This window comes from Streptomyces sp. NPDC001410 (genome assembly GCF_042895235.1).
GTDB lineage: Bacteria > Actinomycetota > Actinomycetes > Streptomycetales > Streptomycetaceae > Streptomyces.
In genome coordinates this window covers 374498-425383 of sequence record NZ_JBIAWE010000008.1, presented here as the reverse complement: position 1 = coordinate 425383, position 50886 = coordinate 374498, and the positions used below count along the sequence as shown (strand labels likewise).

The window sequence follows — 50886 nt, the reverse complement described above, 5'->3', positions numbered from 1 at the left end:
CGGCGCTCTGGCAGCTTGCTGTGCTCTGGCGGCTGGCCATCCTCGGGTAGTTGGCTGCGTTCTGGCGGTCGGTCGCGTTCCGGCGGTCGGCGGCGCTCTGGCAGCTTGCTGTGCTCTGGCGGCTGGCCATCCTCGGGTAGTTGGCTGCGTTCTGGCGGTCGGTCGCGTTCCGGCGGTCGGCGGCGGTCCGGCAGCGCGCCACCCTCTGCAGTGCGCCACCTTCCGGCAGCCGGCTGCGCTCGGGCGGTCGGCGCGGTTCCGGCAGCTCGCCACCCTCTGGCAGCGCTCCACCTTCCAGCAGCTCGCTGCGCTCTGGGAGCTGGCCGCGTTCCGGCAGCTCGCCACCCTCTGGCAGGCCGCCACCTTCCCGCAGTCGGCCGCGCTCTGGCAGTCCGCCACCCTCCGGACGCCCGCCATCCTCCGGCAGTCAGCCACCCTCCGGCAACCCGCCGTGCGACGGCGGGCCGGGCGGTGGACGCTCGTACGCCGTGCCGTCGGCCGCCCCGGGCCACGGCTCTTCGGCCGACCGAGTCGGGAGGGCGGTTGGGAAAGGTGAAGGCCCGCCGACAGGCGGGCCTTCAGCTACGTCACCGTCAGGCGCTCGGCGGCACCCGGGACGGTCGTCCCGAGCCGCGTGTGAGCGCGTATCCGCCGATGCCAGCGAGCGCGGCGAGCAGCCCGCCCACCGCGGTCCACACCCAGCGGTCGGACCACCAGCCGGAGGACCAGCCGTCGTCGGGCTCGAGGCTCGACAGGACGGCTGCCTTCGAGTCGTCCTCCTTCGCCTGGGACTTGACGGCCACGCCCGGCACGAGCGGCTCGGCCAGCGAGCCGTCCACGGCCGCCGCGCCGCCGATGTCCTTGGAGTCGACGCGCACCTCGGCGCTCACCGGCTGACCCAGGTCGGAGGACCCGAGGTTCACCACGGTCAGCCGGACGTAGTACGTGCCCGGCAGCGGGTCGTTGGCCCAAGCCTCCGACCAGGCGCGCACCGTGCGCAGCACACAGGCCAGCTCGACCGAGGACGCCCCCTGCGCGGCGGTGCGGGTCGCCGCACCGTACTGGCAGGACTGGCGGCGCCGCAGACCGTCGTACACGTCGATCTGCCAGGTCTGCGCCCCGTGCGTCTCGGGCAGCTTCACGGTCGCCTTGACGGTCGGGCGCTGCCCGGCGTCCGCGGGGAACGACCAGTACAGGTAGTCGCCGGTGGAAGCGGACGCGGTGGCTCGCTGCCCCTGCTCGATCTCGGTCGCCGTACGGAACGACGTGCCCGCCTGGGTGGGCGCCTTGCCGTCGTCCGTGGGACTCGACGGAGACGCTGTCGGGGAGGAGTCGGCGGCCGCAGGTCCGGCGGCCAGGCCCAGCGCCAGCAGCGCCGCGCCCAGTACTCGCGTGATACGCATCAGTTCGTCCTCCAGACCGCGACCCGCCAGCGCGACAGCCAGCCCCACAGCAGACCGGCGATGAACCCGGCCAGTACCAGTGCGCCGAGCAGCCACCAGCCGCGCCCGAGGCCGAAGGAGGCCACGTCGCTCGCCTTGCTCGGACCGTCCACGACGTCGACGGTCAGCTCCAGCGGCAGACCCGGGGAGGTCTTGACGCCCGCGGCGGCCGAGAAGGAGTTGGTGACCTGGAGGCACACGGTCTCGGCGGTGTCGGTGGCGGTGTCGTCGTCGCTCTCCGGCTTCGGGTAGCGCAGACCGGTCGAGATCATGTCCGTACGGCCGGTGCCCGCGGCCTCACCGCGCACGATCTCCCGGTCGTGTACGGTCACCGCCCGCAGCAGCACCCCGTAGTTCGGGTTGACGGCCCGGTCGTCCGCCACGCTCACCGAGGCGCGCAGCTCCTGGCCGGGGTTGACGTCCACCTTGTACCAGCGCTGCTGACCGAACTCCGCACGGTCGGTGTACAGCCCGGACTTGAGCGACGGCGCCTTCGCGCACTCGTTCGCGCCCTCGGTCGCCACCGGCGTCACCACCGGATCGGCGGCCCGGTCGACCAACTGCCCGACCCGGTCGCTGAGTTCTTCCTTGTGCCGCACGTCGGTGTACGTGCCGCCGGTCGCGTCCGCGATGCAGCTGAGCTGGTCGCGGGTCTTGGCGTCCGGCACCAGGCCGAGGGTGTCGATGGTCAGCCCGATGCCCTTGGCGGCGATCTCGCGGGCCACCTCGCACGGGTCGAGCGGCTGGCAGGTGTCCTCGCCGTCGCTGATCAGGACGATACGGCGGGTGCCGTCACCGCCGTCGAGGTCGGCGGCCGCCTTCTGCAGCGCGGGGCCGATCGGCGTCCACCCGGTCGGCGCCAGCGTGGCCACCGCGGTCTTCGCCTCGGTCCGGTCCAGCGGGCCGACCGGGTAGAGCTGCGCGGTGTCCTTGCAGCCGGTTATGCGGTCGTTGCCGCGGTAGTTGGCGCCCAGCGTGCGGATGCCGAGCTGGACCTCCTTCGGCGTCGCGTCGAGCACCTCGTTGAACGCCTGCTTCGCGGCGGACATCCGGGAGCCGCCGTCGATGTCCCGCGTCCGCATGGAACCGCTGACGTCCAGTACGAGTTCGACCTTCGGAGCGGCCTGTTCCGTCTCGTCGGCCACTGCCGTGGACGGGACGGCGAGCCCGGCCGTCAGGGCGGCGAGCAGAGCGCAGACGCCTGCCGCCAGCCGTTGTCTTCTGATCATCGGCGGATCCTATTGATCAGAGGCGCCGGGCTCCAAAACGAGCGGGTTCGGCAACGAGGTCCACTGGTCGCCCGGGGTGTTCGGGGACAGCCGCATCAGCGTCAGCGCCTTCGTGGGCAACGGGCCTTCGCGCAGGGCCGCCAGGTCGGGGGTCCGGGGCAGGTCCGGCAGGGCGGCCGCCAGGGCCGCGCCCAGGGCGGACCCCGAGCCCGCCGTGCCGGCGAGCGCGCCCGCCACCAGCGAGCCGAACAGCTTACGGCGCAGGGTCGTCACGTCGTCCGTGATCAGCCTGCCTGTCAGCGGCGGCGCGGCGATGCCGTGACCGGCCAGGCGGGCCGGGCTGATACGGATGTCGGCGAGGTCGCGGTAGACAAGACGGAGCGGCGAGTTGTCCGCGGCGAGGACCACGAGCAGATTCTGCCCGTGAGCTTCCAGGGCCATCCCGAGGTCCAGCAGGCGCAGACCGACCGTGAGGGCCAGGCGGGCGAACTCGGCCAGCCAGGCCGGGGAGTCCGGAAGGGCGGTGGTGGGCAGCGCCGCCACCGGCACCACCCGCTCGCCCGGGCCCGCATACATCTCCGGCGACTCCCGCAGCAGCGCGGCCAGATCGGGCGAGTGGGCCGTCGCCGCGCCCAGGGTGCGGGTCATGTGCAGCAGCCCGTCCGTGCGCGCGGCGACATCCGTGGCGAGGGCCGACAGGGCCGCGGCCGCCGCGACGGAGTACGTGGAGATGTCCCGCACCGAGGAGGTCAGCCGAGCGCTCAGGGCGGTCTTCACATGCGGGCCGCCGGGCAGCGTGAACGTGCGCAGGGACATCAGCGGATGCGCGGGACGCCAGGGGTCGTACGACCGCTTGAGCACATGGGCCGCCTGCCAGGGGTGCACCGGCAGCAACAGGCGCTCCCCGTCCCGCAGTTCCTCCGGCCAGTCCCCGGACACCAGGCACTCGGCGGCCGGTACGGCGATCGTGCCGAGACCGACCACCGGCCGGTGCTCCGGACCGTACGCCAGCTGGTCCGCCACCGAGAAACCCGGCCGGGAACGGCAGTTGGGGTGGAACGGATGCCCGTCCACCACCCGCTGCTCCCACTCCCAGTCCCGCTCGGGCCACTCCTTCGGACGATCCGCACCGGCCCGGGACAGCGCCAACGAGGCCACACTGTGCCCGAGCTCCATCGCGAAGCCCGCCGCGTGCGGCACCGCGAGGTCGCTCATCAGGCGCGCCGGATCGTCGTACCGCTCCCGGTTCAGACGGACGGCGGTGACGTACCCGCCGGTCGCGTACGGGTCCGCGTGCGGGCCGTGCAGGGTCCGCCCGTCGGCCAGCCGCAGAGCCAGACCGTGCGCCCCCCGGACCCGCCCGGTGACCCACGGCAGCGGCTCATGCGCGAGCCCCCGCCACAGCCGCGTCAGCACCGCCGCCCGGGCACCCGGCAGCTCGGCCCTGTACCGAGCCAGCACGCCGGGCCGGACGACGGCCAGCTCCTCGGCGACGTCGGCCTCGGCGGTGGGGGAGAGGTACAAGGGGGGCTCCTCGGGTACGGGCAGCTCAGGGCACGATTGTCACGGACGGCATTCATACCGATCACCCGGGCCCCGGACAAAGCAACAGCCTCACGGACACCAGCCACCCAGCCACCCAACCCCCCAGGTGAACGTTCAGTGGATGCAGCTGGAGGAAACCACCGAGCGCGGATAACCGCACGCCCCCGCATGGTCGTCTGGCGGCTTCGGGGCTCCTCGGCTACAGGCAGCTCAGGGCACGATTGTCGTGGACGGCATTCATACTGATCGCTCGGGCCCAGGACGAAGAACGAATGGATCGCGTGGACCTCAAGCCTCCCGCCGACACCGTCGGACATCGCGCCGACGCCTACGCGGCCGCCCCCCTGCTCAACTGCCTGCTGCGAGAGGTCGCCGAGCCGTACCCGGCCGCCGGGCCACGGCCGGTCTTCCGGCTGCCCGGCACCGGCCGGCTGCTGCGGGTGCGGCCCGGGCGGCGGCCCGCCGACCCCGAGGTCCAGGCGGCCGGGGACTGGCACCGGCTCGGCCACTCCGAACTGGTCAAACTCGTCGCCGAGGAGCTGCGCCGGCACACCGGGCTGTCCAACGGCGACCTGCCCACCGAGATGATCGACAGTCGGGACGCGGTCGCCGCCCTGCTCACCGCCCGTGCCGGGGCGACGGCGCCCGAGGATCCGTACCTGCGCTCCGAGCAGTCCCTGATCACCGGCCACCCCTACCACCCGGCTCCCAAGGCGCGCGGCGGCGGTCCGGTGGCGGCGTGGCTGCCGTACGCCCCCGAGGCCCACGCGCACTTCCCGCTGGTGCTGCTCGGTGTCCGCGAGGACCAGGTGGCCGAGGAGGGCGACACCCGCGCCCTGGACGCCCTCGGCACGGCCCCGCCCGGCTACCGGCTGTTGCCAGCCCACCCCTGGCAGCTCGACCTCGTCGCGCGTGACCTCGCCCCGGCCTTCGCCGACGGCCGCCTGGTCCGGCTCGGTACTGCCTTCGACGCCTGGCCCACGGCGGCGATCCGTACGGTGTACGAGCCCCGGCGCGACCTGTTCCTGAAGTTCAGCCTCGACGTGCGCATCACCAACGACATCCGTCGGCTCTGGCGCCACGACCTGCTGAAACTGCGCCGCACCGACTCGGCCGCCACCGCCGCCTTCGCCGCCATGGGCCCGCCCGCGGACTGGCTGAGCGACCGCGGGTACCGCACCGCCGCCTTCGCCTTCGAGGAACTGGCCGTGCTGGTGCGGGACGGGCTGCGCAGCCACCTGCTGCCGGGTACGACCCCGCTGCTCGCGGCCGGGCTCGCCGAGGGCTTCGAGGGCAGCCCGCTGGCCGCCACGGCCGATCCGGACGCCTGGTGGGAGGCGTACCTGCGGCAGGTGGTCCCGCCCGCCCTCACGGCGTTCGACGCCCACGGGGTCGTGATCGAGGCGCATCTGCAGAACACCCTGGTCGGCGTGGATGCGGCCGGCACGCCGGTGCAGGCGCTGTTCCGGGACGCCGAGGGTGCCAAGGTCGTGCCGGACGTGCCCCGGGCCGCGGGCTGGGAGCGGCTCGTCTACTGCCTGGTCGTCAACCACCTCAGCGAGATCGCCGCCGCCCTCGCCGAACACCACCCCGGCCTCGACCCCTGGCCCGCCGCCCGCCGCGAACTCGCCCGCCACGGCCTGCCCGAGATCCCGGCCCTGCTCACCTCGCCGACCCTGCCCGGCAAGACCAACCTGCTGCTGCGCTGGACAGCCGCGGACGGCGCGGACGCCCGCTACCTGCCGCTGCCGAACCCGTTGGCCGAAAGGGGCTAGGTTCTGTCCGGCGGGTCCTGGCGGAGACGCGGGACACCGCCTCGGGACACCTCCTAGCCCTTCAGCTCCCGCCCCCCGAACGCCCCCGTCCCGTCCGCCTGCTTCCACCAGGTCTCCAGGCCCGTCTGGTCGAGCGTCCGCCAGCTCGGGGTCTCCTGGACGAGGGCCCGACCGAGCCGTCGCCCCAGGTCGACCATGACCCGGCCGGCGGGCGCCCGCTCGGCGTCGTACGCGGCCAGGGCCTCGGGCCAGGTGGTCGTCGACGTCAGGGCCGACTCCAGGACTGTGGCGTCCTGCAGCGCCTTGACGGCACCCGCGCCGGTGTGCGGTCGTGCCACCGCGGCCGCGTCGCCCATGAGCAGGGCACGGCCCACCGCGTAGCGAGGCGCCGTGAAGTCGTACATGGGCTGCAGGAACAGCTCGTCGTGGGTCGTCTCCCGCACCAGGTCGCCCCAGTAGGGAGGCAGCAAATCGGCGGCGACGTACGCCAGATGGGCGCGCAGTCCGTCGCCCGCCGTGCCCGGAGGCAGGCTCGTGGGGGTCTCCATGCCCTGGTCGAGGCCGGGCGGCGGGGCGGTGTACAGGACCCAGTTGACCCGGTGGCCGCCGGCTGTCCCGTCCGGGATCCGGTACACGATGAGATGGCCGCCCTCGAAGACGACGTACGCGCACTCGTCCTCGGCCCACAGCTCCGGGTCGCGCAGCCGGGCCGACGGGTAGGCGCCGCGCCAGGCGAGGTATCCGGCGTACCCGGAGCGGACGTCGGGGTACACGGCCGCACGCACCGTGGAGCGGTAGCCGTCCGCGCCGATCACCACGTCGTATCGCTCGGTGCGCCCGCTCGCGTGCACCTCGGCGCCTTCCGGTGTCACCTCAACCGCTTCTACGGCCGAGCCGGGACGGAAGTCCGCCGTCCCGGGCACCCGGCGGCGCAGCTCGTGCCAGAGCGAGCCCCAGGTGTAGGTGCGGAACGGGAAGGGCATCACGGCGATCACGCGGCCCAGCGGGCCGTTCGCCGCCGCGTCGTCGCGGACGTACCAGCGGCGGCGGACCATCCGCACCCACGGCATCGAGGCGTCGAGATGGCCGGCCGCCTCCAGCTCCGCGTAGCGGGCGTTGTGCACGGCGAGCCCGACGCCGCGGTCGGCCAGGCGGCCCGACGCGCGCTCGTACACCGTGATCGTCTCGGTCCCGCCCCGCCCCAGCGCGAGCGCCGCCGCGCAGCCCGCGATGCTCCCGCCCACGACCGCGACCCTGCCACCACGCATTCGGCGTCCCCTCCGTCGTCCGCGACGCCGGTCCGGTGCGCCGCGCGGGACCATGCTGCCAGCCCGGCGATCACGCGGCCCTGGAATCCACGCCGACGGCTGGATCCCGCCCTGCCTTACCCTGGCCGGTGTGCTGCGCGATGTGACTGCCGTTCGCTATGTGACCCCCCTGAGGTCCGGCGGCTCCGTGCCCGGAGTCGTCGAGGCCGACGACCTCGGCACGTACGTCGTGAAGTTCACCGGCTCGGCACAGGGCCACAAGGCGCTGGTCGCCGAGGTGATCGTCGGTGAACTCGCCCGCGCGCTCGGCCTGCGCTTCCCCGAACTGGTCCTCGTCCACTTCGACCCGGCCATCGCCGCCGGCGAGCCGCACCAGGAGGTGCGCGATCTGCACGACGCCAGCGCGGGCGTCAACCTGGGGATGGACTACCTGTCGGGGGCGAAGGACTTCACCCCGGAGATCGCGAAGACTTTCCCGGTGAACCCTCTTGAGGCCGGCCGGATCGTCTGGCTCGACGCCCTGACCGTCAACGTGGACCGTACGGTGCACAGCTCCAACCTGATGGTCTGGCCGACGTTCGGCACCGCGCCCGCGCGCCTGTGGCTCATCGACCACGGCGCCGCGCTCGTCTTCCACCACCGCTGGGACACCACGACCCCGGGCAAGAAGTACGACTTCCGCCACCACGCCCTCGGCCACTACGGCCCCGACGTCCGGGCCGCCGACGCCGAACTGGCCCCCCGCGTGACCGAGGAGCTGCTGCGGGCCGTCGTCGCCGAGGTGCCGGACCGCTGGCTGGCCGAGGACGCCGGGTTCGCCACGCCCGACGACGTCCGGGCCGCCTATGTCGACTACCTCCTCGCGCGCGTACGGCTGTCCCGGGAGTGGCTGCCCACCGACTTCCCGAGCCGTGAGGAACTCGCGGCCGAGGAGGCCGCCCGCGCGGCGAAGACCCAGCAGGGCCGCCCGGCCTGGCTCAAGCGGGTCCCCGACCTGCACGGCAAGCCGGGGGCGGAACAGGATTGGTCGGTGCACCTCGGATGACCCACCGCGTCCAGATCGAGTACTGCACCCAGTGCCGCTGGCTGCCGCGTGCGGCCTGGCTGGCGCAGGAGCTGCTCACCACCTTCGAGACCGAGCTGACCGAGCTGTCGCTCAAGCCCGGCACCGGGGGCGTCTTCGTCGTCCGCGTGAACGACGAGGTCGTCTGGGACCGCCGCGAACAGGGCTTCCCGGAGCCCACGGCGGTCAAGCGCCTGGTCCGCGACCTCGTGGCCCCGGGGAAGCCGCTGGGCCACTCGGACAGGGCCGCCGAGTGACATTGGGCCCAGTGACACTGGTTCGGCCGGGGACCGGCATATCGGCCTGTCCGGCGACCGGCTTATCGGCCCGTCCAGCGCGCGGCCTATCGGCTCGTCCGGCGACCGGTGTCCGGTGAAGGGCAACCGGAGGACGAGCCTCGACCTCACGTCGCTGCTTCTCGGACTGGTCTTCGGCGTCGGCACCAACCTCCTCACCGCGGACCCGGACGGCTGGTGGGGACCGCTGCGCGCGGTGAACCGCTACGCCGTCGTATGGCTTCCGGTCGGCGTCACGGCCGTGGTCGCCTGGGAACTCGGGCAGCGGTGGCGGGAGCGGCGCCGGGTGCCCTGGACGCGGGACGACAGCCCGTACCCCGGCCTGGAGGCCTTCGCCGAGGACCGTGCGGACGTCTTCTTCGGCCGCGAGGACGAGATCCGGGACGCGGTGCGTGCGCTGACCGCCGCCCGCTCGGCCGCGCAGCGCGTGCTCACCGTGGTCGGCCCGTCCGGCTGCGGCAAGTCCTCCTTCGTCGCGGCGGGCGTCCTGCCGGAACTCAGGCGCCGCCGCTGGGCGGTCCTCGGCCCGCTCCGACTCGGGTCCAGCCCCTTCCTCGCTCTGGCGCAGGCCCTGACACCGCGCGCGGCGGAACGACAGGACGACACGGTCGTACGCCTCGCGCGCGAGCTGCGCCAAGAGGCCGCGGACGGAGGCGTCCTGACGACGTGTCTGGCCGCTCTGCGAGCGGCGCAGGGGCACCGGGCGCGGATCGTCCTCGCGATCGACCAGTTCGAGGACATCGTCCGCATGACCTCGCCCGCCGAACGCGAGCTGTTTCTGGGGGCGTTACGGGCGCTGGTGCACGCACACCCGCAGCTGCACCTCGTCCTCACCCTGCCGTCCGCCTTCCTGCACGACCCCGCGCCGGTGCGGTACGACGACCTCCTGCGCACCCGGTTCCCGCTCGGGACGCTCACCTCGCGGCAGACCAGGGCCGTCATCGCGGGACCCGCGCGGGCCGCGGGCGCGGACATCGCCGAGGAGGTGGTGGACGACCTGGTGGTCGAGGCCACCGAGGGCGACGCCCTGCCCCTGCTCGGCCAGTTGCTGCGCGACCTGTACGAGGCGGCGGGCCCGGACCACGTCATCGGGCGGGAGCTGCTGACGCGTACCGGCCCGCTGTCCCAGGCCATCGCCCGGTACGCGGAAGGTACCTACGCGCGGCTCGTCGCCGAACATCCCGAAGAGCTGGTGGAGTCGGTGCTCCTGAGGTTCGTCGCCTGGGACGAACGGGGCTTCTCCCGGCAGTCCGTGCGCCGCCCCTCCCTGGACGCGGCAGGACTGGCGGTCGTCGAGGACCTGCGCCAGGCCCGGCTCGTCACGGACGTCGACGAGGGCGAAGCCTTCGACCTCGTCCACGAGGCGCTGCTGCGCCACTGGCCGCGCCTGCACGAGCTGACGGAACGTCACCGGGACGTACTGCGCCGCAGCACGGACCTCGAACGCCGGGCCGCGGCCTGGCTGGCGAACGACCGGTCGGCGGACGACCTGCTGCACGGGCAGCGGCTCGCCCAGGCGCGGGAACTGGCCGGGTCGCACGGCGTCTCCGCGGCGCTCGCCGAGCTGGTCGCTGCCTCCCGGGCGAGGGAGGAGGCCACGGCCGAGGAGCGCGCCGACGATCTCGCCGAGCGGGCACAGCAGGCCTACGCACTGCGTGGGGAACGACAGTTGGCGCTGGCACTGACGGCTGCTGCCGTACGGGAGTACACGGCGACCGAGAAGGTGGCTCTCACGCTGTGGGGGATCGGGCACGGCCCGGTGGTCGACAGCCTCGGACTCGGGCACGCGGGGACGGTGCTCGCGCTCGGCTGGGACCCGGGCAGCGGGCAGCTGCGGACGATAGGGGCGGAGGGCGACCTGTGCACCTGGACGGCTCGCGGTGACCTGGTCGGCCAGGAGTCTTTGGGGTCGGGGGAGTTGCGCGGGGCCGGCATCGGCGGGGGCGCCTACTGGGTGGACACCCGCGAGATGCTCGCCGTAAGGCGCTTCGACGCTCCCGAGTTCTGGTCCGCCACGGGCGCGGCCGGTCCCTTCGGGGACCGGGCGCTCGGGCTGTCACCGGACGGCTGGCGCGCCGCCGCCCAGCTGGCCAACAGGGGTGTCGACATCATCGACTTCACGCCTGTTCCGCAGGGACGGCTCGCGCAGGTGCGTCACTCCTACGAGGCGCCGCCGATCAAGGCGCTGGCGTGGTCGCCCGACTGCTCCCTCCTCGCGCTGTTCTCCTGGAACGAACTGCATGTCGTACGGCTTCCGGACGGCGATCCGGCCTGGCGGATCGTCAGGGGGGACGACGAACTCCCCCGCACCACCTCGTGGTTCGGCTGGGCCCCGGACGGCCGGCGAGCCGCGGAGGCGTCCGGCCGGACCCTGCGGATCAGGGCCGCCGAGGACGGCACCGTCCTGGACGAGTGGGACACCGGGGTGGAAGCGGGCGGTGTCTTCTGGTCGCCCGACGGAGAGATGGTGGCCGTGGCGGTGTCCGACGCCGGCCGGGGAGCGAGCGCGGCGATCACGGTGTGGCGGGTCGCCGACCACATGCTGCTGCGCCGCCTGCGTACCCCCTGGGGCGCCGAGGAGATCGCCTGGCGCGCCGACAGCACCTGCTTCGCCTGGCGGTCGTCGTTCAGCGGCGTGTGGATCGGTGATCACGGCTCGTGGCGGCCCCGGCCGCTGCCGGGCGGCATGCTGCGCAGCGTTTCTACGGAAGCGGGGCGGGTGGCCGCCACGGTGCAGGGCGGCGATTCCGTCCATGTGACGGAGGCCGGCACCGGCGCCGGAGTGCGGAAGGTCGTCACGGCTCGTGATCCGAAGCCGGTGCTGCTCGCCTGGCGGCCGGGGGCGGACCGGCTGGCGGTCTCCTTCGCCGGCGGCCGGGTGGAGATCGTGGACCCCGCCTCGGGCCGCTGTACCGCCGCGATGTCCACGGAGTACGACATGGTGGGCCGCGTCCTGTGGTCCCCGGACGGTTCGCTCCTCGCCACGGTCAGCAATGACTTCGTGACGGCCACCCATCGCATCGAGGTCTGGGATCCCCTGACCGGGAGCCGTGTCGCCCGGACCGAGGACATCGAGCGCGGGACCAGAGTGCTTGCCTGGGGCCCCGACGGCCGGAACCTGGTGACCGCGGAGAGAGAGGGCCCCGTGGTCGTCCGGGACGCGTCGACCGGCCGTCGGCTGCTCGACATCCCCGTGGGCGAGGGGGCCACCGCCGGCGCGGCCTGCTGGTCGCCCGACGGACGTCGGCTCGCCTTCCTCGACGGGGAGTCGGCCGTACGGATCTGCGGTGCCGACGACGGCGCACCCCTGGTGCGCTCCGCCGCCACCTATGGGAAGGCCGCCGTACTCCTGTGGTCCCCGGACGGCCGTCTGCTCGCGACCGCTGGGGACGGGTGGGTCGCCTTCTGGCGGGCGGAGACGGGGGAGTGCCAGGCGGTGTCCCGGCTGAAGTGCCGGGTGCCGCTGGACGCGCACTGGTCCGGCGACGGCCGCTCGTTCGCCGTCGTCGGCGAGGACCACCGCCGCTACACCTGGTCGTTGCCCGACGGCACGGACACCCGGCACTGCGAAGCGCTCCTGCAGCGGTCGGCGGACGAGCTGCGCGCGCTGACCGCCGAGGAGCGCCGACGGTACGGGCTGTCGACGTGAACGCCCCCCGGCGCCGGGTGGTGCCGGGGGGGCGTGGGCGGGGTCAGCCGCGCAGCTGCTCGTACGCCGGCAGGGTGAGGAAGTCGGCGTAGTTGTCGTCGAGGGACACCTGGAGCAGCAGGTCGTGGGCCTGCTGCCAGTGACCGGCCGCGAAGGCCTCCTCGCCGATCTCCTTGCGGATGGAGTCCAGTTCCTCGGCGGCGACCTTGCGGGCCAGCTCCGGGGTGGCCCTGTCGCCGTTCTCGAACTCGACGCCCGCGTTGATCCACTGCCAGATCTGGGAGCGGGAGATCTCCGCGGTGGCCGCGTCCTCCATCAGGTTGAAGATGGCGACCGCGCCGAGGCCGCGCAGCCAGGCCTCGATGTAACGGATGCCGACCTGGACGGCGTTGACGAGCCCGTTGTAGGTCGGCTTCGCGGCCAGCGAGTCGATCGCGATGAGGTCGGCCGCCTCGACGTGGACGTCCTCGCGCAGGCGGTCCTTCTGGTTCGGCTTGTCGCCGAGGACCCGGTCGAAGGACTCCATGGCGATCGGGACCAGGTCCGGGTGGGCGACCCAGGAGCCGTCGAAGCCGTCGTTCGCCTCACGGTCCTTGTCGGCGCGGACCTTCTCGAAGGCCACCTTGTTGACCTCGGCGTCCTTGCGGGAGGGGATGAAGGCCGCCATGCCGCCGATGGCGTGGGCGCCGCGCTTGTGGCAGGTGCGGACGAGGAGTTCGGTGTACGCCCGCATGAACGGGGCGGTCATCGTGACGGCGTTGCGGTCCGGCAGGACGAACTTCGGCCCGCCGTCCCGGAAGTTCTTCACGATGGAGAACAGGTAGTCCCAGCGGCCGGCGTTCAGCCCGGAGGCGTGGTCGCGCAGTTCGTAGAGGATCTCCTCCATCTCGTACGCCGCCGTGATCGTCTCGATCAGGACGGTGGCGCGGATGGTGCCCTGCGGGATGCCGAGGTAGTCCTGCGCGAAGACGAACACCTCGTTCCACAGGCGGGCCTCGAGGTGCGACTCGGTCTTGGGCAGGTAGAAGTACGGGCCCTTGCCGAGGTCCAGCAGACGCTGGGCGTTGTGGAAGAAGTACAGGCCGAAGTCGACGAAGGCGCCGGGGACCGGCTTGCCGTCGGCGTCGACGAGGTGGCGCTCGTTCAGGTGCCAGCCGCGCGGGCGCATGACGACGGTCGCCAGCTCCTCGTTCGGGCGCAGGGCGTACGACTTGCCGGTGCGCTCGTCCGTGAAGTCGATGTTGCGGGTGTAGGCGTCGCTCAGGTTGACCTGGCCGAGGACCACGTTCTCCCAGGTGGGCGCGGAGGCGTCCTCGAAGTCGGCGAGCCAGATCCGCGCGCCCGAGTTGAGCGCGTTGATGGTCATCTTGCGGTCGGTGGGGCCGGTGATCTCGACGCGCCGGTCGTTCAGCGCGGCCGGGGCCGGGGCGACCCGCCAGGAGTCGTCCGCGCGGACGGCGGCAGTCTCCGGGAGGAAGTCGAGCGTGGAGGTGCGGGCGATCTCGGCGCGGCGCTCCGCACGGCGGGCGAGGAGTTCGTCACGGCGCGGGGTGAACCGCTGGTGCAGCTCCGCCACGAAGGCGAGCGCCGCGTCGGTGAGGACCTCCTCCTGCCGGGGCAGGGGCTCGGCGTCGACGATGGCCAGCGGGGACGGCGCTGGTGCGGACATGAGCTGTCACTTCCTTCAGCGGTGGCACCGGGTGCCAAGTGGCACGAATAGGACAGTGAGCGCCCACTGTGCGGTCGGACGCTTCTGAACAGTGGATAGTAGTTTCCTCATCGTGGAACTTCAATGGTTTGTTGATGTCGAGATTCTCTGAGTCGAGGAAAGGTGGCTCTCGGTGCCACCCCGTTCACTCAAGGTGGCTCAGGTCGGCTTCCGTGTCGATGTCGTACGGCTCGGCCACGTCCGCGCACTCCACGAGACGGACCGCCGAGGCGTGTTCCTTCAGGTAGGCGCGCGCACCGCGGTCGCCGGTGGCGGTCGCCGCGATGCCCGCCCAGTGGGCCGCGCCGAAGAGCACCGGATGCCCGCGTACGCCGTCGTAGGCGGCCGAGACCAGCGAGGTGTCGCCCTCGTACGCGCCGAGTACCCGGGCCACCGCGTCCGGCCCGATCCCCGGCTGGTCGACCAGGCTCACCAGGGCCGCGCGCACGCCCGTACCGGCGAGCGAGGCGAGTCCGGCGCGCAGGGAGGAGCCCATGCCCTCGGCCCAGTCGGGGTTGTCGACCAGCACGCAGCCGCTCAGCTCGGCCCGCTCCCGGACGTCGTCCGCCCGTGCGCCGAGGACGATATGGATCCGGTCGCATCCGCCCGCCCGCAGCACTCCGACCGCGTGTTCGACCAGGGGGTGCCCCCGGTGCTCCAGCAGCGCCTTGGGCCGCCCGCCGAGCCGTCTGCCGCCCCCGGCCGCGAGCAGCAGCCCGGCGATCTCCTCACGATGGTCCTGCTTGTCCGTCATGCGTCCTGCATACCTGACGCGGGCTGCGGCAGCCGGTTTCCTTGGGCTGAATTTCGGTCCGCGCTGTGGCGCCGCGGGACGGCGTGGCGTTTACTGACCCGCGCACGACGGCGTGCCAGGGGGGAGGGCTGTGTTGCGGAGCTTGGGGCAGAGGCCAGTGACCGGCAGCGACGAGGATCCGAGAGTGGCGGAACTGCGGACCGCGGTGTCCCGGCTGCGCCGCGAACTCGCGACGCTCCCGTCCGAGTTCCCCGACCGGGGCATAGCCGAGGACGAGCTGGCCACCCTGGCCGCGATGGCCACCGGCGGCATGCCGGAGATACCGCGCCTGCGCAGGTCCCTGTTACTGATCGCCGGCGCGATCGGCTCGGTCAGCGCGCTGGCCCGCGGGCTGACGGGGGTCCGGGACGCGGTCGACCTGTTCGGCGAGCCGCCGCGCGACCGGCAGGGCGGCTGAACCGGCCCACCGTCAAGCCTCGTTGACAACTTCCCTCGACGCCGACGCGTCACCCTCTCTCAGGCGCCCGAACTCGCCAGCGCCTGAGAAAGCTCCACGGCGATCCCCTGCAGCACCGGCACGATGTTCTCCGTCGCCGCCTCCGTGACCCGCCCCGCAGGCCCGGAGATGGAGATCGCGGCCGCCGTGGGGGAGTCCGGCACGGACACCGCGAGGCACCGCACACCGATCTCCTGCTCGTTGTCGTCCACGGCGTACCCGAGCCGCCGCACGTCCTCCAGTGCGGCCAGGAACCCGTCCGCCGTGGTGATGGTCTTCTCCGTCGCGGCCGGCATGCCCGTACGGGAGAGAAGTGCGCGCACCTCGTCGTCCGGCACGTTCGCCAGCAGCGCCTTGCCCACGCCGGTCGAGTGCGGCAGGACCCGCCGCCCCACCTCGGTGAACATTCGCATCGAGTGCTTCGACGGCACCTGTGCCACGTACACGATCTCGTCGCCGTCCAGCAGCGCCATGTTCGCCGTCTCACCGGTCTCCTCGACCAGCCTGGCGAGGTACGGCCGCGCCCAGGTGCCGAGCAGCCGGGACGCGGACTCGCCGAGCCGGATCAGCCGCGGGCCGAGCGCGTACCGCCGGTTCGGCTGCTGGCGTACGTAGCCGCAGGCCACCAGCGTGCGCATGAGGCGGTGGATGGTGGGCAGCGGCAGCCCGCTGGTGGCGGACAGCTCGCTGAGGCCGACCTCGCCGCCCGCGTCCGCCATCCGCTCGAGCAGATCGAAGGCACGCTCCAGTGACTGGACCCCGCCGCTGGCGGAGGACTTGGCGGCGTCGTTGGTGCTGGCGCTGGACGTCGGCACGGCACGTTCCTTTCGGGACTGGCAGGAAGGGCAGAAGCCTACCCGGCAGTCGGTTGACTCCCTGCTCGTACGTAGCTACGTTCTGCTTGCCGGAATTCTAATTCCGCTTTGTGGAAACGTCCAGAGTGGGCACTCGTGGGGTGCTGTCCAGAAGTGTGCCTCTTGACGGCGGGGTGGCGGGAGTGAAGACTCCTTCAACAGAACGTTGAATTCCGTTACGTGGGTGTAAATCCCGTTTCTCGGAAGTAAAACGGCGGCAGAGAGAGGGGTTCGGGTGTCCGACGCTGAACTGGTGCTGCGCTCGACGCGCGTCATCACTCCGGAAGGGACGCGGGCCGCCACGGTCACCGTGTCCGCAGGCAGGATCACGGCCGTACTGCCGTACGACGCCGAGGTCCCGGCCACGGCACGCCTGGAGGACTTCGGCGACCACGTCCTGCTGCCCGGCCTGGTCGACACCCATGTGCACGTCAACGACCCGGGCCGCACCGAGTGGGAGGGCTTCTGGACCGCCACGCGCGCGGCGGCGGCCGGCGGCATCACCACGCTCGTCGACATGCCCCTCAACTCTCTCCCGCCGACCACCACGGTCGAGAACCTGCGGGTGAAGCAGAAGGTCGCCGTCGACAAGGCGCACATCGACGTCGGCTTCTGGGGCGGTGCCCTGCCCGGCAACGTCAAGGACCTGCGCCCGCTGCACGACGCCGGGGTCTTCGGCTTCAAGGCGTTCCTGTCGCCGTCGGGCGTGGACGAGTTCCCGCACCTCGACCAGGAGCAGCTGGCCCAGTCCCTGGCGGAGATCGCCGGTTTCGACGGCCTGCTGATCGTGCACGCGGAGGACCCGCACCACCTCGCCGCCGCCCCGCAGCAGGGCGGCCCCAAGTACGCCGACTTCCTCGCCTCCCGGCCGCGCGACGCCGAGGACACGGCCATCGCGAACCTCGTCGCGCAGGCCAGGCGGCTGGGCGCGCGTGTGCACATCCTGCACCTGTCCTCCAGCGACGCGCTGCCGCTGATCGCCGCCGCCCGGGCGGAGGGCGTGCGGGTCACGGTCGAGACCTGCCCGCACTACCTGACGCTCACGGCCGAGGAAGTCCCCGACGGCGCCAGCGAGTTCAAGTGCTGCCCGCCCATCCGTGAGTCCGCCAACCAGGACCTGCTCTGGCAGGCGCTGGCCGACGGCACCATCGACTGCGTCGTCACCGACCACTCGCCCTCGACGGCCGACCTGAAGACCGACGACTTCGCCACCGCCTGGGGCGGCATCTCCGGCCTCCAGCTGAGCCTGTCGGCCGTGTGGACCGAGGCCCGACGGCGCGGCCACGGCCTGGAGGACGTGGTCCGCTGGATGTCCACGCGAACGGCGGCCCTGGTCGGCCTGCGGGACAAGGGCGCCATCGAGGCGGGCCGTGACGCCGACTTCGCCGTCCTCGCCCCCGACGAGACCTTCACCGTCGACCCGGCCGGCCTCCAGCACCGCAACCGGGTCACCGCGTACGCCGGCAAGACCCTGTACGGCGTCGTGAAGTCCACATGGCTGCGCGGCGAGCGCATCGTCGCGGACGGCGAGTTCACCGAGCCGAAGGGCCGACTGCTCTCCCGCCCCCAGTAAGCCACCCTCCGCACCCGCATCCCGCCGACTCCCGAGAGGAACCCCTGATCACCGTGACGGCGATACCGTGCTTCACCGGCGACGCGAACCCCTACGGAGGAGGCGACCCGTACGCGGACTACCGCACCGCCGACTTCCCCTTCACCCAGTACGCCAACCTCGCCGACCGGCAGCTCGGTGCCGCAGTCATCGCCGCCAACGACGAGTTCTTCGCCCAGCGGGAGAACCTGCTGCTGCCCGAGGCGGCCGAGTTCGACCCCGAGCACTTCGGCCACAAGGGCAAGATCATGGACGGCTGGGAGACCCGCCGCCGGCGCGGCGCCTCCGCCGAGCACCCCTGGCCCACGGCCGAGGACCACGACTGGGCGCTGGTCCGCCTCGGCGCGCCGGGTGTCGTGCGCGGCATCGTCGTCGACACGGCCCACTTCCGCGGCAACTACCCGCAGGCGGTGTCGGTCGAGAGCGCCTCGGTGCCCGGCTCCCCGTCGCCCGAGGAGCTGCTGTCCGACGACGTGAAGTGGACGACGCTGGTCCCGCGCACGGCGGTGGGCGGCCACGCCGCGAACGGCTTCGCCGTGTCCGTCGAACAGCGCTTCACCCACCTGCGCGTCAACCAGCACCCCGACGGCGGCATCGCGCGCCTGCGGGTGTACGGCGAGGTCGTACCCGACCCCGAGTGGCTGTCGGTCCTGGGCACCTTCGACGTGGTCGCGCTGGAGAACGGCGGTCAGGTCGAGGACGCCTCCAACCTCTTCTACTCGCCGGCCACCAACACCATCCAGCCGGGCCGGTCCCGCAAGATGGACGACGGCTGGGAGACGCGGCGCCGCCGGGACCAGGGCAACGACTGGATCCGCTACCGGCTGGCCGCCCAGTCCCAGATCCGCGCGATCGAGATCGACACGGCCTACCTGAAGGGCAACAGCGCCGGCTGGGCGTCGGTCTCCGTCAAGGACGGCGAGAACGGCGACTGGACCGAGATCCTCCCGCGCACCCGCCTCCAGCCCGACACCAACCACCGCTTCGTACTCCCGCAGCCGGCCGTCGGCACGCACGCGCGCGTGGACATCTTCCCCGACGGCGGCATCTCCCGCCTGCGGCTGTACGGCACCCTGACGGAGGCGGGCGCGACGGCCCTGTCGACGCGCCACCAGGAGCTGGGCGGCTGATCCGCCTTCACGCGCGCGTGGGGCGCACCGGCCGGGACAGCACCGGTGCGCTCCACGTGTCCTCTCAGGTGTCCTCTCAGGACGGGCGTGGTCCGGTACGGCTCACGCCGCGTGTCCTCCGTCCACCGCGAACTCGGCCCCGGTGACGTACGCCGCCTCCGGCCCCGCCAAGTACGCCACCATGGATGCCACTTCCTCCGCCGTCCCGAACCGCCCGAGCGCCGTCATCGCCGCCTGCGCGGACGCGTACGGCCCGGACGCCGGGTTCATGTCCGTGTCCGTCGGCCCGGGATGGACGATGTTCGCGGTGATGTCGCGTTCCCCCAGCTCCCGCGCGAGCGCCTTCGTCAGGCCCACCAACGCCGCCTTGCTCGTCGCGTACAGCGTCCCGCCCGGCCCCGGCACCCGCTGTGTCATGCACGTACCGATCGTGACGATCCGCCCGCCGGCCGGCATCCGCGCGGCCGCCGCCTGGGAGGCCAGGAAGACTCCGCGCACGTTCACCGCGAGCACCAGGTCGACCTCCTCCAGGGTGAGCGCGTGCAGCGGGCCCAGCAGCCCCACACCCACGTTGTTCACCAGCACGTCGAGCCCGCCGTACACCTCCGCCGTACGCTCCACCGCGCCCGCCGCCTCGTCGGCGTCCGCCGAGTCGGCACGCAGGGCCACCGCCCGGCGCCCCAGCGCCTGCACGGCCCGTACGACGTCCTCGGCCGCCTCCTTGCCGTTCACGTAGGTCACCGCCACATCCGCACCCGCGCGCGCGAGCCGCAGGGCGACCGCCGCCCCGATGCCCCGGCTGCCGCCGGTCACCAGGGCCGCCCTGCCGTTCAGAGTTCCGTGAGCTGTCATGCCTCCATCCCAGCGGCCATGAGGTCCGTCCGCTGGCGGCGAACGGACACCGAATCCGGCCACCGCCGGAACTCTTCACTCCATGTCCCGCGTTGTCCCCGCGTGACCCTTCAGCAAGAGATCGTCGGCAACGCCATGCAGATGGCGGTCGTCAACCTGCACCCCGGCCAGACCGTGTACTGCGAGGCGGGGAAGTTTCTGTTCAAGACGACGAACGTGACCATGGAGACCCGCCTGTCCGGCCCGTCGGCAGGCGGCAACGGCAACGGTGGTCAGCAGAGCGGCTCGGGTGGCGGCATGGGTGGCATGCTGCGCCAGGCCATGGGCACCGCCATGCAGGTCGGCCAGCGCATGCTGGCCGGCGAGTCACTGGCGTTCCAGTACTTCACCGCCCAGGGCGGCGAGGGCACGGTCGGCTTCGCGGGCGTGCTGCCCGGTGAGATGCGCGCCCTGGAGCTGGACGGCACGCGCGCGTGGTTCGCCGAGAAGGACGCCTTCGTGGCTGCCGAGTCCAGCGTCCAGTTCGGCATCGCCTTCCAGGGCGGCCGTACGGGCATGAGCGGCGGCGAGGGCTTCATCCTGGAGAAGTTCACCGGGCACGGCACGGTGATCATCGCGGGCGCGGGCAACTTCATCGACCTGAACCCGGCGGACTTCGGCGGCCGGATCGAGGTGGACACCGGCTGTGTCGTCGCCTTCGAGGAGGGCATCCAGTACGGCGTCCAGCGCGTCGGCGGCCTCAACCGCCAGGGCATCATGAACGCCGTCTTCGGCGGCGAGGGCCTGTCCCTGGCCACGCTGGAGGGCAACGGAAGGGTGATCCTGCAGTCCCTCACCATCGAGAGCCTTGCGGGCGCCCTGAAGAAGGCCCAGGGCGGCGACAAGCAGGGCCCGACCGGCGGACTGTTCTCGACACACACGGGCTGAACCGATGAGTTGCGGGTGTGTGCGGGGGTTTGGAACTGCTGGCTCACAACTGCGTTCACGCGCGGCCTAGCGGGAATGAGCGAGTACCGCCGTCGGTGCCGGGCCCAGTTGACAGGCTTGCCGTGGAAGCGAACGAGGGTTTGTGTGCCGAAAGGGTGACCTTCGCGGGTGGGGCTCGTTGGATGCCGTGACGGGATCTTCGGCACCGGTGGGGGTGAGGGGTGGGCGGGCTGCGGAAGTTGGCGGATCCGTTCGTGGTTCCCGCCCCTGCCGGAGTGGCGGTCCGGGCCCGCCTGCGGGTGTCGGAGACGGATGCGATGGTGCTGCGCGAGGTCGGGGTGTTCCTCGGTTCGCTGGCCGCCGGTGATCTCGCGGTGCGCTCCCGGCATGGGCTGTCTCACGATGCCTCCTCCTGGGCAGTGCGGAAGCGGAGTCTGTCCGGGGTCTCGTCGGCCCGGTGGGCAGGAAGTGTCACCAAGGCCACGCACGATCAGTGGGCGCTGGCCCGGCGTGGCCAGGTGGCCGAGTTGGTGTGGCTGCGCGGGCAGATCTCGCGGATCGAGGCCCGGCTGGCCCGGCCCCTGGGGGCCAAGGCGGACAAGCGAGCCGGGCTGCCGCGCGGATACGGCTCGCGGGCGGAGTGGCATGCCAAGTCCCGCCGCATGCACGTACTCAAGGACCGGCTGACGGCCTTGGAGGCGGACTGGGCGGCGGGCCGGGTGCACGTGGTGCGCGGCGGTAAACAACTCGCCCGCCTGCGCCACCACCTCTACGAGGCCGGGCTGGACGAGCTGGCGTGGCGGGAGCGGTGGCGGGCGGCGCGGATGTTCCTGGCCGCCGACGGGGAGTCCGGCAAACGCTTCGGCAACGAGACCATCCGCATCACCGACACTGGACAGGTCGCGATCAAGCTCCCGGCCGCTCTCACCCATCTGGCCAATGCGCCGCACGGCCGGTACGTGCTGGAGGCGACCGCGACGTTCAGGCACCGTGGCGTGGAGTGGGCGGACCGGATCACCGCGAACAGGGCGGTCGCCTATCGCATTCACCACGACGTCCTGCGTGGCCGCTGGTATGTGACCGCATCCTGGCAGCGCACCCCCGTACCCGTGTTGCCGCTGGAGGCGGCCCTGGCCCACGGTGTGGTCGCCATCGACATGAACGACGACCACCTCGCCGCCTGGCAGTTGGACGTGCACGGCAACCCGGTCGGCGAGCCCCGGCGCTTCTTCTACGACCTGTCCGGCACGTCTGCGCACCGGGACGCACAGATCCGGCACGCCCTGACCCGGCTGCTGCACCACACCCACCGGTGCGGGGCCGCGGCGATCGCGATCGAGGACCTCGACTTCACCGACGGCAAGTCCCGCGAGAAGTACGGCCGCAACAAACGCTTCCGCCGCCTGATCTCCCGCTTCCCCACCGCGAAGCTGAAGGCCCGGCTCACCGCGATGGCCGCCGAACAGGGCGTTGCGGTCGTCGCGGTCGACCCCGCCTACACCTCCCGATGGGGCGCGCAGCACTGGCAAAAGCCCCTGACCACGAAGACTCGCAAGATCACCCGCCACGACGCAGCAGCCGTGGCGATCGGACGACGCGCCCTCGGGCACCCGATCCGGCGACGGACGACACCGCCCCGTACCCACCAGAGCGATGGAGACGGGCATCGGACCGCCCAGGCCGGACCGGACACCCGCAGGCGTGAGGGACCCCGCCCCCGCGTTCCCGGACCACGCACCAGATGCGTGCCGCCCGGACGCGGAGCGAAAGCGGGCGACCAGCGTGCCCAACACCGTTCGGAGCACGCGGCTGAGCAGCAGTCCTGGCACCAGGACTCACTCCCGCTCAGTCTCTAGGAACGGTCTGAGGTGATGACAGCAGATCCCGCACCAGGAAGAAGGCACCCGCCATGGGCAAGCTCGTCTCCACCGTCTTCGTCACCCTCGACGGTGTCTACCAGGCGCCGGGCGGCCCCCAGGAGGACACCAGCGGCGGCTTCGACCAGGGCGGCTGGAGCTTTCCGTACGGCGACGACGACTTCGGCCGGTTCGTCACCGAGGTCTTCGACCGCGTGGGCGCCTTCCTGCTCGGCCGCCGTACATACGACATCTTCGCCTCCTACTGGCCGAAGATGACCGACCCGGCCGACCCGATCGCCACGAAGCTGAACGCCCTCCCGAAGTACGTCGTCTCGTCCACGCTGACGGCACCGGAGTGGTCCGGCACCACCGTGATCGGCGGCGACCTCGCCGAGGAGGTCGCGGCCCTGAAGGAGCGCACGGACGGCGAACTGCAGATCCACGGCAGCGGCGCCCTGGTCCGCTCCCTGCTGGACCTGCGGCTCATCGACACCCTGCACGTGCTGACCTTCCCAGTCGTCCTCGGCGCCGGCCGCCGGCTGTTCACGGAGGGCGCGGTCCCCACCCGCTTCCGGCACACCGGGGGCCGCGTCACCGGCGCGGGCGTCTCCATCCAGTCGTACGACCTGCTGGGCGCCCCGGAGTACGGCTCCTACGCCCTCCCCGAGGACGCCCAGGCCTGAGGTGGAGCCCTGGTCGGCAGGTTAACTTCCCGAAAACTCATCGGACTTGACGGGAAAATCTTCAACTTTGACGTTGACATGCCAACGTCTACGCGCGTCATCATGGAGCCATGAGATTCCCCCCACGCGCAACTCGCATCGGCGCTGCAGCCGCCCTCCTGTCCGCCCTCCTCGTGGGCGGTACCGTCTCCGCCACCACGGCGGACGCCGCTGCCTCCGTCGGCAGCATCTGCTACAGCGACCTGCCGTCGCAGGCGTACGACACCCTGGACCTCATCGACCAGGGCGGTCCCTTCCCGTACTCGCAGGACGGCACCGTCTTCTCGAACCGTGAAGGCGTCCTGCCCAAGCAGTCGTCCGGCTACTACCACGAGTACACGGTGAAGACCCCCGGCTCCTCCACCCGCGGTGCCCGGCGCATCGTCACCGGTGAGGAGTACCAGGAGGACTACTACACCTCGGACCACTACGCCACGTTCGACCTGATCGACTTCGGCTGCTGAGCCGGACGGTCCGGTCCTGGGGAACGGTGCGCCCGGCCCGGGGTCCGGTCCGCGCTCAGCCGGACTTCTGGCCGTCCGCGACGGCGAACAGCGCGAACGCGAGCAGCACGAGCGCCACGCTCGCGTAGACCTCGTAGCCGTCGAGGAAGCCGATCCGCTGCACGAGGCCCACGTGCCAGTGGGTGAACGCGTGCACCAGGCCCATGACGCCCTGCATCAGGGCGATGAATCCGAGAAATTCCAGCACCTGTTTCATGGCACGACTCTCGCCCCGCGGCTTCCCCCCACGCATCGGCCGCGGGGCGAGGCATGTCCGCCGGAGGAACGACGTCCCGCCCGGGCGGGACCACCCAAAGTCCACGGCGGTGCGACTTTGGTCGGCGATCGCGGCACGGGGGCAGTTGCCCGAGCCGATCCTGCATAGATTTGTCGACCGTGAGCAAAGACGAACCGGCGCGGACGCAGCAGGAGTTCGCGGGCCGCCGGTGGCTGTTCCCGTCCGCCCTGATGCACGAGCTGGACCCGGACGCCGGGGCCGCGGGCCGACGGCCGCGGCGCACCGCGCGCGACTGGGTCGTCGACTTCTCGTGCTTCCTGCTGGCCGTCGTCCTCGGCCTGGCGGCCGCTGAGGCCCTGCCCCAGGAATCAGGACTGCCGCACTCCCTCGCCGTGCTCGACCAGGTGCTGGGCGCCCTCGCCTGCGGGGCGCTCTGGCTGCGCCGCCGGTGGCCGGTCGGGCTCGCGATCGCGATGATCCCGGTCGGGTTCCTGTCCAACACCGCGGGCGGCGCCGGGATGGTCGTCATCTTCACGCTCGCGGTGCACCGGCCCTTCCGCCACATCGCCTGGATCGGCGGCATCGAACTCGCCCTGCTCCCGCTCTTCTACTGGCTGCGCCCCGACCCCGAACTGCCCTACGTCGCCGTCGTCGCGTTCACCTTGCTGCTCACCCTCTCCCTCATCGGCTGGGGCAAGTTCGTACGCTCCAAGCGCCAGCTCATGCTGAGCCTGCGCGACCGGGCCCGGCGCGCGGAGACCGAGGCGCGGCTGCGCGCCGAGCAGGCGCAGCGGCTCGCCCGCGAGGCCATCGCCCGCGAGATGCACGACGTGCTGGCGCACCGGCTCACCCTGCTCAGCGTGCATGCCGGCGCCCTGGAGTTCCGGCCGGACGCGCCCCGGGACGAGATAGCGCGGGCGGCCGGGGTCATCCGGGAGAGCGCCCACGAGGCGTTGCAGGACCTCAGGGAGATCATCGGCGTGCTGCGGGCGGGGGAGTCCGACGACGCGGCCGGGAGCCGTCCACAGCCGACGCTGGCCGCGCTGGACGCCCTGGTCGCCGAGTGCCGTGAGGCGGGCATGAAGGTCACCCTCGACCAGCGCGTCACCGACCCGGCCGCCGTCCCCGCCTCGGTCGGCCGCACCGCCTACCGCATCGCCCAGGAGGCCCTGACCAACGCCCGCAAGCACGCCCCCGGCACCGACGTCACCGTCCAGGTCACCGGCGCCCCCGGGGCCGGCCTGACGATCACGGTGCGCAACCCCGCCCCCGAATCCGACGTCCCACCGGTCCCCGGCTCCGGACAGGGCCTGATCGGCCTGACCGAACGCGCCACGCTGACCGGCGGCAGCCTGGAGCACGGGGCGACGGCGGACGGGGGGTTCGAGGTGCGAGGGTGGCTGCCGTGGGGCGGGGACTGAACCGCGGCGGGGCGGCCGCCGTTGGCCGGGACATGCCCACCGCCCCGCGTCCCCGTGATTACGTAACCCCCATGACTGCGACTCCGATCAGACTTCTCCTCGTCGACGACGACCCCCTGGTGCGCGCCGGACTCGCGCTGATGATGGGCGGGTCCGGGGACATCGAGATCGTCGGGGAGGCCGCCGACGGCGACCAGGTCGAGGACGCGGTCCAGCGGACCCGGCCGGACGTCGTGCTCATGGACATCCGGATGCCGTCGGTGGACGGGCTCACGGCCACCCGGAGCCTGCGGGAACGGGCGGACGCACCCGAGGTCGTGGTGCTCACCACCTTCCACGCCGACGAGCAGGTGCTGCACGCCCTGCGCGCGGGCGCCGCCGGTTTCGTGCTCAAGGACACCCCGCCCGCCGCGATCGTCGACGCGGTGCGCCGGGTCGCGGCCGGGGAGCCGGTGCTGTCGCCCGCCGTCACCCGCCAGTTGATGCGGCACGCGGCCGGCACCGCCGCCGACTCCCGGCAGGAACGCGCGCGGGAGCGGCTCACCGCGCTGGGCGACCGCGAGCGGGAGGTCGCCGTCGCCGTCGGCCGGGGCCTGGCCAACGCCCAGATCGCCGCCGAACTCTTCATGAGCGTGGCCACCGTCAAGACCCACGTCTCGCGCATCCTGGCCAGGCTCGGCCTCAACAACCGGGTCCAGATCGCCCTGCTGGCCTACGACGCGGGACTTCTCGACGAGGACGGGCACTAAGCGGGCACCCCGCGCGTTGTCCCTGCACCGGGAGGTTCCCGGGCGGCCTCGGGGAGTCCGGAAGAGGAGCGATGGACAGGCAACACGTTGTTGATCTGGGGGAGTTCGGGGACGCCTTCCGCCGGGACCCGCACCCGGTGTACGAGCGCCTGCGGGAGCAGGGCCCCGTGCACCGCGTCCGGCTGCCGGGCGCGGACGAGGGGTACGAGGCCTGGCTGGTGGTGGGGTACGAAGAGGCGCGGGCGGCCCTCACCGACTCCCGGCTGGCCAAGGACGGTTCCAAGATCGGCACGACCTTCCTGGACGAGGACATCATCGGCAAGCACCTGCTGGCCACCGACCCGCCTCAGCACACCCGCCTGCGCGCCCTGGTCACCCGCGCGTTCACGATGCGCCGGGTGGAGCGGCTGCGCCCGCGGATCCAGCAGATCACCGACGACCTGCTGGACGAGATGATGCCGCGCGGCCACGCCGACCTCATCGACGCGCTCGCCTTCCCGCTGCCCATCACCGTCATCTGCGAACTCCTCGGCGTCCCGGACATGGACCGCGCGGAGTTCCGGAAGATGTCCACCGAGGTGGTCGCGCCGACCAACGGGGACACGGAGGCGGCGGCGACCATCCGCCTCGGCGAGTACCTCACCGAGCTGATCGAGGACAAGCGGTCCGCCGGGCCGACCGACGACCTGCTCAGCGACCTGATCCGCACCACCGCCGAGGACGGCGACCGGCTCTCCCCGGGGGAACTGCGCGGCATGGCCTTCCTGCTGCTCATCGCCGGCCACGAGACCACCGTCAACCTCATCGGCAACGGCGTCCTCGCCCTGCTCACCCACCCCGACCAACTCGCCGCCCTGCGCGCCGACATGAGCCTCCTGGACGGCGCCGTCGAGGAGATGCTGCGCTACGAGGGCCCGGTACAGAGCGGCACGTTCCGGTACGCCGCCGAGCGCCTGGAGATCGCCGGCACGGCGATCGAGCAGGGCGAGCACGTGATCGTCGGCCTCACCGCCGCCCAGCGCGACGGCGACCGCTACAGCGACCCGCACCGCTTCGACATCCGCCGCGACACCCGCGGCCACCTCGCCTTCGGCCACGGCATCCACCACTGCCTGGGCGCGCCCCTGGCCCGCCTGGAGGGCCGCACCGCCATCGGCACCCTCCTGGAGCGCGCCCCCGAACTCGCGCTCGACGGCTCCCCCGGCGAGTGGCTGCCGGGCCTGCTGATGAGAGGGATGCGCACCCTGCCGGTGCGCTGGTGAGCGAAGCGGCTTCAGCCGTACGACGGCTGCGCCCGGTCCTGGATCTCCGCCAGTCGCACCGGGCGGCGCTCCCGCCGGGACACCTCGCAGGCCTCGGCGATCCGCAGCGCCTGCAGGGCCTCGCGGCCGTCGCACGGGTTGGGCCGCTGACCGTGCAGCACGTCGACGAAGGCGCACAACTCGGCCTCGTACGCGGGCCCGAACCGCTCCAGGAAGCCGGCCCACGGCTTGTCCGCGGGCGGCGGCCCGGTCGGCTCGGTGGACGCGACCGGCGTACGGTCGTCCAGGCCCACCACGACCGTGTCCCGCTCCCCGGCCAGTTCCATGCGGACGTCGTAGCCGGCGCCGTTGAGCCGGGTCGCCGTCGCCGTGGCCAGCGTGCCGTCGTCCAGCGTGAGCAGGGCCGCGCCGGTGTCGACGTCACCGGCCTCGCGGAACATCGCGGGGCCGGCGTCCGACCCCGTCGCGTAGACATCCACGACCTCACGGCCCGTCACCCAGCGCAGCACGTCGAAGTCGTGGATCAGCGTGTCCCGGAACAGCCCGCCGGACAGCGGCAGCCACTGTGGCGGGGGAGGGGACTGGTCGGAGGTCATCGCCCGTACGGTGTGCAGCCGCCCGAGCCGTCCCGAGCGCACAGCCTCCCGGGCGCCCGCGTACCCCGCGTCGAAGCGCCGCTGGAAGCCCATCTGCAGCACCGTGCCGGCCGTCTCGACCTCGGCGAGCGCGGCCAGGGTGCCCGGCAGGTCGAGGGCGATCGGCTTCTCGCAGAAGACCGGCAGGCCCGAGCGGGCTGCCCGGCCGATCAGGTCGGCGTGCGCTGCCGTGGCCGTGGTGATCACCACCGCGTCCACGCCCCACTTGAAGATCTCGTCCACCCCCGGCGCCGCCGTCTCGCCCAGGCGCTGCGCCAGCACCTGTGCCCGCGCCGGGTCCGCGTCCGTCAGGATCAGCGATCCGACCTCACGGTGGCGGCTCAACGTGTTCGCATGAATGGTGCCGATGCGGCCCGTACCGATGACCCCGATGCGCATGGAAACAAAGTGAGGGCGGACCCCGTACGCTGTCAATGCGAATGTCCGAACAACTGGACAATCTGTCTACACAACTTCCCGTCAACCGAGCACGGGGCTACGCTCGGGCCCGTGCCGAAACCAGATGTGGACCCGACCGTGTCGCTCGACCTCCGCGTGGACCGTAGTTCGCCGGTGCCGTTGTACTTCCAGCTCTCCCAGCAGCTGGAGGCCGCCATCGAGCACGGCAGCCTCACGCCCGGCAGCCTCCTGGGCAACGAGATCGAGCTGGCCGCCCGGCTCGGCCTGTCCCGGCCCACGGTCCGCCAGGCCATCCAGTCCCTCGTCGACAAGGGGCTGCTGGTCCGCCGCCGGGGCGTGGGCACCCAGGTCGTGCACAGCCAGGTCAAGCGCCCCCTGGAGCTGAGCAGCCTCTACGACGACCTGGAGGCGGCCGGCCAGCGGCCCGCGACCAAGGTCCTGGTCAACACCGTCGTCCCCGCCTCCGCCGAGGTCGCCGCCGCGCTCGCCGTCGCCGAGGGCAGCGACGTCCACCGCATCGAACGCCTGCGCCTCGCCCACGGCGAACCGATGGCCTATCTGGTCAACTTCCTGCCGCCCGGCCTGCTCGACCTGGACACCGGCCAACTGGAGGCCACCGGCCTGTACCGGCTGATGCGCTCCGCCGGGATCACCCTGCACAGCGCCCGCCAGTCCATCGGTGCCCGCGGCGCCACGGCCGCCGAGGCCGAGCGGCTCGCCGAGGCGGAGGGCGCCCCGCTGCTCACCATGCAGCGCACCACCTTCGACGACACCGGACGCGCGGTCGAGTTCGGCGACCACACCTACCGCCCCACCCGTTACTCCTTCGAGTTCCAGCTGCTCGTACGGCCCTGAGTGCCGCCGGTCATTCGTCGCAATGTCCGGACAATGCGACGGGCGGGCGCTCCCCGGTCGGGTCAGCAGTGTTCCCCGTGTTCGATACTGGAGCGTTTGGGGCCGCTGAGGTCATCACCGGCCCCTTGCGTACGTACGGACACGGCAAGAAGGGCACGGCCTCGTGGCACGGTTTCGGACCTGGGTAGGCATAGCGCTGGCAGGGGCACTCTCCGTGTCCCTGGCGGGGTGCAGCAGCACCGGCGGCAAGCGGGCAGAGGACGCCCGCAAGGCCGCCGCCGCCCAGGGCAGGGCGGCGGTGAACACCCCCCGCTGGACCTTCGCGATGATCACCCACTCGGGGGACGGCGACACCTTCTGGGACATCGTGCAGAGCGGTGCCGAGCAGGCCGCCGTCAAGGACAACATCAACTTCCTGTACTCGCACGACGACGAGGCCCAGCAGCAGGCCCAGCTGGTGGACGCGGCGGTCGACAAGAAGGTCGACGGCATCATCGTCACCCTCGCCAAGCCCGACGCCCTCAAGGCCGCAGTGGCCCGCGCCGAGAAGGCCGGCATCCCGGTGATCACGGTGAACTCCGGCTCCGAGGAGTCCGAGTCCTTCGGTGCCCTCACCCACATCGGCCAGGACGAGACCATCGCCGGCCAGGCCGTCGGCGAGGAGCTGAACAAGCGCGGCCGGAAGAACGCCCTGTGCATCCTGCACGAGCAGGGCAACGTCGGTCACGAGCAGCGCTGCGACGGCGTCGCGAAGACCTTCCACGGCAAGGTCGAGAAGCTCTACGTCAACGGCACCAACATGCCCGACGTGCAGTCCGCGATCGGGGCCAAGCTCCAGGCGGACAAGTCCGTCGACTCCGTCGTCACCCTCGGTGCCCCCTACGCCGACACCGCCGTGAAGGCGAAGGCCGACGCGGGCAGCAAGGCCGAGGTCGACACCTTCGACCTCAACGCCAAGGTCGCCGCCGAACTGAAGGACGGCACCCTCGGCTTCGCCGTGGACCAGCAGCCGTACCTCCAGGGCTACCAGGCCGTCGACCTGCTGTGGCTGTACAAGTACAACGGCGACGTCCTCGGCGGCGGTCAGCCCGTCCTCACCGGCCCGCAGATCATCACCAAGGACCGGGCGGCCGCCCTCGCGGAGTACACCGAGCGGGGCACCCGATGACCGCCACCCTGGAACGCACGGCCGACGAAAGGGTTCTGCAGGCCTCGCCGCTGCGAAAGCTGCTCTCCCGCCCCGAACTGGGCTCGATCGTCGGCGCGCTCGCCGTCTTCGCCGTCTTCGCGTTCGCCGCCGACGGCTTCCTGCGCGCCGCCAGCCTCAGCACGGTCCTGTACGCCTCCTCGACCATCGGCATCATGGCCGTACCCGTGGCCCTGCTGATGATCGGCGGCGAGTTCGACCTGTCGGCGGGCGTCCTGGTGACGTCCTCCGCGCTGGTCTCCTCGATGTTCAGCTACCAGATGACGGCGAACACCTGGGTCGGCGTAGGCGTCTCGCTCCTGGTCACGCTCGCCATCGGCGCCTTCAACGGCTTCGTGCTCACCCGCACCAGGCTGCCCAGCTTCATCGTCACCCTGGGCACCTTCCTGATGCTGACCGGCATGAACCTCGGCTTCACCAAGCTGATCGACGACACGGTCTCCACCAAGACCATCGCCGACATGGAGGGCTTCCCGAGCGCCCGCGCCGTCTTCGCCTCGACCCTCACCCTCGGCGGCGTCGACTTCAAGGTCACCATCCTGTGGTGGCTCGGCCTGGTCGCCCTCGCCTCCTGGATCCTGCTGCGCACCCGCGCCGGCAACTGGATCTTCGCGGTCGGCGGCAACCAGGACGCGGCCCGCGCGGTCGGCGTCCCGGTCGCCAGGACCAAGATCGGCCTCTACATGGGCGTCGCGTTCGGCGCCTGGATCTCCGGCCAGCACCTGCTCTTCTCCTTCGACGCCGTCCAGTCCGGCGAGGGCGTCGGCAACGAGCTGATCTACATCATCGCGGCCGTCATCGGCGGCTGCCTGATCACCGGCGGCTACGGCAGCGCGGTCGGCTCCGCCGTGGGCGCTCTCCTCTTCGGCATGACGAGCAAGGGCATCGTCTTCGCCGAGTGGAACCCCGACTGGTTCAAGTTCTTCCTCGGAGCGATGCTGCTCCTCGCGACCCTGCTGAACGCCTGGGTCCGCAAGCGCGCGGAGGCCGACAAGTGACTCTCGTCCAGCTGGCCGACGTCAGCAAGCACTACGGCACCGTCCGTGCCCTCGAAGGCGTCTCGCTCGAGGTCGACGCCGGCGAGATCACCTGCGTCCTCGGCGACAACGGAGCCGGCAAGTCCACTCTCATCAAGATCATCGCGGGCCTGCACCGGCACGACGGCGGCACGCTGAGCATCGAGGGCGAGGAGACGACCCTCTCCTCCCCACGCGAGGCCCTCGACCGCGGCATCGCCACGGTCTACCAGGACCTGGCGGTCGTCCCCCTCATGCCGGTGTGGCGCAACTTCTTCCTCGGCTCCGAGCCCCGCAAGGGGAAGGGACCCTTCAAGCGCCTGGACATCGACTTCATGCGCGAGACGACCCGAGCCGAACTCCTCCGCATGGGCATCGACCTGCGCGACGTCGACCAGCCCATCGGCACCCTCTCCGGCGGCGAACGCCAGTGCGTGGCGATCGCCAGGGCGGTCCACTTCGGCGCGAAGGTCCTGGTCCTGGACGAGCCGACGGCGGCCCTGGGCGTCAAGCAGTCCGGCGTGGTCCTGAAGTACGTGGCGGCAGCACGCGACGAGGGCCTGGGTGTTGTCTTGATCACCCACAACCCGCATCACGCGTATCTGGTGGGCGACCGCTTTGTACTGCTGCGGCGCGGCATGATGGTGGGCAACTACACACGGGCCGAAATCACACTGGACGAGTTGACCCAGCAGATGGCGGGCGGATCCGACCTGGACGCTCTACGCCATGAACTGCAGCGAAGTTAGGGGGCGCGGGGCTGTGTTGATTTGCGGCTCCGCCGGGGGGCGCGACCAGCCACGGCGCACCCGCAGTCGGCACTGAACGCGCACCCCCCTCACCTGCCCCGCGCAGCACTCAGCGTGAGCGTGCGGCAGAATCGAGCCCGATGAGCACCTACCGCGACCTCACCGCCCCCATCGGCTCCCGCCGAGCCCCGGTCCTGCGAACCGTCGGCACACGAGAGCGCAGGTCCCACCTGACCGCACCCCGTGTGCCAACGGTGGGCATCGACATCGGCGGCACCAAGGTCATGGCGGGCGTGGTGGACGCGGACGGCAACATCCTGGAGAAACTCCGCGCGGAGACCCCGGACAAGTCCAAGAGCCCCAAGGTCGTCGAGGACACCATCGTCGAACTGGTCCTGGACCTGTCCGACCGCCACGACGTGCACGCGGTCGGCATCGGCGCCGCCGGCTGGGTCGACGCCGACCGCAACCGCGTCCTGTTCGCGCCCCACCTGTCCTGGCGCAACGAGCCGCTGCGGGACCGCCTCGCCAGCCGCCTCTCCGTCCCGGTCCTCGTGGACAACGACGCCAACACCGCCGCCTGGGCGGAGTGGCGCTTCGGCGCCGGCCGCGGCGAGGACCACCTGGTCATGATCACGCTCGGCACCGGCATCGGCGGCGCCATCCTGGAGGACGGCCAGGTCAAGCGCGGCAAGTACGGCGTCGCGGGTGAGTTCGGCCATATGCAGGTCGTCCCCGGCGGCCACCGCTGCCCGTGCGGCAACCGCGGCTGCTGGGAGCAGTACAGCTCCGGCAACGCGCTCGTCCGCGAGGCCAAGGAGCTGGCCGCGGCGGACTCCCCGGTGGCCTACGGGATCATCGAGCACGTCAAGGGCAACATCGACGACATCACCGGCCCGATGATCACCGAGCTGGCGCGCGAGGGCGACGCCATGTGCGTCGAGCTGCTCCAGGACATCGGCCAGTGGCTCGGCGTCGGCATCGCCAACCTCGCCGCCGCCCTCGACCCGTCCTGCTTCGTGATCGGCGGAGGCGTCAGCGCCGCCGACGACCTGCTCATCGGCCCGGCCCGGGACGCCTTCAAGCGCCACCTCACCGGCCGCGGCTACCGCCCCGAGGCCCGCATCACCCGCGCCCAGCTCGGCCCCGAGGCCGGCATGGTCGGCGCCGCCGACCTGGCCCGGCTGGTCGCCCGGCGGTTCCGGCGGGCCAAGCGGCGCCGGGTGGAGCGGTACGAGCGCTACGAACGCTACGCCCAGGCCCGCCGCGACCGGGACACCGCATGATCGCCTCGCTGCCCCATCAGGCCGCGCCCCCGGACGAACCGCGCAGGCCCGCCGAGGACCCGCGGCACAAGGCCAAGCGCCGGGCGCTGACCCTGCTGATCATCGGGCTGCTCATCGGCGTCCCGGCGGGCTACCTGGTGATCTCCGCCAACCAGAGCCGCAACAGCGGCAAGGACAAGGAGGCGAAGTACTCGGCGACCGGCCTCACCCCGGGCTGGCCGTCGAAGGTGCAGCGCCGCCTCTACCAGGTGGCGGTCCCGCACCCCGCCGACTACATCGCCTACTACGAGACCAACAACTGGAAGACCAGCCGCCTGTACGTGCAGTTCCGCACCAACAGCGCCGGCCTGGACAGCTTCCTGGGGGCCATGGGCGTACGCCGGGACCAGCTGAAGAAGGACCACATCACCATCGGCTCCCGCGACCAGAAGGTCTCCGGCTGGAACTTCACCGGCCCCGGCCCCTGGTCGGGTCTCACCCACAAGCAGAAGAACCCCGCGCCCACCCAGGACGTGGTCGTCAACATGTCCGACCCGAACTATCCGATGGTGTACGTCGTCTCCCGCACGGTCCCGTAGCAGGGGCCCCGGCCGGCCGCCGGAGCCGATTGTCAGACCCCGCCCGTAGAGTCGAGGACGTCTGATCCGACACGCGGACGGGAGGTGGCAGGACGTATGAGCGCAGGCACGGCTGCGGTGGCCGAGCACACGGGAGGTTCCCGGGAATCCGGGGACCTCGTTCCGGTGCGCCTCGCGTCCGTCTATCTGCCCGCGCCCCTCCCGCGCGAGGGCCGCGTCGCCTTCTGGGACCCCGACGGCGGCCCGCTGCCCGCCGACGGCGACACCGACGAGCTGACCGTCGTACGACGCCATGGCGCGAGCGTGCGCCGTCGGCAGGTGCCCGCGCTGACCCTGCCGCTCGCCGAGGCCCTGCCGCTGCTGGTCCGGGCCCGCCGCGACCCGGCCGCCCACCCGGCCACGGCCTGCTGGGGAGCCGCCGCCCTGCACGCGCTGCGGCTGGTCGCCCGCGGCCGCCTGCTGCCCGGTCTGACCCCGAGCGGCCACGACGCCTGGCGGGCCGGCCCGCTGGAACCCGACGACATCGCCCACCTGCGCGCGGTGGCCGCGGCCCTGCCCCCGGAGGGCCACGCCGTGCCGCTGCCGGATGCCGGACCGCTCCGGCTGCCCGAGCCCGAGGCCCTGATCCGCTCCTTCCTGGACGCGGTCGCCGACACCCTGCCCCGTACCCCGGCCGCCCCCCACACGGCCGGCCACCCCTTCGCCGCCCGCGAGCCCCAGGCACTGCCCGCCGCCCACGACTGGGCGGCGGAGGTCGCCGCCGGCATGGACGCGGGTGTACGGATCTCGCTGCGCCTGGACCTGTCCGCGTACGACGTCTTCGACGCCGGTGCTGTCGAGGGCGCCCGTGCGGCCGGCGCGGCGATCGTCCAGGTGCACAGCCTCGCCGACCCGACCCTGGTGGCCGACGCGGCGGCCCTGTGGGCGGGGGACGCCGACGCGGCCTTCGGGCCACGCGCGCGCGTGGACGCCGCCCTCGCCGTGCGCCGCGCGGCCCGCGTGTGGCCGCCCATGGACCGGCTCGCCGAGCAGGAGACCCCCGACGTCCTCGCGCTGTCCGAGGAGGAGCTGGGCGAGCTGCTCGGCGTGGCGGCCGCCCGGCTCGCCGCCGCCGGGGTCGCCGTGCACTGGCCGCGGGACCTCGCCCGCGACCTCACCGCCGCCGCCGTGGTCCGGCCCGCGCCCGGCTCGGCGACCGACGGCACCGGCTTCTTCGAGAGCGAGGACCTGCTCCAGTTCCGCTGGCAGCTGGCGCTCGGCGGGGATCCGCTCAGCGAGGCCGAGATGGACGCGCTCGCCGAGGCCCACCGGCCGGTCGTACGGCTCCGGGACCGCTGGGTGCTGGTCGACCCGGCCCTGGTCCGCAAGGCCCGCAGACGCGAACTGGGCCTGCTCGACCCGGTGGACGCGCTGTCCGTCGCGCTCACCGGCACCGCCGACGTCGACGGCGAGACCGTCGAGGCCGTCCCCGTCGGCGCACTGGCCACCCTGCGCGACCGCCTCACCGCAGGCCTCGGCCCGGCAAAGCCGCCCGCCGGGCTCGCCGCCACCCTCCGCGACTACCAGCTCCGCGGCCTGGCCTGGCTCGACCTCATGACCTCTCTCGGGCTCGGCGGCTGCCTCGCCGACGACATGGGCCTCGGCAAGACCATCACGCTCATCGCCCTGCACCTGAAGCGGGCCCGCACCGAGCCGACCCTCGTGATCTGTCCCGCGTCCCTGCTGGGCAACTGGCAGCGGGAGATCACCCGGTTCGCGCCCGGCGTCCCCGTCCGCCGCTTCCACGGCCCGGACCGCACCCTGGAGGGCCTCGACGGCGGCTTCGTCCTCACCACCTACGGCACGATGCGCTCCACGGCGGCCCAACTCGCCGGGCAGCCCTGGGGCATGGTCGTCGCGGACGAGGCCCAGCACGTGAAGAACCCGTACTCCGCGACCGCCAAGGCGCTGCGCACCATCCCGGCCCCCGCGCGCGTGGCCCTCACCGGCACCCCCGTGGAGAACAACCTCTCCGAACTGTGGGCCCTGCTCGACTGGACGACCCCCGGCCTCCTCGGCCCCCTGAAGTCCTTCCGCGCCCGGCACGCGCGCGCGGTGGAGAACGGCGAGGACCAGCAGGCGGTGGACCGCCTGGCCCGCCTGGTGCGTCCCTTCCTCCTGCGCCGCAAGAAGTCCGACCCCGGCATCGTCCCCGAGCTGCCGCCCAAGACCGAGACGGACCACCCGGTACCGCTCACCCGGGAACAGGCCTCGCTGTACGAGGCGGTGGTGCGCGAGTCGATGCTGGCCATCGAGACCTCGGAGGGAATCGCCCGCCGGGGCCTGGTCCTGAAGCTGCTCGGCGCCCTGAAGCAGATCTGCGACCACCCGGCCCTGTACCTGAAGGAAGACGCGCACCCCGACGGCCTGCTGGCCCGCTCCGGCAAACTCGCCCTCCTGGACGAGCTGTTGGACACCGTGCTCGCCGAGGACGGCTCCGTACTGGTCTTCACGCAGTACGTCGGCATGGCCCGCCTCATCACCGCCCACCTGTCCGCCCGCGCGGTCCCCGTGGACCTCCTGCACGGAGGTACCCCGGTGCCCGAGCGTGAGCGCATGGTCGACCGTTTCCAGGGCGGCGAGACCCCCGTCCTCGTCCTCTCCCTCAAGGCCGCCGGCACGGGCCTGAACCTCACCCGCGCCGGCCACGTCGTCCACTTCGACCGCTGGTGGAACCCGGCCGTCGAGGAACAGGCAACCGACCGCGCCTACCGCATCGGCCAGACCCAGCCCGTCCAGGTCCACCGCCTGGTCACCGAGGGCACGGTCGAGGACCGCATCGCCGAGATGCTGGAGTCCAAGCGCGCCCTGGCCGACGCGATCCTCGGCTCCGGCGAGTCGGCCCTGACCGAACTCACGGACCGCGAGCTGTCCGACCTGGTCTCCCTGCGGAGGTCCTCATGACGACCGGGGAACAGCGCCCCGGCGACGCGGCCCGCCGGGCCCTGCGGGCGGCACGGGAGCGGGCGGAGGCCGAGCGGGAGAAAGCTGAGGAGGCTGCGGAGGCGAAGCGGCCGGAGCACCCGACCGAACCCCCGCCCGAGCGGGCCGCCACTGCGCGACCGAGGCCGGCGGACGCCGCGCGAGCCGCCCTCCGGTCGGCTGTGCCCGCCCGGCGGGATGCGGATGCGGCGACGGCCGAGCCGGGCGACTCAGCTGGGCCCGGCGACACGGACGAGACCAGGGCCATAGGTGGGGCTGCTGGTGGCTCGGCGGCCAGGGAAGCTCTCCGGGCCGCGCGTCAGAAGGCGTTGCGTGCCGAGGCGGAGGCGGCAGGGTCCCGGCGTGGGAGGCGTACGTCGGCGCGGTCCGTCGGCTCCTCACCCGCGTCCGCCCGCACCGGTGCCGAATCCCGGACCACTGCCCGCGTCCAAGCCGCCCACGACATGCGCCAGTTCCTGGCGAACGCCTTCCGTATGCCGTCCGTTGCCGACTCGGCCGACACAGCCGACCCGGCGGACACGGCCCAGGCGACGGGCGACTACACCGCTACGGACGCCACCCCCCGCGAAGCCGACCGCACCGAACCCCGCCCCCCGGCCCCGGCACCCCCGCAGATCCCCGCCACCATGGCCACCCCCCACCGCGACACCGAACTCCGCCGTACGTTCCCCCCGTTCCCGCCCCGGGAGGGCTCCTCGGCGGACTTCGCGTTCGCCGAGACCTGGTGGGGGAACGCCTGGGTCGACGCGCTTGAGCAGGGTGCGCTGGACGTCAAGCGGCTGGGCCGCGGCCGGGGTTACGCGGACCAGGGCCATGTGGACGCGATCACCGTGACGCCGGGCCTGGTGCTGGCGTACGTGCGCGGGAGTCGTCCGCGCCCGTACCGGGTGCAGGTGCGGCTGCGCACGCTGGAGGACGCGGACTGGGAGCGGTTCCTGGACGCGGCCGCCGACCGGCCCGGACACATCGCGGCGCTGCTGGACAAGGAGTTGCCCCAGTCCCTCGCCGACTGCGGTGCGCCCCTGCTGCCCGGCCCCCGCGACCTCGCCCCGCAGTGCAGCTGCCCCGACTCCGGCCACCCCTGCAAGCACGCGGCCGCCCTCTGCTACCAGACGGCACGCCTGCTCGACGCCGACCCCTTCGTGCTGCTCCTGCTGCGCGGCCGGGGTGAGAAGGGCCTCCTCGACGCGCTGTCCCGCCGCAGCGCCGCCCGCGCGGCCCGCGCCGCCCAGGAGGGATCACCGAGGTCCCTGCCCGGTGTGCGTGCGGCCGAGGCCCTCGCCCCGCGTCAACTCCCGCCGCTGCCCATGCCGTTGCCCGTACCGCCGCACCCCGAGCAGCCCCCGGTCTACCCGGCGGCGCCCGGCGGACCCGACCCGTTTGCCTTGGACCAGCTGGCGACCGATGCCGCCGCCCGTGCGCACGCGCTGCTCGCCACCGGGCGTGACCCGGTCGGCGAACTGACCCTGTGGCAGGACGCCGTACGCCTGGCCGCCGCCCGCCCCGGTTCCGGCCTGACCGCCACCACCCGCACCCTGTACGCCACGCTCGCCGCGGCCACCGACCGCACCACGGGCGACCTGGCCCGCGCGGTCGCCGCCTGGCGGCAGGGCGGGCCGGAGGGCCTGGCCGTCCTGGAGGAGCCGTGGGATCCGCCGGCCGGCCGCTTCGACCGGGCCCGCCCCCTGCTGCTCGCCGCCGACCTCCCTGCGTTCCGCCCCTGGCGCAACCGCCTCACCCACCCCCGCGGCCATGTCCAGCTCCGCCTGGGCCGCGACGGCCTCTGGTACGCCTACGAGTCGGAGCCGGGCCAGGACGACTGGTGGCCCCGCGGCACACCCGACCTGGACCCGGTCGGCGCCCTCACGGGCCTGGGCACACCGGACGACCTCTGAGAACACGACCGGGCGAGGAGCGACACGAGGGCCGGTCATGGCGACCCGGCCGCTCGGTCATGACGGTGGTGTTCTCGATCCGCGCCGCTCGGTCATGACGGTGGCGTCCTCGATCCGTCTCAGCGGGTGCGCGGCGTCGGACAGCCGCAGCCGGGGCGCGCCGTGCGCATGCTCCGGGGGCGGATGACGTCGTGCGGGGTGACCCCGGCGCGTGCCACGGGGCGGGAGAGCGGTCCGGCTGACCGTTCCGCCGGGTCGGCGTTCCCATGGCGGGCCAGCCACAGGCGCAGCAGGTGGCGTCTGTGCTCCGGGGTGTCGGAATCCTCGTACGCCGAGCGGGCGTGCAGCACCACGTGGTTGTCGAGCAGCAGCAGATCACCGGGCTGGAGATCCAGGTCGAGCCGGACGCCGGGCGAGGCGGCCGTCGCGTCGATGAGGTCGTACAGCTCCCGGTCGGCGGCCGCAGCGCCGTCCGGACCGCCGCCGCGGGCAGCGCGTGCGCCGTTGTCCAGGCGGGCGCGGTCGTAGCGCATGCTGGGTCTGTCGCCGTGCCGGGTGACGAGCGGGGAGGCCAGGTACGGCTTTTCACCGGGCGCCCGCTCCTCCCGACGGTCGAAGAGATGGTCGCGGTACAGACGCCCGACGAGGTCCGGCCGGGTGTCGAGCACCGCGTTGTGCACGGCGGCCGCACTGGCCAGCAGCGTGCGGCCGCCCGAGCGGGCCTGCAGCAGGCACATCAGGCCGAGCAGGTCGGACTCGGCGGTGTGGAACGGCAGCGCCGCGCGGGTCAGGTGCGCGGGCGGGGTCGTGCCGTCCGGCGCCGGGCCGGCGTCCCGGATGTGGCAGAGGGTGCGGCCGCCGACGGTCTGCGGGACAGGCCTGCCGAGGTACTGGCCGATCCCGCGCAGCACGGTGCTCGCTTCCGCCTCGCCGAGCAGATCCGCAGGGACGCTCCTGAGCAGGACGAAGCCCGGCCCCTCGGCCAGTGCCGCCGCGGCGCGCCCGAGCGCGGCGGCGAGTGTGGGCAGCGGGAAGTCGGCGACGGTCATCCGCAACAGGGTGGCGCCGCGCCCGCGGGCGGTGTGCACAGCCGTACGCAGCTCCTCACGGTGGTCGACGGTCAGTTGCAGCACCCAGTCGTCACGGCCCGCCACCTCCGGGCCGTACCACAGGGCCGGGCCCGTGAAGGGCCCGGTCGGCTCCGATGTCGTGTCCGGGGTTCCGGCCATGGTCGCCTCCGCGAGATCGGGTGAGCCGAGCGGCTCCGTCCGGCGGCGCGGCGGCCGGGCCGCCCGGCCGCCGCACCGCCGCACGGGCCGCGTCGACGGAGACGCTATGCAGTACTCGCCCCCCATGCTTGACGTACAGGGACGAGAAACTTAACTTCTGGGGACCTTCGCCCCTGGAGCGTGCCCATGAGGCCCCTTGCCCGCACCGCCGCGCTGAACGGTTACGTCGAGCTGAGCCGTTCCCTCGGCCTCGATCCGCGTGCGCTCATGAAGAGCGTCGGTCTGGACACTGCGGACCTGGCCGTGCAGGACCGGTGGATCTCAGGCACGGCGGTGGTCAGACTGCTGGAGCTGTCGGCCGCCGCTTCCGGACGGGAGGACTTCGGTCTGCTCCTGGCCGACCTGCGACGCTTCTCCAACCTCGGCCCCATCAGCCTGCTCGTCCGTGAAGAGCCCGACGTGCGCAGCGCCCTGGCACTGCTGATCCGCCACCAGCACACGTACAACGAGGTCCTGCACGCCCGGCTCTCGGAAGGCAACGGGGTGGCCACGCTCAAGGTGGACGTCCGGCTCGGGGAGCCGCAGCCGGCCCGGCAGGGCACGGAACTCGCCGTGGGCGCGTTCCACCGCGTGCTGTGCGGGTTCCTCGGCCCGCACTGGCGCCCGTCGTCGGTCTGCTTCGCCCACCGGGCGCCGCGGGACACCGCGGGCCACCGTCGCCTGTTCGGGTCCGCGGTGGAGTTCGACCGCGACTTCAACGGCATCGTCTTCTACGCCGAGGACCTGGACGCCCCCAACGCCATGGCCGACGCCCAGCTGCGCAGCTACACCCGGCGGTACTTCGAGCCCGTCGCGGCCCCCAGGGAGGCATCCGAGGTCGACCGGGTGCGCGACCTGATCGAGGCGCTGCTGCCGACCGGGCGCTGCTCCATCGAGCAGATCGCACGCAGCCTCGGCGTCGACAGGCGCACCGTCCACCGTCATCTGGCCCGCTCCGGGGAGACCTTCTCCTCCCTGCTCCATGCGACCCGCACCGCCCTCGCGGAGCGGTTCGTCGCCAATCCCAGCCGTTCCCTGACCGAGGTCTCCACGCTCCTGGGGTTTTCGTCGCTGAGCGCGTTCTCCCGCTGGTTCCACGAGCAGTTCGGCACCAGCCCGCGGGAGTGGCGCACGAGCCGGGGCGGCTCGGCGACGCACGGCAGAAGCTGACTCCGCGGGACGCATACGGGTGGTAGGCCGCCGCGCCCGCAGGTGTGTCCCCGATTGGCAAATCACCTGTCACCACAGGCAAAGCGGGTGGGTGCCGTCCGCCCTACGGTTGCACCACCGCGCGGCGGTCGGCCTCCGGAGGGAGCACGCTGCCACTCCCCTGAGGGTGCTTCCTCCGGACCGGCCCGCACCCACCTGGGCCAGGTGCCGCTCACCGGCCCGGACGTCCGTCGGCGCAGGCCCTGTCGTCGCGTCCGCCGCCTGCTCCGTGACGCGTTCACCCTTTCGACAAGGAGAAGCTCCGTGCACTTCCACGACGACTCCCTCTTCCCGGAGAACCAGGAAAAGCTGGTGATCCAGGCTGCGCCGTACGGCCCCGAATGGCTTCCCGGGGACGCGGACGACCTGCCACTGACCATGGACGAGCACGTACAGGCGGCTGTCGACTGCTACAACGCCGGCGCGACGGTGCTCCACATCCATGTGCGCGAGCTGGACGGCAAGGGCTCCAAGCGGATGTCCATGTTCAACGAACTGCTCGGGCGGCTGCGCGTGGCCGTCCCGGACATGGTGCTCCAGATCGGTGGTTCGATCTCCTTCGCCCCCGAGGGCGAGGGCGGCGACGCCAAGTGGCTCGCCTACGACACCCGCCACCTGCTGGCCGAACTCACCCCGGCGCCGGACCAGGTGACGATCGCGATCAACACCAGCCAGATGAACATCGTCGAGATCATGAACGACGACGACCTGGAGGGCACGTCGATAGCGAAGCCGGACTACCACCGGGCCTACCGCGACATGGTGGTCGAGGCCGGTCCGGAGTTCTACCTGGAGCACCTCAAGCGCCTGCACGCGAACGGCATTCAGCCCCACTTCCAACTCGCCCACCTGGCCCAGCTGGAGACCGTGGAGCGGCTGATCCGCTCCGGCGCCTACACCGGGCCGCTGATCCTCAACTACGTGGCCATCGGCGGCGGTTTCGCCGGCCGGCACCCAGCCGACCTGGTCGAGTTCATCCGCCGCGTGCCGGACGGCGCCGTTCTCACCATCGAGAGTTCCATGCGCGCCGTGGCCCCGATGAACGCCGTCGCCATCGCCCTCGGCCAGCACGTGCGCGTCGGCAACGAGGACAACCTCTGGCGCGCCAAGGGCGAGCGGATGTCCTCCGTGGCCCAGGTCGAGCAGATGGTGCGGATCTCCGAGGCGCTCGGCCGCGAGATCGCCACCGGAGCGGACGCCAAGCGGATCTACAAGCTGGGCGAGTACTACGCGGACGCCGAGGAGACCCTCGCCCGGCTCGGCATGGTGCCCAACCGCCGCCCGGGACAGCGCGGCTTCATGCTGCGCGACGTCCAGGCCTGACACCCGGCCCCGTCCCCACCCTCACGAACCCTCCGGGAGCTCTCCGTGGCACACGCCGTCCGCTTCTACGAAACCGGTGGCCCTGACGTCCTCACCTGGGAGGAGGTGTCCGTCGGCGACCCCGGGCCGGGCCAGGTGCGCATCCGGCACGAAGCCGTCGGCCTCAACTTCGCCGACACGTATTTCCGCACCGGTCTCTACCCGGTACGGCTGCCCGACGGCATCGGTGTCGAGGCCGCCGGCGTGGTGGAGGCGGTCGGCGAGGGCGTCACCCACGTCACCGCGGGGGACCGGGTGACGTACACCGGAAGCCCCCTCGGTGCCTACAGCACCGAGCGGGTCATGGACGCCTCGCACCTGATCAGGCTGCCCCAGGGGATCAGCTGCGAGACGGCGGCCGCGATGACCATGCGCGGCCTGACAGCGGCCTACCTGCTGCGCAGGATCCACCCGCTGCGGGAGGGGGACACGGTTCTGCTGCACGCCGCCGCGGGCGGCGTGGGCCTGATCGTCTCCCAGTGGGCCGCACTGCTCGGCATCCGTGTGATCGGAACGGTCTCCAGCGAGGAGAAGGCGGAGATCGCCCGCGCACACGGATGCGAGCACGTCATCCGCTACCGGCACGAGGACGTGGCCGAGCGGGTGCGGGAACTGACCGACGGCGCCGGCGTACCGCTGGTGCTCGACAGCGTCGGCAAGGACACCTTCGCGGGCTCGCTGGCCTCGCTGGCACGCCGTGGCCTGCTCGTCTGCTTCGGCACCGCCTCCGGTCCCGTGCCGCCGATCGACGCCATGCAACTCGCCGTCCAGGGCTCGCTGTTCGTCACCCGGCCCGCCCTCGCCGACTACATCACCGACCCAACCGAACGCGGTGCCCTGGCCTCAGAACTGTTCGATCACGTCTCCTCGGGGCGCATCGCCATCGAGATCAACCAGCGCTACCAGCTCGAGGACGCCGTCCAGGCCCATCGCGACCTGGAAGCCGGGCGGACCGTCGGGTCCTCCGTCTTCGTGCTGTGAGCACGGCGCCCTCGACCCACCCCCTCATGGAGTGAGCACCCATGCCCGACATCCTCTCGTCTCCCGTGCGCTCCGGCGCGCGGCGCACCTCGATCGAGGTCGAGCCGCTGACCTGCACCATCGGCGCCGAACTCACCGGTGTGAATCTCGCCGACGCGGCCCGTGACGACGACCTCTTCGCCGAGATCAAGAGCCTGCTGCTGGAGTACAAGGTCCTCTTCCTGCGGGACCAGGACATCTCCCGTGCCGACCACGTCGCGTTCGCCTCGCGCTTCGGCCCGCTGGAGGACCACCCCGTCGCCGGCAGCGACCCCGACCATCCCGGGCTGGTCCGGATCTACAAGGACCTGGACAGCCCCCCGGAGCACTACGAGAACGCCCTGCACACGGACGGCACCTGGCGGACGAACCCGTCGATGGGCGCCGTGCTGCGCTGTGTCGAATCGCCCCCGGTCGGCGGCGACACGATCTGGGTCAACATGGTCGAGGCCTACCGCCGGCTCCCCGACCACATCAAGACCCGGATCCCGGGGCTGCGCGCCCGGCACAGCATCGAGGCCACCTTCGGTGCCGTCATGCCCGAGGACCGGCGCCACGCGCTGAAGGAGCGGTTCCCGGACGCCGAGCACCCGGTCGTGCGCACGCATCCCGAGACGGGCGAGAAGATCCTCTTCGTCAACGCGTTCGCGACGCACTTCGTCAACTACCACACGCCCGAGAACGTGCGTTTCGGCCAGGACTACGCGCCGGGCGCGAGCCACCTCCTGACCTATCTGATCAGCCAGGCCGCCATCCCCGAGTACCAGGTGCGCTGGCGCTGGACTCCCAACAGCGTGGCCATCTGGGACAACCGCTCCACCCAGCACTACGCCGTCCAGGACTACTGGCCCGCCGTCCGCAAGATGGAGCGCGCCGGAATCGTGGGCGACAGACCGTTCTGACCTGCCACTTCCCGAGCAGTCGAGGTGATGACAATGGATTTTCACACCACTGCGCAGTCCACGGCCGGGGCCGCGTCCGCGGTGGAATGGCCCGTGCCCAGACGCTATGCCTGGGCGGTCTTCGCACTGAGCTTCGGCCTGTTGCTGTCCGACTACATGTCCCGCCAGGTCCTCAACGCCGTCTTCCCGATGCTGAAGGCCGAGTGGCTGCTGTCCGACGCCTCCTTGGGGTCCCTCAGCGGCATCGTGGCCCTTGCGGTCGGGGTGCTCACCTTCCCCATGTCCCTCATGGCCGACCGGTGGGGAAGGGTACGGAGTCTGCTGGTCGCGGCGACGATGTGGAGTCTGGCCACCCTGGGGTGCGCCGTGTCCGCGAACTACGGCGAGATGTTCGTCGGCCGGCTCTTCGTCGGCATCGGCGAGGCGGCGTACGGCAGTGTGGGGATCGCCGTGGTCCTCAGCATCTTCCCGGTCGCCCTGCGGGCCACCCTCTCCGGTGCCTTCATCGCGGGCGGCGCCTTCGGCTCGGTGCTCGGCGTCGCCGTCGGCGGCGCCGTGGCCCAGGCGGCCGGCTGGCGCTGGGCGTTCGCCGCGATGGGGGTCTTCGGCCTGGTGCTCGCCGCGGTGTACGGCGCCGTGGTCAAGGAGAGCCGCCTGGCACCGTGCGGACGGCTCACCGTCGGCGAGCACGGCGCTCCGGCGCGCGGACACCTGCGCGCCCACCTGCCCCGCCTGTTCTCCTCCGTCTCCGTCATCAGCGCCTACGTCGGCAGCGGACTGCAACTGTTCATCGCAGGTGCGCTCCTGTCCTGGCTGCCCAGCTTCTTCAACCGCTACTACGACATGGCACCGGCCAAGGCCGGCGGGGTCGCCGGCGGCTTCGCGATGATCATCGGCATCGGGATGATCCTCGGAGGCATTGCCTCCGACCGCATCAGCTCCACCACCCCGATCCGCAAGTGGGCCGTCGCCGCCGGCTGCAGCCTCGGCTCGCTCCTCCTGCTGACTCTCGCCTTCCAACTGCCCACAGGGCCAGCGCAGTTGCTGGCCCTGGCCGCCGGATCACTGCTGTCGGCCGGCTCCGCCGGACCCGCGGCCGCCATGGTCGCGAACCTGACCCCGGCCGCCGTCGCCGCGACCGCGTTCGCCACCCTCACCCTGGCCAACAGCCTGCTCGGGCTGGCCCCGGGGCCCGCGGTCACGGGCGCGCTCGCGGACCGCCTCGGCCTGCTGGGCGCCCTGCGCATCGTGCCCCTCGTCGCGGTCGCGGCCACGGCGGCCTTCCTGGTCGGCAGGCACTGGTACGAACGCGACCTCCTCCGCCTCGACGCCCCCGCCACGAAGGCGGAGCCCAAGCACCCGTCGGAGATTGCCTCATGAGCCCCACCACGGAACCCACCGTGGTCATCGTCCCCGGTCTGCGCGACCATGTCGCGGACCACTGGCAGACCCGGCTGGCCGAACGGCTCGCCGAGGCCGGCCGCGCCGTCCGCACGGTTCCCCCGGCGGAGGGGAACCGGCTCGCTCTGGACGTCCAGGTCGGCAACCTGGCCGCGACGCTGGCACCCCTGGACGGTCCGGTCCTGCTGGTCGCCCACAGCGCCGGAGTCATCACCACCGTCCACTGGGCCCGGCGCCACCGCGCCGGCGTACGCGGCGCGCTGCTCGCCACGCCACCGGACTTCGAGGCACCGCTGCCGGACGGCTACCCCACCCCGGCCGAACTCGCGGACAACGGCTGGACCCCCGTGCCCCGGGCGCCGCTGCCCTTCCCCAGCCTCGTGGCCGCCAGCGCCGACGACCCGCTCGGCGCACCCGAGCGCATCGCCGGGCTGGCCCGCAGCTGGGGCAGCCGCCTCGTGGAGCTGGGCGCGGTCGGCCACCTCAACCCGGCCTCGGGACACGGTGAGTGGCCCCTGGCCGAGGAACTGATCCGCCTGCTGGAGTCCGACGCCGTCACCGACGGCCACATGCTGGACTGGTTCGCAAAGTTCGCCGCACGGACGAACGGGAGCGGGAACGTGAGCGGCGGCACGTAGAGGATTTTCACGAAGCCCTCACAACGTGGGACGGTCGGCGCGGGCCTTTGGCCCGAGCACCTGGGAAACCGTGAGATGTGAGAGCGCGCAGGGCGTGAGTGAGACACCGACGACCACCCTGCAGTACCGCTTCGACGGCCCGGAGGACGCCCCGGTCCTCATCCTCGGCCCTTCCCTCGGCACGACCTGGCACATGTCGTAGAAGCCGGTCCGTGATTCGCGCGTGATACGGCGAGGCCCACCAGAAGCCGTTCCGACGGGGACCTCCGCGCGGAGCCGTGAGACGCCGAAGCCGCACCGGAGTGCTCTGGTCCGGCTTCGGCGTGAGATCGGTTGCGCTCGCACGAGTGGTTCCCGGGAGCGGTGCAGGAACGTCTGCCGAGCAGCCGACCCGCCGCAGGAAGGCACTCCCCGGTGCGAAATACTCTTCCGATGAGTTCACGCACTTCTCCGATCAGCCAGCCGTTCACGATACGGAGGGCAGTCGCGCGGGATGCCAAACGGCTCACGCGGCTCGTGCGTGGCTCAGGCGCCTACGAGGGCAAGTACGCAGCCGCAGTGGCGGGCTACAGGGTCGGTCCTGATTACATCGAAGCCCACCGCGCCTTCGTAGCCGTCGGCGCCGACGAGCATGGAGGCCGGGTCATCGGGTTCTACTCGCTCGTCCTCGCTCCACCGGAGCTCGACCTGCTGTTCGTCGCCGACGAAGCGCAAGGACGTGGTATTGGACGGCTGCTCGTCGCGCACATGCAGTCCGAGGCCCGCGCCGCCGGGCTCGACCGTGTCAAGGTCGTGTCGCATCTTCCCGCCGAGGACTTCTACCACCGCGTCGGTGCAGTGCGGACCGGGACCGCACTCGCGAACCCGCCCGCCGTGCCGTGGGACCGTCCCGAATTCGAGTTTCGCATTCCTTCGGAATGACGCGGTGTGCCGGTTCGCAGGGCACCGGCTTCGCCCGCATGGCGGCCGGCATGCAGGAGCCGCTGGACGCCGCGCCAGGTCCGACTCGGCGTTCGGGTCGTCGTGGGCGTCGACGATGGCGATGGTCCTGCCGGAGCCGCTGGCGGAGGCGGCGGAGGTCAGGCCGTAGGCCGACTTCAGGTCGCTGGGCCCGTAGCCGGTGGGGGAGTCCGCGGCGGCGTTCGGCCGGACGGTCTGGGGTGCGATGCCCTTCTTCGCCGCCTGCTCTTCCTGGAAGGCGCTGGTGCCGCTGGTGACGCGCAGGGCGTTGCAGGATGCGCAGCCCTTCTTCGGGGCTCCGGCGCACTGCAGCATCTCCAGCGGAACCGCCGGCCCGCCCAGCGCTACGGCGTGGGGGGCCGCTGCGGGGAGCGGAGTACGAGCAGGGTGATCTCGCTCGGGGCGAAGACGCGGAAGGGCGGGCCCCAGAAGCCGGTGCCACGGCTGGTGTAGAGGAGGGTGCGGGTGCCGTGGCGGCTGAGGCCGGCGAGGGCGGGCTGGTCGATGCGGACCAGGTGGTGGAAGGGCCAGATCTGGCCGCCGTGGGTGTGGCCGGAGAGCTGGAGGTCCACGCCGCCGGCTGCCGCCCGGTCGACGAACTTGGGCTGGTGGGCCAGGAGCAGGACGGGGTAGTCGGGGTCGGCGCCGTGCAGGGCTCCGGCGAGGTGGGCGCCGTGGCCGGCGAGGCCGGAGGACTCGGCCGTGACGTCGTCCACGCCGGCGACCACGAGGGTGTCGCCACCGCGTTCGAGCAGCAGATGGCGGTTGCGCAACGGCTCCCAGCCCAGCTCGTCCATCAGGTCGACCCAGCCCTGGGCCTCGCCGTAGTACTCGTGGTTGCCGGTGACGTAGACCCGGGCCCGGGTGGCCTGCACGGTGCCGAGTGGGGCGGCCTGGGCGCGGCGCCGTTCGGCCGTGCCGTCCGCGATGTCTCCGGTGTGACAGACCAGGTCGGCCTTCAGCGTGTTGACCGTCTCGCAGACCCGCGCCGACCAGCGGGCGCGGTCGAGCGGGCCGTAGTGGGTGTCGGTGATGAGGACTACGCGCGTGCCGTCCAACCCGGCCCCCAGGCGCGGAAGTTGCACGTCCAGGCGGCGTACCCGTGGTACCCGGCGGGCCTCGGCGTACCCCCAGGCGAGCAGCACGGTGGCGGCGCCGAGGACCGCCCACGTGACGATCCGGGCCCGGTCCTGGCCGTCGCCGACGCCGGTCACGGTCAGGGCGAGCCGCAGCGGGACGCCGAGCACGACGGACCAGGTGAACAGGATCCAGCTGGTGCCCAGCAGGGTGTCTCCGACGATCGCCGCCCAGTCCTGCTGGCGTCGGCCGTGGCCGCGCACCATCGCGAGCGGCATACCGATCAGGCCGAGGGCGAACAGGGCGGTGCCGGAGAGCGTGACAGGGAGCGGCCAGTGCTGGCCGGTGTGGAGCAGCATCCAGCAGGGCACGGTCCACAGCAGGACGGGGGCGATCAGTGGGAGGTAGCGCATCAGGCGGCGCAGTCGGCTCTGCTGAGTCGCGTGCGCTGCACTGTCGGCGGGTCGGGTTTCGCTGGTATCGGTCACGCTTCCCCTCCTTGAGCAACCAGGCTGCCGTCGCGCGCACTGTATCCGGCCCTCCCGGGCCGGTCGGACGGACGGGGTGCTCATGGTGGGCAGCCCCATGCGGCGAGGTGGCCTCCGAATTCGTCCCCGGCTCACGCGGTTGGTGACCCTGCTCCTGACCGGGGCCGCGGCGGCTTCGCACGGTGAGGCGTAGAAGCTCCGGAAGCAGTGGAGAGTACAGCCCATCGTCGTGGGCCGGGTGAGATCCACATGCCGGTGCCTGTAATGCTCAGTATTTCTGGGTGGGGATGCTGTGACGGGCGGGAGGATGGGAGGGTGCTGTCCCGGGTCCGGGGTCTGACTCATGACACGCCTGACCGAAGTGTCCTGGTCTCACGGTGTCGGACGTTGGCCGGGGATGGTGCGTTGTCGGTGCCGGGCCGGCGGGGCGTGTCCCGATAGGGGGCTGCCGCGCGTGCCGCTCGGGTGGCGCGGCCCGCCAACTCGCCCATGTGTACACGGGCCACTCGCTGTCCTCGTCCACGTCCTCGGGGTCCATGAGGACATGGGTGATGTCGGACTCGACGTCGAGCTGCAGCCCGCGCCGCCAGATGTCCGCCTCCAGCCGCTCCTCGTGCCCGGCGTCCTCGTCCAGGTACTCCTCGAACACGTCAGCGAGTCCCGACTCGTTGTCGTGCCAGTGTGCGTCCTGGGTCCCCGCCAGCAGCCACACGAAACCGCCCGCGTGCTGCCACCCGTCGCTGACCTTGAGGAACTCCCGGTACGACGGGGGCATCCGTCGGCCGAGGCGCTCTTCCATGGCTGCGATCCGCTCTTCGGACGCGGGCGGGAACCCCAGCCACCGCGCTTGCCTGGCGGTCTCGTCGTCCTCGCCCCGCGTCTCGCCGTCCGGCAGGGAGTCTGCCCACTCCCCGCTCCACTTGAGAAGGAAGGGCCGCCAGTCGAATGCCGTGGAAGTTGTGTCGGCGTGCTTGCCGGCAGCGGTGTCCGGTAATCGCCAGTCCGCGGTAAATGCCTGGACTGAGGACCTCCCCCGACGGGACACTTCCGACTTCCGAACCTCCGGGAGTGTGATGGGGACAACAGATACGCGAGGGCCGATGCCGGGCAGGAGCGCGGTCGTTCTGGCACTGCGCCGCTACAACCGGGAACTGCTGCGGCTACGACGGCTGGCCCTGCCCGCGCTGCTGCTGCCCGCTGCGGGCAACATCGGCATCCGCTACGTCGCACCCCTACTGATCGCCAAACTCGCAGGACAGGCCGCCGACGGCGGCGGTCTCACCCTCAGCTCGGCGCTGCCGTACGTGCTGGGCTTCGGCGTGACGTTGCTGCTCGCCGAGGCCGTGTGGCGGGTCGGGCAGCACTGCCTGAACCGCGTGGACGCCCTCGGCATGGAACACCTGTACGTGAGCGGCATGGACGAACTCCTCGCCAAGGACGCGGCATTCTTCCACGACAACTTCGCCGGCTCCCTGACCAAACGGGTGCTCAGCTTCGGCAAGCGCTTCGAGGACTTCGTCGACACGGTGACGTACCGGATCGTGGGCAGTCTCGTCCCCCTGGTGTTCGGTGCCGTGGTGCTGT

At 72.2% G+C, this 50886-nt stretch carries 42 protein-coding genes and 2 pseudogenes (1 of these 44 running past the window's edge); 31 read left to right on the top strand and 13 right to left on the bottom strand.

Going from position 1 to position 50886, the window contains the following annotated elements; translation table 11 throughout:
* Positions 1–593: 593 nt before the first annotated feature.
* Genes ACFY3C_RS20210 through ACFY3C_RS20200 form a run of 3 tightly spaced genes read right to left on the bottom strand, consistent with a single transcriptional unit; the run spans position 594 to position 4195 of the window.
* Positions 594–1403 carry a hypothetical protein gene (locus ACFY3C_RS20210; RefSeq protein ID WP_390771714.1) on the bottom strand — a complete coding sequence of 270 codons (810 nt, stop codon included), beginning with the start codon at positions 1401–1403 and terminating at the stop codon, positions 594–596.
* Complete coding sequence (locus ACFY3C_RS20205; protein ID WP_390771713.1) at positions 1403–2671, bottom strand: VWA domain-containing protein; 1269 nt, start codon at positions 2669–2671, stop codon at positions 1403–1405. Before ACFY3C_RS20205 ends, ACFY3C_RS20210 begins: the two co-directional genes overlap by 1 nt.
* A gap of 9 nt (positions 2672–2680) precedes the next feature.
* A complete protein-coding gene (locus ACFY3C_RS20200) occupies positions 2681–4195 on the bottom strand; it encodes an IucA/IucC family protein (protein ID WP_390771712.1) in 1515 nt (504 codons plus the stop codon).
* Between the two features lie 293 nt (positions 4196–4488).
* On the opposite strand from ACFY3C_RS20200, the gene ACFY3C_RS20195 reads away from it, so the two are divergent.
* Complete coding sequence (locus ACFY3C_RS20195; RefSeq protein ID WP_390771711.1) at positions 4489–5991, top strand: IucA/IucC family protein; 1503 nt, start codon at positions 4489–4491, stop codon at positions 5989–5991.
* Between the two features lie 53 nt (positions 5992–6044).
* On the opposite strand, the gene ACFY3C_RS20190 is transcribed toward ACFY3C_RS20195, so the two are convergent.
* Entirely contained in the window at positions 6045–7259 is a 1215-nt protein-coding gene (locus ACFY3C_RS20190; protein WP_390771710.1) for an FAD-dependent monooxygenase, read from the bottom strand.
* Between the two features lie 130 nt (positions 7260–7389).
* Here ACFY3C_RS20190 and ACFY3C_RS20185 point away from each other — a divergent pair, with 130 nt between their 5' ends.
* The 3 genes from ACFY3C_RS20185 to ACFY3C_RS20175 all read left to right on the top strand — a co-directional run bounded on the left by ACFY3C_RS20185 (position 7390) and on the right by ACFY3C_RS20175 (position 12267).
* A complete protein-coding gene (locus tag ACFY3C_RS20185) occupies positions 7390–8304 on the top strand; it encodes a HipA family kinase (protein ID WP_390771709.1) in 915 nt (304 codons plus the stop codon).
* A complete protein-coding gene (locus tag ACFY3C_RS20180) occupies positions 8301–8579 on the top strand; it encodes a SelT/SelW/SelH family protein (RefSeq protein ID WP_389170903.1) in 279 nt (92 codons plus the stop codon). The genes ACFY3C_RS20185 and ACFY3C_RS20180 overlap by 4 nt, the downstream gene beginning before the upstream one ends.
* A 115-nt stretch (positions 8580–8694) precedes the next feature.
* On the top strand, positions 8695–12267 hold the full coding sequence (locus tag ACFY3C_RS20175) for an AAA family ATPase (protein WP_390771708.1): 3573 nt from the start codon (positions 8695–8697) through the stop codon (positions 12265–12267).
* A gap of 43 nt (positions 12268–12310) precedes the next feature.
* Here the strand turns inward: ACFY3C_RS20175 and aceB are convergent, their stop codons facing one another.
* Positions 12311–13936, bottom strand: a complete 1626-nt coding sequence (gene aceB, locus ACFY3C_RS20170; RefSeq protein WP_390771707.1) for a malate synthase A — start codon at positions 13934–13936, stop codon at positions 12311–12313.
* Between the two features lie 184 nt (positions 13937–14120).
* Entirely contained in the window at positions 14121–14729 is a 609-nt protein-coding gene (locus ACFY3C_RS20165; protein ID WP_390771706.1) for an NTP transferase domain-containing protein, read from the bottom strand.
* Between the two features lie 130 nt (positions 14730–14859).
* Here ACFY3C_RS20165 and ACFY3C_RS20160 point away from each other — a divergent pair, with 130 nt between their 5' ends.
* Entirely contained in the window at positions 14860–15186 is a 327-nt protein-coding gene (locus tag ACFY3C_RS20160; protein ID WP_390771705.1) for a DUF5955 family protein, read from the top strand.
* A 59-nt stretch (positions 15187–15245) separates the two neighbouring features.
* On the opposite strand, the gene ACFY3C_RS20155 is transcribed toward ACFY3C_RS20160, so the two are convergent.
* Positions 15246–16040, bottom strand: coding sequence for an IclR family transcriptional regulator (locus ACFY3C_RS20155; protein ID WP_389170917.1), 795 nt, complete (start codon positions 16038–16040; stop codon positions 15246–15248).
* A 274-nt stretch (positions 16041–16314) separates the two neighbouring features.
* Between ACFY3C_RS20155 and allB the strand changes: the two genes are divergently transcribed.
* Positions 16315–17652 (top strand): allantoinase AllB, encoded by a 1338-nt coding sequence (allB, locus tag ACFY3C_RS20150; RefSeq protein ID WP_390771704.1) that lies wholly within the window; start codon positions 16315–16317, stop codon positions 17650–17652.
* A gap of 53 nt (positions 17653–17705) precedes the next feature.
* Positions 17706–18821, top strand: coding sequence for an allantoicase (alc, locus tag ACFY3C_RS20145; protein ID WP_390771703.1), 1116 nt, complete (start codon positions 17706–17708; stop codon positions 18819–18821).
* Between the two features lie 102 nt (positions 18822–18923).
* Here alc and ACFY3C_RS20140 read toward each other — a convergent pair whose 3' ends face one another.
* A complete protein-coding gene (locus ACFY3C_RS20140) occupies positions 18924–19673 on the bottom strand; it encodes an SDR family oxidoreductase (RefSeq protein ID WP_386576265.1) in 750 nt (249 codons plus the stop codon).
* A gap of 102 nt (positions 19674–19775) precedes the next feature.
* Here ACFY3C_RS20140 and ACFY3C_RS20135 point away from each other — a divergent pair, with 102 nt between their 5' ends.
* The 4 genes from ACFY3C_RS20135 (at position 19776) to ACFY3C_RS20120 (ending at position 23645) form a co-directional block, all read left to right on the top strand.
* Positions 19776–20600 (top strand): AIM24 family protein, encoded by an 825-nt coding sequence (locus ACFY3C_RS20135; RefSeq protein WP_390771702.1) that lies wholly within the window; start codon positions 19776–19778, stop codon positions 20598–20600.
* A 317-nt stretch (positions 20601–20917) separates the two neighbouring features.
* Positions 20918–22456 (top strand): IS200/IS605 family accessory protein TnpB-related protein, encoded by a 1539-nt coding sequence (locus ACFY3C_RS20130; protein WP_390771754.1) that lies wholly within the window; start codon positions 20918–20920, stop codon positions 22454–22456.
* A 53-nt stretch (positions 22457–22509) separates the two neighbouring features.
* Positions 22510–23142, top strand: a complete 633-nt coding sequence (locus ACFY3C_RS20125; protein WP_390771701.1) for a dihydrofolate reductase family protein — start codon at positions 22510–22512, stop codon at positions 23140–23142.
* Positions 23143–23252: 110 nt separating this feature from the next.
* Positions 23253–23645, top strand: coding sequence for a ribonuclease domain-containing protein (locus ACFY3C_RS20120; RefSeq protein WP_386576261.1), 393 nt, complete (start codon positions 23253–23255; stop codon positions 23643–23645).
* 55 nt (positions 23646–23700) lie between these two features.
* Here ACFY3C_RS20120 and ACFY3C_RS20115 read toward each other — a convergent pair whose 3' ends face one another.
* Positions 23701–23901, bottom strand: coding sequence for a hypothetical protein (locus ACFY3C_RS20115; protein ID WP_390771700.1), 201 nt, complete (start codon positions 23899–23901; stop codon positions 23701–23703).
* Between the two features lie 179 nt (positions 23902–24080).
* Between ACFY3C_RS20115 and ACFY3C_RS20110 the strand changes: the two genes are divergently transcribed.
* From ACFY3C_RS20110 to ACFY3C_RS20100, 3 genes are all read left to right on the top strand, one after another.
* Positions 24081–25343: a sensor histidine kinase gene (locus ACFY3C_RS20110; protein ID WP_386576259.1), complete on the top strand. Its 1263-nt coding sequence runs from the start codon at positions 24081–24083 to the stop codon at positions 25341–25343.
* Between the two features lie 71 nt (positions 25344–25414).
* Positions 25415–26092 (top strand): response regulator, encoded by a 678-nt coding sequence (locus ACFY3C_RS20105; RefSeq protein ID WP_386576258.1) that lies wholly within the window; start codon positions 25415–25417, stop codon positions 26090–26092.
* A 71-nt stretch (positions 26093–26163) separates the two neighbouring features.
* Positions 26164–27354, top strand: coding sequence for a cytochrome P450 (locus ACFY3C_RS20100; protein WP_390771699.1), 1191 nt, complete (start codon positions 26164–26166; stop codon positions 27352–27354).
* An 11-nt stretch (positions 27355–27365) separates the two neighbouring features.
* On the opposite strand, the gene ACFY3C_RS20095 is transcribed toward ACFY3C_RS20100, so the two are convergent.
* Entirely contained in the window at positions 27366–28388 is a 1023-nt protein-coding gene (locus ACFY3C_RS20095) for a Gfo/Idh/MocA family oxidoreductase (RefSeq protein ID WP_386576256.1), read from the bottom strand.
* A 138-nt stretch (positions 28389–28526) separates the two neighbouring features.
* Here ACFY3C_RS20095 and ACFY3C_RS20090 point away from each other — a divergent pair, with 138 nt between their 5' ends.
* From ACFY3C_RS20090 to ACFY3C_RS20055, 8 genes are all read left to right on the top strand, one after another.
* Positions 28527–29264 (top strand): GntR family transcriptional regulator, encoded by a 738-nt coding sequence (locus ACFY3C_RS20090; protein ID WP_390771753.1) that lies wholly within the window; start codon positions 28527–28529, stop codon positions 29262–29264.
* 163 nt (positions 29265–29427) lie between these two features.
* Positions 29428–30432, top strand: coding sequence for a sugar ABC transporter substrate-binding protein (locus ACFY3C_RS20085; RefSeq protein WP_390771698.1), 1005 nt, complete (start codon positions 29428–29430; stop codon positions 30430–30432).
* Positions 30429–31469: an ABC transporter permease gene (locus ACFY3C_RS20080; protein WP_386576254.1), complete on the top strand. Its 1041-nt coding sequence runs from the start codon at positions 30429–30431 to the stop codon at positions 31467–31469. The genes ACFY3C_RS20085 and ACFY3C_RS20080 overlap by 4 nt, the downstream gene beginning before the upstream one ends.
* The gene (locus ACFY3C_RS20075; protein WP_390771697.1) at positions 31466–32236 is read left to right on the top strand and encodes an ATP-binding cassette domain-containing protein; all 771 of its coding nucleotides are present in this window, start codon (positions 31466–31468) and stop codon (positions 32234–32236) included. The genes ACFY3C_RS20080 and ACFY3C_RS20075 overlap by 4 nt, the downstream gene beginning before the upstream one ends.
* 140 nt (positions 32237–32376) lie before the next feature.
* Entirely contained in the window at positions 32377–33522 is a 1146-nt protein-coding gene (locus tag ACFY3C_RS20070; protein ID WP_386576252.1) for an ROK family glucokinase, read from the top strand.
* Positions 33519–34100, top strand: a complete 582-nt coding sequence (locus ACFY3C_RS20065; protein ID WP_386576251.1) for a sugar kinase — start codon at positions 33519–33521, stop codon at positions 34098–34100. Before ACFY3C_RS20070 ends, ACFY3C_RS20065 begins: the two co-directional genes overlap by 4 nt.
* Before the next feature lie 96 nt (positions 34101–34196).
* Positions 34197–37043: a DEAD/DEAH box helicase gene (locus tag ACFY3C_RS20060; protein ID WP_390771696.1), complete on the top strand. Its 2847-nt coding sequence runs from the start codon at positions 34197–34199 to the stop codon at positions 37041–37043.
* On the top strand, positions 37040–38977 hold the full coding sequence (locus tag ACFY3C_RS20055; RefSeq protein WP_390771695.1) for an SWIM zinc finger family protein: 1938 nt from the start codon (positions 37040–37042) through the stop codon (positions 38975–38977). The genes ACFY3C_RS20060 and ACFY3C_RS20055 overlap by 4 nt, the downstream gene beginning before the upstream one ends.
* 119 nt (positions 38978–39096) lie before the next feature.
* On the opposite strand, the gene ACFY3C_RS20050 is transcribed toward ACFY3C_RS20055, so the two are convergent.
* Entirely contained in the window at positions 39097–40206 is a 1110-nt protein-coding gene (locus ACFY3C_RS20050; protein ID WP_390771694.1) for a TauD/TfdA family dioxygenase, read from the bottom strand.
* A gap of 186 nt (positions 40207–40392) precedes the next feature.
* On the opposite strand from ACFY3C_RS20050, the gene ACFY3C_RS20045 reads away from it, so the two are divergent.
* The 8 genes and pseudogenes from ACFY3C_RS20045 to ACFY3C_RS20010 all read left to right on the top strand — a co-directional run bounded on the left by ACFY3C_RS20045 (position 40393) and on the right by ACFY3C_RS20010 (position 47698).
* A complete protein-coding gene (locus ACFY3C_RS20045; protein ID WP_390771693.1) occupies positions 40393–41415 on the top strand; it encodes an AraC family transcriptional regulator in 1023 nt (340 codons plus the stop codon).
* A gap of 303 nt (positions 41416–41718) precedes the next feature.
* Positions 41719–42777 (top strand): 3-keto-5-aminohexanoate cleavage protein, encoded by a 1059-nt coding sequence (locus ACFY3C_RS20040; RefSeq protein ID WP_390771692.1) that lies wholly within the window; start codon positions 41719–41721, stop codon positions 42775–42777.
* A 45-nt stretch (positions 42778–42822) separates the two neighbouring features.
* A complete protein-coding gene (locus ACFY3C_RS20035; protein ID WP_390771691.1) occupies positions 42823–43797 on the top strand; it encodes a quinone oxidoreductase family protein in 975 nt (324 codons plus the stop codon).
* 41 nt (positions 43798–43838) lie between these two features.
* Positions 43839–44738 (top strand): TauD/TfdA dioxygenase family protein, encoded by a 900-nt coding sequence (locus ACFY3C_RS20030; RefSeq protein ID WP_386576242.1) that lies wholly within the window; start codon positions 43839–43841, stop codon positions 44736–44738.
* A gap of 93 nt (positions 44739–44831) precedes the next feature.
* Positions 44832–46118, top strand: a complete 1287-nt coding sequence (locus tag ACFY3C_RS20025; RefSeq protein WP_390771690.1) for an MFS transporter — start codon at positions 44832–44834, stop codon at positions 46116–46118.
* Complete coding sequence (locus tag ACFY3C_RS20020; protein WP_390771689.1) at positions 46115–46777, top strand: RBBP9/YdeN family alpha/beta hydrolase; 663 nt, start codon at positions 46115–46117, stop codon at positions 46775–46777. Before ACFY3C_RS20025 ends, ACFY3C_RS20020 begins: the two co-directional genes overlap by 4 nt.
* Before the next feature lie 94 nt (positions 46778–46871).
* Positions 46872–46973: pseudogene (locus ACFY3C_RS20015) on the top strand (3-oxoadipate enol-lactone hydrolase); the annotation flags it as partial.
* A gap of 236 nt (positions 46974–47209) precedes the next feature.
* Positions 47210–47698, top strand: a complete 489-nt coding sequence (locus ACFY3C_RS20010; protein ID WP_390771688.1) for a GNAT family N-acetyltransferase — start codon at positions 47210–47212, stop codon at positions 47696–47698.
* 383 nt (positions 47699–48081) lie between these two features.
* Here ACFY3C_RS20010 and ACFY3C_RS20005 read toward each other — a convergent pair whose 3' ends face one another.
* Positions 48082–49302 carry a metallophosphoesterase gene (locus tag ACFY3C_RS20005; RefSeq protein ID WP_390771687.1) on the bottom strand — a complete coding sequence of 407 codons (1221 nt, stop codon included), beginning with the start codon at positions 49300–49302 and terminating at the stop codon, positions 48082–48084.
* A 451-nt stretch (positions 49303–49753) separates the two neighbouring features.
* Positions 49754–50263: pseudogene (locus ACFY3C_RS20000) on the bottom strand (SMI1/KNR4 family protein); the annotation flags it as partial.
* Between the two features lie 112 nt (positions 50264–50375).
* Here ACFY3C_RS20000 and ACFY3C_RS19995 point away from each other — a divergent pair.
* On the top strand, positions 50376–50886 hold the 5' portion of the coding sequence (locus ACFY3C_RS19995; protein ID WP_386576236.1) for an ABC transporter ATP-binding protein. The gene runs 1409 nt beyond the window's last position; 511 of the gene's 1920 nt are visible here — the first part of the coding sequence; the start codon lies at positions 50376–50378; its stop codon lies beyond the right edge, outside the window.

Bases quoted from the DNA above. Each gene is read 5' to 3' on its own strand.
- ACFY3C_RS20055 (WP_390771695.1), top strand. From the start codon at position 37,040: ATGACGACCGGGGAACAGCGCCCCGGCGACGCGGCCCGCCGGGCCCTG.
- ACFY3C_RS20050 (WP_390771694.1), bottom strand. From the start codon at position 40,206: ATGGCCGGAACCCCGGACACGACATCGGAGCCGACCGGGCCCTTCACG.
- ACFY3C_RS20095 (WP_386576256.1), bottom strand. From the start codon at position 28,388: ATGCGCATCGGGGTCATCGGTACGGGCCGCATCGGCACCATTCATGCG.
- ACFY3C_RS20205 (WP_390771713.1), bottom strand. From the start codon at position 2,671: ATGATCAGAAGACAACGGCTGGCGGCAGGCGTCTGCGCTCTGCTCGCC.
- ACFY3C_RS20100 (WP_390771699.1), top strand. From the start codon at position 26,164: ATGGACAGGCAACACGTTGTTGATCTGGGGGAGTTCGGGGACGCCTTC.
- ACFY3C_RS20065 (WP_386576251.1), top strand. From the start codon at position 33,519: ATGATCGCCTCGCTGCCCCATCAGGCCGCGCCCCCGGACGAACCGCGC.
- ACFY3C_RS20030 (WP_386576242.1), top strand. From the start codon at position 43,839: ATGCCCGACATCCTCTCGTCTCCCGTGCGCTCCGGCGCGCGGCGCACC.
- ACFY3C_RS20140 (WP_386576265.1), bottom strand. From the start codon at position 19,673: ATGACAGCTCACGGAACTCTGAACGGCAGGGCGGCCCTGGTGACCGGC.
- ACFY3C_RS20195 (WP_390771711.1), top strand. From the start codon at position 4,489: ATGGATCGCGTGGACCTCAAGCCTCCCGCCGACACCGTCGGACATCGC.
- ACFY3C_RS20210 (WP_390771714.1), bottom strand. From the start codon at position 1,403: ATGCGTATCACGCGAGTACTGGGCGCGGCGCTGCTGGCGCTGGGCCTG.
- ACFY3C_RS20020 (WP_390771689.1), top strand. From the start codon at position 46,115: ATGAGCCCCACCACGGAACCCACCGTGGTCATCGTCCCCGGTCTGCGC.
- ACFY3C_RS20125 (WP_390771701.1), top strand. From the start codon at position 22,510: ATGGGCAAGCTCGTCTCCACCGTCTTCGTCACCCTCGACGGTGTCTAC.
- ACFY3C_RS20190 (WP_390771710.1), bottom strand. From the start codon at position 7,259: ATGCGTGGTGGCAGGGTCGCGGTCGTGGGCGGGAGCATCGCGGGCTGC.
- ACFY3C_RS20115 (WP_390771700.1), bottom strand. From the start codon at position 23,901: ATGAAACAGGTGCTGGAATTTCTCGGATTCATCGCCCTGATGCAGGGC.
- ACFY3C_RS20130 (WP_390771754.1), top strand. From the start codon at position 20,918: ATGGTGCTGCGCGAGGTCGGGGTGTTCCTCGGTTCGCTGGCCGCCGGT.
- aceB (WP_390771707.1), bottom strand. From the start codon at position 13,936: ATGTCCGCACCAGCGCCGTCCCCGCTGGCCATCGTCGACGCCGAGCCC.
- ACFY3C_RS20105 (WP_386576258.1), top strand. From the start codon at position 25,415: ATGACTGCGACTCCGATCAGACTTCTCCTCGTCGACGACGACCCCCTG.
- ACFY3C_RS20180 (WP_389170903.1), top strand. From the start codon at position 8,301: ATGACCCACCGCGTCCAGATCGAGTACTGCACCCAGTGCCGCTGGCTG.
- ACFY3C_RS20165 (WP_390771706.1), bottom strand. From the start codon at position 14,729: ATGACGGACAAGCAGGACCATCGTGAGGAGATCGCCGGGCTGCTGCTC.
- ACFY3C_RS20045 (WP_390771693.1), top strand. From the start codon at position 40,393: ATGAGGCCCCTTGCCCGCACCGCCGCGCTGAACGGTTACGTCGAGCTG.
- ACFY3C_RS20070 (WP_386576252.1), top strand. From the start codon at position 32,377: ATGAGCACCTACCGCGACCTCACCGCCCCCATCGGCTCCCGCCGAGCC.
- ACFY3C_RS20120 (WP_386576261.1), top strand. From the start codon at position 23,253: ATGAGATTCCCCCCACGCGCAACTCGCATCGGCGCTGCAGCCGCCCTC.
- ACFY3C_RS20080 (WP_386576254.1), top strand. From the start codon at position 30,429: ATGACCGCCACCCTGGAACGCACGGCCGACGAAAGGGTTCTGCAGGCC.
- ACFY3C_RS20010 (WP_390771688.1), top strand. From the start codon at position 47,210: ATGAGTTCACGCACTTCTCCGATCAGCCAGCCGTTCACGATACGGAGG.
- ACFY3C_RS20060 (WP_390771696.1), top strand. From the start codon at position 34,197: ATGAGCGCAGGCACGGCTGCGGTGGCCGAGCACACGGGAGGTTCCCGG.